At 71.5% G+C, this 56,163-nt stretch carries 46 protein-coding genes, 3 tRNA genes and 3 pseudogenes (2 of these 52 cut by a window edge); 35 read left to right on the top strand and 17 right to left on the bottom strand.

Going from position 1 to position 56,163, the window contains the following annotated elements; translation table 11 throughout:
* Positions 1 to 129, top strand: partial view of a DUF308 domain-containing protein gene (locus tag ABZ861_RS15355; RefSeq protein WP_361629583.1) — the final stretch only. The gene continues 639 nt to the left of window position 1, outside the view; the window shows 129 of its 768 coding nt (coding positions 640-768); the start codon falls outside the window, past its left edge; its stop codon occupies positions 127 to 129.
* A gap of 90 nt (positions 130 to 219) precedes the next feature.
* Here the strand turns inward: ABZ861_RS15355 and ABZ861_RS15360 are convergent, their stop codons facing one another.
* Complete coding sequence (locus ABZ861_RS15360; RefSeq protein WP_361629586.1) at positions 220 to 1,929, bottom strand: helicase HerA-like domain-containing protein; 1,710 nt, start codon at positions 1,927 to 1,929, stop codon at positions 220 to 222.
* Between the two features lie 116 nt (positions 1,930 to 2,045).
* On the opposite strand from ABZ861_RS15360, the gene ABZ861_RS15365 reads away from it, so the two are divergent.
* Complete coding sequence (locus ABZ861_RS15365; protein ID WP_003986294.1) at positions 2,046 to 2,342, top strand: type II toxin-antitoxin system VapB family antitoxin; 297 nt, start codon at positions 2,046 to 2,048, stop codon at positions 2,340 to 2,342.
* A 274-nt stretch (positions 2,343 to 2,616) separates the two neighbouring features.
* Complete coding sequence (locus ABZ861_RS15370; protein WP_361629937.1) at positions 2,617 to 3,228, top strand: LytR C-terminal domain-containing protein; 612 nt, start codon at positions 2,617 to 2,619, stop codon at positions 3,226 to 3,228.
* A 300-nt stretch (positions 3,229 to 3,528) separates the two neighbouring features.
* Here ABZ861_RS15370 and upp read toward each other — a convergent pair whose 3' ends face one another.
* Entirely contained in the window at positions 3,529 to 4,164 is a 636-nt protein-coding gene (gene upp / locus ABZ861_RS15375) for a uracil phosphoribosyltransferase (protein WP_361629589.1), read from the bottom strand.
* Between the two features lie 390 nt (positions 4,165 to 4,554).
* Between upp and ABZ861_RS15380 the strand changes: the two genes are divergently transcribed.
* The 8 genes from ABZ861_RS15380 to ABZ861_RS15415 all read left to right on the top strand — a co-directional run bounded on the left by ABZ861_RS15380 (position 4,555) and on the right by ABZ861_RS15415 (position 9,172).
* A complete protein-coding gene (locus ABZ861_RS15380) occupies positions 4,555 to 4,794 on the top strand; it encodes a hypothetical protein (RefSeq protein WP_361629592.1) in 240 nt (79 codons plus the stop codon).
* A gap of 299 nt (positions 4,795 to 5,093) precedes the next feature.
* Complete coding sequence (locus ABZ861_RS15385) at positions 5,094 to 5,633, top strand: hypothetical protein (RefSeq protein WP_361629595.1); 540 nt, start codon at positions 5,094 to 5,096, stop codon at positions 5,631 to 5,633.
* 77 nt (positions 5,634 to 5,710) lie between these two features.
* Positions 5,711 to 6,142 carry a tRNA adenosine(34) deaminase TadA gene (gene tadA, locus ABZ861_RS15390; RefSeq protein WP_361629598.1) on the top strand — a complete coding sequence of 144 codons (432 nt, stop codon included), beginning with the start codon at positions 5,711 to 5,713 and terminating at the stop codon, positions 6,140 to 6,142.
* Positions 6,143 to 6,198: 56 nt separating this feature from the next.
* A tRNA-Ser gene (locus ABZ861_RS15395) sits at positions 6,199 to 6,283 on the top strand.
* Between the two features lie 124 nt (positions 6,284 to 6,407).
* A complete protein-coding gene (locus ABZ861_RS15400) occupies positions 6,408 to 6,587 on the top strand; it encodes a hypothetical protein (protein ID WP_361629601.1) in 180 nt (59 codons plus the stop codon).
* Entirely contained in the window at positions 6,584 to 6,877 is a 294-nt protein-coding gene (locus tag ABZ861_RS15405; protein ID WP_361629604.1) for a Dabb family protein, read from the top strand. The genes ABZ861_RS15400 and ABZ861_RS15405 overlap by 4 nt, the downstream gene beginning before the upstream one ends.
* Positions 6,878 to 7,127: 250 nt before the next feature.
* Positions 7,128 to 7,991: an RNA polymerase sigma factor SigF gene (locus ABZ861_RS15410; protein ID WP_361629940.1), complete on the top strand. Its 864-nt coding sequence runs from the start codon at positions 7,128 to 7,130 to the stop codon at positions 7,989 to 7,991.
* A gap of 248 nt (positions 7,992 to 8,239) precedes the next feature.
* A complete protein-coding gene (locus ABZ861_RS15415) occupies positions 8,240 to 9,172 on the top strand; it encodes an RNA polymerase sigma factor SigF (RefSeq protein WP_361629607.1) in 933 nt (310 codons plus the stop codon).
* A gap of 866 nt (positions 9,173 to 10,038) precedes the next feature.
* Here the strand turns inward: ABZ861_RS15415 and ABZ861_RS15420 are convergent.
* Positions 10,039 to 10,233 (bottom strand): hypothetical protein, encoded by a 195-nt coding sequence (locus ABZ861_RS15420; protein WP_361629610.1) that lies wholly within the window; start codon positions 10,231 to 10,233, stop codon positions 10,039 to 10,041.
* A gap of 350 nt (positions 10,234 to 10,583) precedes the next feature.
* Between ABZ861_RS15420 and ABZ861_RS15425 the strand changes: the two genes are divergently transcribed.
* The 3 genes from ABZ861_RS15425 to ABZ861_RS15435 all read left to right on the top strand — a co-directional run bounded on the left by ABZ861_RS15425 (position 10,584) and on the right by ABZ861_RS15435 (position 14,577).
* Positions 10,584 to 11,084 (top strand): MarR family transcriptional regulator, encoded by a 501-nt coding sequence (locus ABZ861_RS15425; RefSeq protein WP_361629943.1) that lies wholly within the window; start codon positions 10,584 to 10,586, stop codon positions 11,082 to 11,084.
* Positions 11,085 to 11,093: 9 nt separating this feature from the next.
* Positions 11,094 to 13,652: an MFS transporter gene (locus ABZ861_RS15430; protein WP_361629613.1), complete on the top strand. Its 2,559-nt coding sequence runs from the start codon at positions 11,094 to 11,096 to the stop codon at positions 13,650 to 13,652.
* 103 nt (positions 13,653 to 13,755) lie between these two features.
* Positions 13,756 to 14,577: a YceI family protein gene (locus tag ABZ861_RS15435; RefSeq protein WP_361629616.1), complete on the top strand. Its 822-nt coding sequence runs from the start codon at positions 13,756 to 13,758 to the stop codon at positions 14,575 to 14,577.
* 87 nt (positions 14,578 to 14,664) lie between these two features.
* On the opposite strand, the gene ABZ861_RS15440 is transcribed toward ABZ861_RS15435, so the two are convergent.
* Both ABZ861_RS15440 and ABZ861_RS15445 read right to left on the bottom strand, forming a co-directional pair.
* Entirely contained in the window at positions 14,665 to 15,396 is a 732-nt protein-coding gene (locus tag ABZ861_RS15440) for an ANTAR domain-containing protein (protein WP_361629619.1), read from the bottom strand.
* A gap of 44 nt (positions 15,397 to 15,440) precedes the next feature.
* Complete coding sequence (locus tag ABZ861_RS15445; RefSeq protein WP_361629622.1) at positions 15,441 to 16,190, bottom strand: GAF and ANTAR domain-containing protein; 750 nt, start codon at positions 16,188 to 16,190, stop codon at positions 15,441 to 15,443.
* Positions 16,191 to 16,364: 174 nt separating this feature from the next.
* Between ABZ861_RS15445 and ABZ861_RS15450 the strand changes: the two genes are divergently transcribed.
* Positions 16,365 to 16,838 carry a PPOX class F420-dependent oxidoreductase gene (locus ABZ861_RS15450; protein ID WP_361629625.1) on the top strand — a complete coding sequence of 158 codons (474 nt, stop codon included), beginning with the start codon at positions 16,365 to 16,367 and terminating at the stop codon, positions 16,836 to 16,838.
* A gap of 391 nt (positions 16,839 to 17,229) precedes the next feature.
* Here the strand turns inward: ABZ861_RS15450 and ABZ861_RS15455 are convergent, their stop codons facing one another.
* The 6 genes from ABZ861_RS15455 to ABZ861_RS15480 form a co-directional block, all read right to left on the bottom strand.
* A complete protein-coding gene (locus ABZ861_RS15455) occupies positions 17,230 to 18,006 on the bottom strand; it encodes a TetR/AcrR family transcriptional regulator (RefSeq protein WP_361629628.1) in 777 nt (258 codons plus the stop codon).
* Between the two features lie 203 nt (positions 18,007 to 18,209).
* A complete protein-coding gene (locus ABZ861_RS15460) occupies positions 18,210 to 20,627 on the bottom strand; it encodes a glycosyltransferase family 39 protein (RefSeq protein ID WP_361629631.1) in 2,418 nt (805 codons plus the stop codon).
* Positions 20,624 to 22,108, bottom strand: coding sequence for a bifunctional glycosyltransferase family 2/GtrA family protein (locus ABZ861_RS15465; RefSeq protein ID WP_361629634.1), 1,485 nt, complete (start codon positions 22,106 to 22,108; stop codon positions 20,624 to 20,626). The genes ABZ861_RS15460 and ABZ861_RS15465 overlap by 4 nt, the downstream gene beginning before the upstream one ends.
* A 66-nt stretch (positions 22,109 to 22,174) precedes the next feature.
* On the bottom strand, positions 22,175 to 24,010 hold the full coding sequence (locus tag ABZ861_RS15470) for a HAMP domain-containing sensor histidine kinase (protein ID WP_361629637.1): 1,836 nt from the start codon (positions 24,008 to 24,010) through the stop codon (positions 22,175 to 22,177).
* Positions 24,007 to 24,747, bottom strand: coding sequence for a response regulator transcription factor (locus tag ABZ861_RS15475; protein ID WP_361629640.1), 741 nt, complete (start codon positions 24,745 to 24,747; stop codon positions 24,007 to 24,009). Before ABZ861_RS15475 ends, ABZ861_RS15470 begins: the two co-directional genes overlap by 4 nt.
* Before the next feature lie 301 nt (positions 24,748 to 25,048).
* Positions 25,049 to 25,966, bottom strand: coding sequence for a DUF2797 domain-containing protein (locus ABZ861_RS15480; RefSeq protein WP_361629643.1), 918 nt, complete (start codon positions 25,964 to 25,966; stop codon positions 25,049 to 25,051).
* 416 nt (positions 25,967 to 26,382) lie between these two features.
* Here ABZ861_RS15480 and ABZ861_RS15485 point away from each other — a divergent pair, with 416 nt between their 5' ends.
* From ABZ861_RS15485 to ABZ861_RS15515, 7 genes and pseudogenes are all read left to right on the top strand, one after another.
* Positions 26,383 to 27,612: a helix-turn-helix transcriptional regulator gene (locus tag ABZ861_RS15485; protein WP_361629646.1), complete on the top strand. Its 1,230-nt coding sequence runs from the start codon at positions 26,383 to 26,385 to the stop codon at positions 27,610 to 27,612.
* A gap of 279 nt (positions 27,613 to 27,891) precedes the next feature.
* On the top strand, positions 27,892 to 28,107 hold the full coding sequence (locus tag ABZ861_RS15490; RefSeq protein WP_361629649.1) for a hypothetical protein: 216 nt from the start codon (positions 27,892 to 27,894) through the stop codon (positions 28,105 to 28,107).
* A 470-nt stretch (positions 28,108 to 28,577) separates the two neighbouring features.
* Positions 28,578 to 29,694 (top strand): annotated as a pseudogene (locus ABZ861_RS15495) (hypothetical protein).
* Positions 29,691 to 30,050, top strand: coding sequence for an ASCH domain-containing protein (locus tag ABZ861_RS15500; protein WP_361629652.1), 360 nt, complete (start codon positions 29,691 to 29,693; stop codon positions 30,048 to 30,050). The pseudogene ABZ861_RS15495 and the gene ABZ861_RS15500 overlap by 4 nt, the downstream one beginning before the upstream one ends.
* A gap of 841 nt (positions 30,051 to 30,891) precedes the next feature.
* Positions 30,892 to 31,722, top strand: a complete 831-nt coding sequence (locus tag ABZ861_RS15505; RefSeq protein ID WP_361629655.1) for a Hachiman antiphage defense system protein HamA — start codon at positions 30,892 to 30,894, stop codon at positions 31,720 to 31,722.
* The gene (locus ABZ861_RS15510) at positions 31,723 to 34,863 is read left to right on the top strand and encodes a DEAD/DEAH box helicase (protein WP_361629658.1); all 3,141 of its coding nucleotides are present in this window, start codon (positions 31,723 to 31,725) and stop codon (positions 34,861 to 34,863) included.
* 126 nt (positions 34,864 to 34,989) lie between these two features.
* The gene (locus tag ABZ861_RS15515) at positions 34,990 to 35,523 is read left to right on the top strand and encodes an NUDIX hydrolase (RefSeq protein ID WP_032764683.1); all 534 of its coding nucleotides are present in this window, start codon (positions 34,990 to 34,992) and stop codon (positions 35,521 to 35,523) included.
* Here the strand turns inward: ABZ861_RS15515 and ABZ861_RS15520 are convergent.
* A complete protein-coding gene (locus ABZ861_RS15520; protein ID WP_361629662.1) occupies positions 35,501 to 36,847 on the bottom strand; it encodes a hypothetical protein in 1,347 nt (448 codons plus the stop codon). The genes ABZ861_RS15515 and ABZ861_RS15520 overlap by 23 nt on opposite strands.
* Before the next feature lie 122 nt (positions 36,848 to 36,969).
* Between ABZ861_RS15520 and ABZ861_RS15525 the strand changes: the two genes are divergently transcribed.
* From ABZ861_RS15525 to ABZ861_RS15545, 5 genes and pseudogenes are all read left to right on the top strand, one after another.
* Positions 36,970 to 37,170: a hypothetical protein gene (locus ABZ861_RS15525; RefSeq protein ID WP_361629665.1), complete on the top strand. Its 201-nt coding sequence runs from the start codon at positions 36,970 to 36,972 to the stop codon at positions 37,168 to 37,170.
* Positions 37,170 to 37,499, top strand: a complete 330-nt coding sequence (locus tag ABZ861_RS15530) for a hypothetical protein (RefSeq protein ID WP_361629668.1) — start codon at positions 37,170 to 37,172, stop codon at positions 37,497 to 37,499. The genes ABZ861_RS15525 and ABZ861_RS15530 overlap by 1 nt, the downstream gene beginning before the upstream one ends.
* 193 nt (positions 37,500 to 37,692) lie before the next feature.
* Positions 37,693 to 38,817, top strand: a pseudogene (locus ABZ861_RS15535) (radical SAM protein).
* Positions 38,814 to 38,978 (top strand): hypothetical protein, encoded by a 165-nt coding sequence (locus ABZ861_RS15540; protein WP_162952559.1) that lies wholly within the window; start codon positions 38,814 to 38,816, stop codon positions 38,976 to 38,978. The pseudogene ABZ861_RS15535 and the gene ABZ861_RS15540 overlap by 4 nt, the downstream one beginning before the upstream one ends.
* 88 nt (positions 38,979 to 39,066) lie before the next feature.
* Complete coding sequence (locus ABZ861_RS15545; RefSeq protein ID WP_361629671.1) at positions 39,067 to 39,933, top strand: GNAT family N-acetyltransferase; 867 nt, start codon at positions 39,067 to 39,069, stop codon at positions 39,931 to 39,933.
* A 144-nt stretch (positions 39,934 to 40,077) separates the two neighbouring features.
* On the opposite strand, the gene ABZ861_RS15550 is transcribed toward ABZ861_RS15545, so the two are convergent.
* Positions 40,078 to 40,344, bottom strand: coding sequence for a hypothetical protein (locus ABZ861_RS15550; RefSeq protein ID WP_361629674.1), 267 nt, complete (start codon positions 40,342 to 40,344; stop codon positions 40,078 to 40,080).
* On the opposite strand from ABZ861_RS15550, the gene ABZ861_RS15555 reads away from it, so the two are divergent.
* The 3 genes from ABZ861_RS15555 to ABZ861_RS15565 are packed head-to-tail and all read left to right on the top strand — an operon-like array spanning position 40,344 to position 43,053.
* Positions 40,344 to 41,603, top strand: coding sequence for a replication initiator (locus ABZ861_RS15555; RefSeq protein WP_361629677.1), 1,260 nt, complete (start codon positions 40,344 to 40,346; stop codon positions 41,601 to 41,603). The two genes, ABZ861_RS15550 and ABZ861_RS15555, sit on opposite strands and share 1 nt — an antisense overlap.
* A complete protein-coding gene (locus ABZ861_RS15560) occupies positions 41,600 to 41,782 on the top strand; it encodes a helix-turn-helix domain-containing protein (RefSeq protein WP_019324615.1) in 183 nt (60 codons plus the stop codon). The genes ABZ861_RS15555 and ABZ861_RS15560 overlap by 4 nt, the downstream gene beginning before the upstream one ends.
* Positions 41,782 to 43,053 carry a tyrosine-type recombinase/integrase gene (locus tag ABZ861_RS15565; RefSeq protein ID WP_361629681.1) on the top strand — a complete coding sequence of 424 codons (1,272 nt, stop codon included), beginning with the start codon at positions 41,782 to 41,784 and terminating at the stop codon, positions 43,051 to 43,053. The genes ABZ861_RS15560 and ABZ861_RS15565 overlap by 1 nt, the downstream gene beginning before the upstream one ends.
* A gap of 91 nt (positions 43,054 to 43,144) precedes the next feature.
* Here the strand turns inward: ABZ861_RS15565 and ABZ861_RS15570 are convergent.
* A tRNA-Arg gene (locus tag ABZ861_RS15570) sits at positions 43,145 to 43,217 on the bottom strand.
* Between the two features lie 225 nt (positions 43,218 to 43,442).
* Positions 43,443 to 43,533, bottom strand: a tRNA-Ser gene (locus tag ABZ861_RS15575).
* Between the two features lie 207 nt (positions 43,534 to 43,740).
* Here ABZ861_RS15575 and ABZ861_RS15580 point away from each other — a divergent pair.
* Positions 43,741 to 44,304 (top strand): annotated as a pseudogene (locus ABZ861_RS15580) (SSI family serine proteinase inhibitor); the annotation flags it as partial.
* 284 nt (positions 44,305 to 44,588) lie between these two features.
* Positions 44,589 to 49,367: a PAS domain-containing protein gene (locus tag ABZ861_RS15585; RefSeq protein WP_361629684.1), complete on the top strand. Its 4,779-nt coding sequence runs from the start codon at positions 44,589 to 44,591 to the stop codon at positions 49,365 to 49,367.
* Positions 49,368 to 49,588: 221 nt separating this feature from the next.
* Here the strand turns inward: ABZ861_RS15585 and ABZ861_RS15590 are convergent, their stop codons facing one another.
* Both ABZ861_RS15590 and ABZ861_RS15595 read right to left on the bottom strand, forming a co-directional pair.
* Complete coding sequence (locus ABZ861_RS15590; RefSeq protein ID WP_361629687.1) at positions 49,589 to 51,244, bottom strand: long-chain fatty acid--CoA ligase; 1,656 nt, start codon at positions 51,242 to 51,244, stop codon at positions 49,589 to 49,591.
* A gap of 147 nt (positions 51,245 to 51,391) precedes the next feature.
* Positions 51,392 to 51,949 carry a SigE family RNA polymerase sigma factor gene (locus tag ABZ861_RS15595; protein WP_361629690.1) on the bottom strand — a complete coding sequence of 186 codons (558 nt, stop codon included), beginning with the start codon at positions 51,947 to 51,949 and terminating at the stop codon, positions 51,392 to 51,394.
* A 566-nt stretch (positions 51,950 to 52,515) separates the two neighbouring features.
* Between ABZ861_RS15595 and ABZ861_RS15600 the strand changes: the two genes are divergently transcribed.
* The 3 genes from ABZ861_RS15600 to ABZ861_RS15610 form a co-directional block, all read left to right on the top strand.
* Positions 52,516 to 53,397, top strand: a complete 882-nt coding sequence (locus tag ABZ861_RS15600; protein ID WP_361629693.1) for a bifunctional DNA primase/polymerase — start codon at positions 52,516 to 52,518, stop codon at positions 53,395 to 53,397.
* Between the two features lie 235 nt (positions 53,398 to 53,632).
* Positions 53,633 to 54,835 (top strand): epoxide hydrolase, encoded by a 1,203-nt coding sequence (locus ABZ861_RS15605; RefSeq protein ID WP_361629696.1) that lies wholly within the window; start codon positions 53,633 to 53,635, stop codon positions 54,833 to 54,835.
* Between the two features lie 285 nt (positions 54,836 to 55,120).
* Positions 55,121 to 56,163, top strand: the 5' portion of a protein-coding gene (locus ABZ861_RS15610; RefSeq protein ID WP_361629699.1) for a hypothetical protein. Its footprint extends 736 nt past the window's final position; only the first 1,043 of its 1,779 coding nucleotides appear in the window; its start codon is at positions 55,121 to 55,123; the stop codon falls past the right edge of the window.

The raw sequence follows: 56,163 nt of genomic DNA on the forward strand, positions 1-56,163 counted from the left end.
TCCCCGCTGACCTCGGTCGCCTGGCTCACCCTGCTGGGCGGCTGGTGGCTGGTCGTGGTCGGGATCATGGAGATCGTCACCGCCTTCCGCATTCGCGGCCACGCCCGGCGCATCCCGCGCCCGCTGTAACCCCAGCCGCGACGCTCCTCCTCCCCTCTTGGCCGCCGCGACCCCACTGACCGCCTGCCCGGCCGCCGCGCCGGGCAGGCGGGCACGGCGTCACCGCCCGCGACGGGCCGTCCCGAACAGGGAGCGGGTGATCTCCTTGCCGATCTGCGTGCCCACGGAGCGGGCCAGGGACCGGAACGCGCTGCTGCGCACGACCTGTTCGACGACCGACGGCGCCTCACCGCCCCCGCGTCCCCGCTTCCGCTCCCTCTCCGGCGCCCGCCCACCGGCCGAGGCGGGCCGCCGCTCACCCGGGGCCTCGCCGCGCGCCGCGCCGTGAGCGTCCCTGGCGCGCTGCGCATCCTGCGCCGCCCGCGCGTCCTGCGCCGCCTGCGCCGCCGTCAGCTTCTCGTACGCCGACTCGCGGTCCACAGCCTGTGCATAACGTTCGTAGCCGCCCGACGCCCGCACCGCATGGTCCAGCGCCGCCGCGTCCATCGGGCCCATCAGCGACTCGGGCGCGTGGAGCCGGGTCGCCGCGACCGGTGTCGGGGCGCCGCTCTCGCTGAGCACGGTCACCACGGCCTCGCCGGTGCCGAGGCCGGTGAGCACCTCCTCCAGGTCGTACGCCGAGTTGGGGAACGTCTTCACCGTGGCCTTCAGGGCTTTCTGGTCGTCGGGGGTGAAGGCGCGCAGGGCGTGCTGGACGCGGTTGCCGAGCTGGCCGAGCACGTCGGCGGGCACGTCCCTGGGCGTCTGGGTGACGAAGAAGACGCCGACCCCCTTGGAGCGGATGAGCCGCACGGTCTGCGTGATCGACTCCAGGAACGCCTTGGAGGCGTCGTCGAACAGCAGATGGGCCTCGTCGAAGAAGAACACCAGCTTGGGCTTGTCCACGTCGCCGACCTCGGGCAGGTCGTGGAAGAGGTCGGCGAGCAGCCACATCAGGAAGGTGGAGAAGAGGTGCGGCCGGTCCTGGACGGCGGGCAGTTCGAGGACGGAGACGACCCCGCGCCCGTCGCCGGCCGTGCGCAGCAACTCGCCCGTGTCGAACTCGGGCTCCCCGAAGAAGCCGGCCATGCCCTGCGCCTCGAAGGCGGTGAGCGAGCGCAGGATCACCCCGGCCGTGGCGGTCGACAGTCCGCCGACGCTCTTCAGCTCCTGCTTGCCCTCATCCGACGTCAGGAAGGTGACGACCGCGCGGAGGTCCTTGAGGTCGATCAGCTCCAGGCCCTTGGTGTCGGCGTAGTGGAAGATCAGGCCGAGGGACTGCTCCTGGGTCTGGTTGAGCTGGAGCACCTTGGACAGCAGCAGCGGGCCGAAGCTGGTGACGGTCGCCCGGAGCGGGATCCCCTGGCCGGCGCCGCCGAGGGCGTAGAACTCGGCGGGGCAGCCGCCCGGCGTCCAGCGCTGGCGCACCTCGGCGGCCCGCGCCCGGACGCGGTCGCCGAGCGCGCCCGGTTCCGCGACGCCGGACAGGTCGCCCTTGACGTCGGCGAGGAAGACGGGCACCCCCTGCGCCGACAACTGCTCGGCGATGAGCTGGAGCGTCTTGGTCTTGCCGGTGCCGGTGGCGCCCGCGACCAGGCCGTGCCGGTTGAGCATCGGCAACGGGACGCGGATCTGCGCCTCGGGCAGGCAGTGCCCTTCCCAGATCAGCGCGCCCAGGTCGAGGGCGGGACCGGCGAAGGCGTAGCCGGCGGCGATCTCCCGGGCCGCGGGCGGCAGTTCCGGCGCGGCGCCGCGCGGTGCGGAGGCCGGCGCGCGCGTCTGCGGCGGCGCCTCCGGTGTGCTCCCGGGCCTGGTCTCGCTGTCACTCATCAGGGTTCCCCTGTTCGGCTCCTGTTCCCGTTTCGCCTGGTTTGCGGCGGCAATTCCAGCGTCGCACCGCCACCGCGAGGCTGCGCCCGGAAGCCGCGGGCCGGTAGGCTTTCCGTGTGATCTTCAAGCGCATCGGAAACGGCCGGCCGTACCCCGACCACGGCCGGGAGAGCACCCGGCAGTGGGCGGACGTCGCGCCGCGCCCGGTCCGCCTCGATCAGCTCGTGACCACCAAGCAGCAGCTCGACCTGGAGACCCTGCTCGCGGAGGACTCGACCTTCTACGGCGACCTGTTCGCGCACGTCGTGAAGTGGCAGGGAGACCTCTACCTGGAGGACGGCCTGCACCGCGCGGTCCGGGCGGCGCTCCAGCAGCGCCAGGTGCTGCACGCCCGCGTGCTCGAACTCGGCTGAGCGCAGCCGCGCCCGCGCGTGGGTCGCGTTGCGGCCTTCCGCTACGGGTCGCGGGTGCGGCCGTACGCGTACGGGTCGGGTGCGGCCGTACGCATACGGGTCGTCCGAGGGCCGTGGGTCGCCCGGCGACGCGGAATCGGCGGCGTCCCGAGGGCGGGTACGACCGGCCGTTGCACCTTTCGGGTTCTGCTGAGCCGGGTCCTATGATCATCTAGTAGGAATCAGCGTCCTTGCCGACTACGCTGCGCTCATGAGCATGCTGACTCCCCCCGGCATGGGCGGGCAGTACAAGATCACGGGGAACAAGTTCCCGCGGATGCGCAGGCCCCGGCGGCACGGCAGGCTCGTGTTCCTGGCCGTCGCCTCCGTCACCGTGCTGGGCGTGATCGGCTGGGGCACGCTGCAACTCATCGACGCCTTCACGGGCGGCAGCCAGAAGGCCGAGGCGGCGGGGACCCGGTGCGCTCGCCACGCGGACTCCGCGTCGGCGCGGCCCGTGCGGGCGCTGCCCAAGCCGGGCCAGATCACCGTCAACGTCCTCAACGCCACGCCGCGCGGCGGGCTGGCCAAGCAGACGGCGGACGAGCTGAAGAAGCGCGGCTTCCGCATCGGCGACGTCGGCAACGCCACCGGGGAGTTCGACAAGAAGGTGAAGGGCGCCGGGCTGCTGCTCGGCCCGGCGTCGGCGCTCGACACGTCGATGCCCGTGCTCGCCACGCAGCTCTCGGGCGCCGCGCGCCGCGCCGACGCCCGCAAGGGCGCCGCGGTCGACCTGATCATCGGCGACGGATTCAAGCAACTGGCCGCGCAGCAGGCCGCCGACAAGGCACTGGCCGCGCTGAACGCGCCGCGGCCCGCGCCCACGGCGGCCGGGAAGGGCTGCTGAGCGGACCGGCGCGCGCGGCGGACGCGCCCGCGGCAGGCCGACGCCGTGCCTGCCGCGCCCCGGGCTGTCGGGGGCGGCCGGTCGTCTTCTCAGCGCGGTCGATCGCGGCGAGCCGCGCCCCCGGACCGCCGGGAGAGGCCCGGCCAGGCGCCGGGTCTCCCGGAGAGGCCGGGTCTTCCGGAGAGGCCGAGTCTCCCGGAGAGGCGGGGTCTCTCCAAGGGCCGGGACTCTCGAAGAGGCCGGGTTTCCCGGAGTGGCCGGGTCTCTCAAGGGGGCCGGAGAGACCCGGGAGACCGGAGGTTACTCGGCCGCCCCGTACATCCGGTCGCCCGCGTCGCCCAGGCCCGGGACGATGTAGCCGTGCTCGTTGAGGCGCTCGTCGACCGACGCCGTCACGACGGTCACCGGCGTGCCCGCCAGGTCGCGCTCCATGACCGCGACGCCCTCCGGGGCGGCCAGCAGCACCACCGCGGTCACGTCGTCGGCGCCGCGCCTGATCAGCTCCTGGATCGCCGCGACCAGCGTGCCGCCGGTGGCGAGCATCGGGTCCAGCACGTAGACCTGACGGCCGGACAGATCCTCGGGCATGCGCGTGGCGTAGGTGGACGCCTCCAGCGTCTCCTCGTTGCGGATCATGCCCAGGAAGCCCACCTCGGCGGTCGGCAGCAGGCGGACCATACCGTCCAGCATGCCGAGCCCGGCCCGCAGGATCGGCACCACCAGCGGACGCGGGCGGGCGAGCTTGACGCCGGTGGTCCGCGCCACCGGCGTGTCGACGTCGACCTGCTCGGTCCGCACGTCGCGGGTCGCCTCGTAGGCGAGCAGCGTGACCAGTTCGTCGGCGAGCCGACGGAAGGTCGCGGAGTCGGTGCGGCGGTCGCGCAGCGTGGTGAGCTTGTGAGCGACCAGGGGGTGGTCGACGACGTGGAGACGCATGCGCCCACACTAACGGGGCCCCGCGCCGGGCCGCCGAGCGCACCGTCCTCCGGCCGTTGGTCGCGGTCAGCGCCGCCGAGCACACCGCTCCCGTCAGCCCCGAGGCGGCAGAGCGCGCCCTCCCCGACCCCGCCGCCGACCCACACCACTGGCCACCGAGCACCGGCCACCCGCCACCGAGCACCGGCCACCCGCCACCCGCCACCCGCCACCCGCCACCGGCCACCGGCCACCGGCCACCGGCCACCGGGCGAACCCTCTCCACCCCCCTCGCCCCCTCGGCGATGTCTCCCGCCCCGGCCCGTGTCACGGGCCGCCCTCGCCGCACCCCGGGCATCAAACCCGCCGTCCGAGGGAAAGTGGGAGAGACCGAGCTGGGGTGGTGAACCGATGCGCGACCGGCACGACCGGCGAGACCGGCAGGACCGTGAAGATCCAGCGCTCCGCGAGCAGCCAGGGGCGGTGGACGCGCCGGCGCCCGCGGAGCCCGAGGCGGACCGCCGTCGGCGGCGCGCCCAGTTCCTGCGCGATCTCGCCGAGGCCCGCCAACTGCGCGACCGCGTCCAGCCGCGCCGCGCCAAGGCCGCCCGGCTGCGACACGCGATGCGGATGCGCACGTTCCGCTGGTAGGGCGGGGCGGGCGGCACACGGAGGAAGCCCGGCGTCCGGGCCGGGATCGCGGGGCGGGCCGCGCGCTGACGCCGGGCAAAGCCGCGTACGATCCGCAGGTGGCGGCAACGAGCGCGCTGGCGAGTCCTTTGCCGACGGACGGCGAAACTGCCGGACACAGCGAGCGGAAGACATCCCCAGAACGCCTTGTTTCTGCCACGATTCCGAGTGGGTGGGGCTCGGAGCCCAGCTCTCCCCGCCCAGTACCTCCGCCGGGGGGACCCCCAACCGGCACGCCTCAGACCAGTGGGAGAGTCACGGTGTACTTCGCCGCACTGCTCGCGCGCACCGAAGACGGGTGGGAAGCGAGCGACACAGAGCTCGACGATGTGGAGACGCTGGCCGACCTGGCCGACCTGGCCCGGCAGGCCTCGCCGGAGGACGACATCGTGCTCGTCCTCATCGAGCAGGAAGACGCGTGGTTCGGCGTCGTCCGCGTGGACGGCGAGGAAGACCCTCGTATCTACGTCTCGGACGCCGCCGCGGCCGCCCGCAGTTCCTACGGCGAGATCCTGCTCACCGACGAACTGCTCGGCCGGGAGCCCGACGACGGCGCCGACCTGGACTCGCTCGACCTCGACGGCACCGAGGACGGTGAGCCCGCCGCCTCCGATGACGACGACGACGAGGAGGAGGCGTCCTCCGACGAGGCCATCGCGCACGGCCCGCTGGGCGACGCGGAGATCCTCGACGACCTGGGCGTCAGCCAGAAGGAGCTGCGCATCCTGGACGCGGAGGACGCGCTGAGCGCGATCGCCGAGGCCCTCGGCGCCTCGGAGGTGCTGGAGACCGTCCGCTGACCCCGCGGGAGGCGCCCGGCGCGGCGGGCGAGCCCGTCGTCCCGCCCGACCCGGTCCGCGACCGGTGGCGGGAGGCGATGGGGCTCGCCCTGGCCGAGGCCCGGCTGGCCGCCGCGGGCGGCGACGTCCCGGTGGGCGCGGTCGTGCTCGCCGCGGACGGCCGCACCGTGCTGGGCGCCGGGCACAACGAACGCGAGGCCACCGGCGATCCGACCGCGCACGCCGAGGTTCTCGCCGTCCGGCGGGCCGCCGCGGCCGCCGGGCAGTGGCGGCTGTCCGGCTGCACGCTGGTCGTCACGCTGGAGCCGTGCACGATGTGCGCGGGAGCCGCCGTCCTGTCCCGCCTCGACCGGGTGGTCTACGGCGCCCGCGACGAGAAGGCGGGCGCCGCCGGCTCGCTCTTCGACGTCGTGCGCGACCGGCGGATCAACCACCGGCCCGAGGTGATCGAGGGCGTGCTCGCGGGCGCGTGCGCGGAGCTGCTCACCGAGTTCTTCCGCTCCCGCTGAACCGGCGCCGCCGACGGATTTCTGGGCACTGCCGCCGGTGCTGTAAGGTCTCCCTCGGTAGCGTGTCCGAGCGGCCGAAGGAGCTCGCCTCGAAAGCGAGTGTGGCGCAAGTCACCGAGGGTTCAAATCCCTCCGCTACCGCAGAAGAAGGGCCCCGTCCGGTCGGACGGGGCCCTTCGTGCGATCATCGTGCGATCATCGGCAGCGCCCGGCCGGCGAGCGGGCCGGGCGACGGCAGGGGCGACCAGCGACAGGGGAGGCCGCGATGGCGGTGAACGCCAAGAAGATCGTCGTCTACGCTCTCGTGGTCTTCGCGCTGTACGTGATCATCACCGATCCGGCCAAGGCCGCCGACTACGTCCAGATAGGCTTCCAGGGCATATCGGACGCGGCCGGGGCCATCGGCGACTTCATGACCTGGGCCGCCAACGGAGGTAAGCGATGATCCGCCACCTGGTCCTCTTCAAGCTCGACGAGGGCGTCGGCCGCGACGACCCGCGCGTCCTGGAGGGCGTCGGGGCGTTCCGCGCCCTAGGCGGCCAGATCGACGACCTGCGCTTCTGGGAGTGCGGCTGGAACGTCGCCGACCGGCCCATCGCCTACGACTTCGCGATCAACTCGGCGGTCGAGGACGCGGACGCCCTCACCCGCTACCTGGAGCATCCGGCCCACCAGGCGGGCGTCGCGCTGTGGCGCACCTTCGCCACGTGGGTGATCGCCGACTACGAGTTCTGAGCCGGTCCGCGGGCCGCCCGCCCGTCCGGCCCGCGCCGGACTCGGCCGCGCCGCAGCCGGGGCGCCCCCGCCGGACGCCCCCCGGCACCGCACCGGCCCCCTCCCCGCACCGAGAAGGCGCGGGGATTTTCGCGTCTCCCGGCCCTGTTCCCCGCTCAACACGTGCATATGCGGTGCTTGAACACGATGCACCTGTCTTGTGATGCTATGACCGCTTTTGACGGATCAGTTGATCGACGAAGAGGTGGCGTTGACCGTGTCGGCCAGTACTGCGCCGCCCCAGGGCGAGGCCCCCGCCGAGGCTGCGGACCCCGCGCCCGACACGGCCCCCGCTCCCGCCCCGGAGAAGCGGCGCGGCGCCGACACCCGAGCCCTCACCCAGGTGCTCTTCGCCGAGCTGACGCAGCTCGACCCCGGCTCACCGGAGCACGCTCGCGTGCGAGGGACGCTCATCGAGGCCAATCTCCCGCTCGTACGCTACGCCGCCGCCCGCTTCCGCTCCCGCAACGAGCCGATGGAGGACGTCGTCCAGGTCGGCACCATCGGTCTGATCAACGCCATCGACCGCTTCGACCCGGAGCGGGGCGTGCAGTTCCCGACCTTCGCGATGCCCACGGTGGTCGGCGAGATCAAGCGCTACTTCCGCGACAACGTCCGCACGGTCCACGTCCCGCGCCGGCTGCACGAGCTGTGGGTGCAGGTCAACAGCGCGACCGAGGATCTGACGACCGCCTTCGGGCGCACGCCGACGACCGCCGAGATCGCCGAGCGGCTGCGCATCACCGAGGAGGAGGTGCTGTCCTGCATCGAGGCGGGGCGGTCGTACCACGCCACCTCGCTGGAGGCGGCCCAGGAGGGCGACGGGCTGCCCGGCCTGCTGGACCGGCTCGGCTACGAGGACCCCGCCCTCGACGGCGTCGAGCACCGCGACCTGGTCCGCCACCTCCTCGTGCAACTCCCCGAGCGCGAGCAGCGCATCCTGCTGCTGCGGTACTACAGCAATCTGACCCAGTCGCAGATCAGCGCCGAACTCGGCGTCTCGCAGATGCACGTCTCCCGACTGCTGGCGCGGAGCTTCCAGCGGCTGCGATCCGCAAACAGGATCGAGGCGTAACCGTCCCGAGCGAACCGCCCTTCCCGGGCGGATTCCGACGTCAGCGGCCCGACGCACCGTCAGACCTCGTGCGATCAGGGCGTATTCGCGTTTCGGATGTCGACAAGTCGCTACGGCGCGTTGCCGACATGTGACATTCTGCGGGAAGCGCGTTTGCCGCGGCTTCGGCTCCGGTATTCAGGGTGAGGGCTGAGTTCTCCTCGTCGGAGAATCCGGCCGCGACCGTCCCGCGACCCAGAGGGGGTGGCATGTCCGCAGACCAGGGCAGCTCCAAGGTGCTGACGCTCACGCCGAGCGAGGCGCCGTCCCCGGCACTCCAGCCGCTCGACGCCCTCGACGGCACGGCGGCCCCGGAGACCGCCGCGCTCCCGTCCCCGGCCCCGCCGGCCGACGCCGTCCCGGCCCCGGCGCCCTCCGAGAGCATCGACACGCGCACGCTGTCCCGCTCCCTGTTCCTGCGGCTCGCCGCACTCGCCGAGGACAGCCCCGAGCGCGCCTACGTCCGCGACACCCTGATCGAGCTGAACCTCCCCCTGGTCCGCTACGCGGCGGCCCGCTTCCGCTCGCGCAACGAGCCGATGGAGGACATCGTCCAGGTCGGCACCATCGGCCTGATCAAGGCGATCGACCGCTTCGACTGCGACCGCGGCGTGGAGTTCCCGACCTTCGCGATGCCGACGGTGGTCGGCGAGATCAAGCGCTTCTTCCGCGACACGTCGTGGTCGGTGCGGGTGCCCCGGCGCCTCCAGGAGCTGCGGCTCGCCCTCACCAAGGCCAGCGACGAGCTGTCGCAGAAGCTGGACCGCTCACCGACGGTCGGCGAACTCGCCTCCCTGCTGGGCGTGTCGGAGGAGGACGTCGTCGACGGCCTCGCGGTGGGCAACGCGTACACCGCCTCCTCGCTCGACTCCCCGGCCCCCGAGGACGACGGCGGCGAGGGCTCCCTGGCGGACCGCCTGGGCTACGAGGACACGGCGCTGGAGGGCGTCGAGTACCGCGAGTCCCTCAAGCCGCTGCTCGCCAAGCTGCCGCCCCGCGAGCGGCGGATCATCATGCTGCGCTTCTTCGCCAACATGACCCAGTCGCAGATCGGCGAGGAGGTCGGCATCTCGCAGATGCACGTCTCCCGGCTGCTCACCCGGACCTTGGCCCAGTTGCGCGAGGGCCTGATCTCCGACTGACGCTCCGGGGCGCGGGGCGGCCCGCGGGACGAGAACGACGACATCGGCCAGCACCAGCGATCACCGGCGATCACTCGCGAACATCACGACTCCCGGCCGTCGAGGCGCCGTCACCGGCGCTCCGGCGGCCGTCGTCGTACGGCGAGGTCGTGCGGTCGGCGCCATGCGGCCGTGGTGCGGCGAGGTCGTAGGGGCGGCGGCATGCGGGCGTCGCGCGGGGAGGTCGTGCGGTCGGCGGCGTGCGGCCGTCGTGCGGCGAGGTCGTACGGGCGGCGGCGTGCGGCCGTCGTGCTGACGGGGTTACGCGGCCGTCGCCGTGCGGACGGTGCCATAGAGACGACGTCATACGGAGGGCGGTGCGGGCCGCGGCCCGCCCGGCCGCGGGCTGCCCGCGGGCGCCGGGGCCGCGCGGGCGGGTGACCTTCCGGCCACGCGAGCACCGAGCCGCGTCGGCCGGCGCCCGGCCTACGCGAACACCCGGCCTACGCGAGCGCCTTGCCTAGACGAGCACCGGGCCGCCCGAGCGCCGCACTCCGCAAGCGCCGGTCCACGGGCCACCGGCCCCCTTGCGACTCCGGCCCACAGGCCACCGACGCCCCTGCGACTCGGGGCCTACGGGCCACCGGCGCCCTCGTGACTCCGGGCCCACGGGCACCGCAGCCCCCGTGACTCCGGGCCGACGAACCATTGGCACCCTCGTGACTCCGAGTCCACGGGCACCGCAGCCCCCGTGACTCCGGGCCCACGAACCACCGGCGCCCCGTTACGCCGGATCCACGAGCCACCGGCGCCCCGTGACTCCGGATCCACGAACCACCGCAGCCCCCGCGAGTCCAAGCGAACGGCCCACCGGCGCCCGCACGTGCCTATCGGAACGCGAGCCAAGCGACGGCCGCGACCACCAGCACCGCGACGACGACGCCGGCGATCAGGCCGACGCGCGGGCCGGAGGACGTCTCCGGCTGGCGCGCGGCCTGGGGGGTCTCGTCGACGAACGCGCGGAACATCTGGGTGCTGCCGGCGGGGTCGTAGTTGCCCTCGGGGCCCTGGGTGTTAGCCATGGCCCGAGACACTAGCGAAAACAGCGGCGCCGCCCAACCCTGGGGCGCCCGCACCGGCTTGCCGCGCACCCGAGTCGGCGCGGGCGAAGCCCGGTACCGGCGTTTGCACCGACCTCGCGACGGACCGCGCCCCGAGAAACGCCCGCCGCCGCCCTCCCTCGTCCCGCCTCCAGGGACGCCCGGACCCGGAGGAAGCCCCCCTTATCGCCTCCCCACCCTCACGATCTGCGGGTTTACGATCGCAACGCCTGCCTTTGCCAAGTCTTTGCGCCGCTACACCCCCACTTATTTGCCTTCAGCAACCAACCGCTTCTATGGTTGCCCCAAGCAACGATCACGAGAAGGTGCAGATGGCCGAGCACGCGCAGTACGAAGAGCTGGTGCGTCAGCTCAGCGCCGTCGGCGCCGTGAAACGAGACCTGGGACGGATCCTGCCGTCGGACTGCCCGGCCGGCTCGGTCGCGGTGCTGACCGCGCTCGGGCGCCACGGCGAAATGCGGATGAGCAAGCTCGCCGAACTGCTCGACGTGGACATGTCGGTCACGAGCCGCAATGTGGCGCACGCGGCCGCACGCGGCTGGATCGACCGGCTGCCCGACCCCGCGGACAGGCGCTCGCGCATCCTGCGCCTGTCGCCCGCGGGCGAGGACCGGCTGGACGACCTGACCCGGCGCACCACCCACCTGCTCGCCGAGCGGCTGAGCGACTGGACCGACGACGAGGTCGGCCAGCTCATCGGGCTGATGACCCGGCTGCGCGCCAGCTTCGGCGACGGCCGCCCGGTCCCGGTCCCGCCGTATCCCGCGCTCGTGGTCGCAGAGACCACCCGTACACCCGCTCACAGTCAGTAAAGGAAACCCATGGCAACGACCACACCAGCCGGTGTGCGGGCCCACGCCAAGCCCGGGGGAGGCGCCCCGGGCGACGCTCCGATGACGCACCGCCAGATCATGGAGGCGCTCTCCGGGCTGCTGCTCGGCATGTTCGTGGCGATCCTGTCGTCCACGATCGTCTCCAGCGCGCTGCCGCACATCATCGGCGACCTCGGCGGCGGCCAGTCCGCCTACACCTGGGTCGTCACCGCCGCCCTGCTGTCGATGACCGCGGCCACTCCCCTGTGGGGCAAGCTCGCCGACCTGTACAGCAAGAAGGCGCTCGTCCAGATAGCCCTGGTCATCTACGTCGTGGCGTCGATGACGGCGGGCCTGTCGCAGAACCCCGGCATGCTGATCGCCTGCCGCGTGGTCCAGGGCATCGGCGTCGGCGGTCTGTCCGCTCTGGCGCAGATCGTCATGGCCGCGATGATCTCGCCGCGCGAGCGGGGACGTTACTCCGGCTACCTGGGCGCCACGTTCGCCGTCGCCACCGTCGGCGGCCCGCTGCTCGGCGGCGTCATCACCGACACCTCCTGGCTGGGCTGGCGCTGGTGCTTCTACGTCGGCGTGCCGTTCGCGGTGATCGCGCTGATCGTGCTCCAGAAGACCCTGCACCTGCCCGTCGTCAAGCGCCAGGTGAAGGTCGACTGGCTGGGCGCCCTGCTGATCTCCGCGGCCGTCTCGCTGCTGCTGATCTGGGTCACCTTCGGCGGAGACAAGTACGACTGGGTGTCCTGGCAGACGTACACGATGGTCGCCGGCGCGATCGTCCTCGGACTGCTCTTCATCCTGGTCGAGTCCAAGGCGTCCGAGCCGATCATCCCGCTGCGCCTGTTCCGCAACCGCACGATCACGCTGGCGTCCCTCGCCTCGATGTTCGTCGGCGTCGCGATGTTCACCGGCACCGTGTTCTTCAGCCAGTACTTCCAGCTCGCCCGCGACAAGTCCCCGACGATGTCGGGCGTCATGACGATCCCGATGATCGGCGGCCTGTTCGTCTCCTCCACCGTCTCCGGCCAGTTCATCACCCGGACCGGGCGCTGGAAGGCGTGGCTGGTCTCCGGCAGCGTCCTGGTGACGGCCGGTCTCGGCCTGCTGGGCACCATCCGGTACGACACGGACTACTGGAAGATGGCCGTCTTCATGGCCCTGCTGGGTCTCGGCATCGGCATGATGATGCAGAACCTGGTGCTGTGCACGCAGAACCAGGTGGCCCCCTCCGAACTGGGCTCGGCCAGCTCCACCGTCACCTTCTTCCGCAGCCTCGGCGGCGCGACGGGCGTCTCCGCGCTCGGCGCGGTGATGGCGCACCAGATCACCCACTACGTCAAGGACGGCCTGGCCGACCTCGGCCCGAAGTACGCCAAGCTCGCGGGCGGCGCCGGTTCGGGCACGGACAGCATCCCGGACATGAACAAGCTGCCCCGGCCGCTGCGCACCCTCATGGAGAGCGCCTACGGGCACGGCATCGCCGACATCTTCCTGATCGCCGGCTGCCTGGCCGCGCTCGCCTTCCTGCTCTGCCTGTTCATCAAGGAGGTTCCGTTGCGGACCAAGGGCGGAATGGCCCAGGCCAGCGAGAACGAGGCCGCCGCGGTGGATCCGGCCGCCGCGCCGACCGTCGCCGAGGCCGCCGACGCCGCGCTCGCGGCCGAGGCGCCCTTCGCGGGCGAGGAGCGGACGCCCGCCTGGGCCGCCGCGTCGCTCGCCGCGCCGGGCCCGGAGGGCACGCAGCGGCTGGCCGCGGTCGCCACGGCGGCGCCCGGCGGCCCGGCCGCCGGCGGCGGGATCCCGGTGCACGGCTTCGTCCGGGGCGCCGAGAGCGCGCCGGTCCCGCGGGCCGCGGTCACGCTGATCTCGCTGGCGGGCCGCCAGCTCGGCCGGGCCGTCGCCCAGGCCGACGGCGCCTACGCGGTGGACGCGCCGGGCGCGGGCTCCTACGTCCTGATCGCCTCCGCCGACGGCTTCCAGCCGCAGGCGTCCACCGTGCTGGTGAGCGGCGAGCCGCTGGCGTACGACATCCTGCTCAGCGGCACCAGCGGCCTGACCGGCCTGGTGCGGGCGGCCGAGACCGGGCTGCCGGTCAAGGACGCCATGGTGATCGCCACCGACGTGCGCGGCGACCTGCTGGCCACCGGGACCACCGGTGAGCACGGCGAGTTCTCCTTCGCGGAGCTGGTGCCGGGTGCGGTGACCCTCGCGGTCAACGCCGCCGGGTACCGCCCGCGGGCGCTGCCGGTCGAGGTGAGCGGCTCCGGGGTCACCCGGGTCGAGATCGACCTCGACTCCGGCGCCCGGCTCCAGGGCGTGGTCCGCGCCCCGCACGGACCGCTGGCGGACGCCCGGGTGACCCTGGTCGACGCGGCGGGCAACGTGGTCGGCACGGCCACCACCGGCGAGGACGGCGCGTACGCCTTCGCCGACCTCGGGAGCGGCGAGTACACCGTCATCGCGACGGGCTACCCGCCGGCGGCGACGGCCCTGACCGTCACCGGACGCGGCGTCGACGACCACGACATCGCACTCGCCCACCCCGGCGAGTGACCTGCTCCGGCCCGCGGCGGGGCGCGCTCCGAGCGGCCGCGCGCCCCGCCGCGGGCCGGTCACTTCACGACTGATCAGCAAGGCTTCGCAGGGAGAGAACGGGATGGGACTGACCGCGAGGATCCGGACCCGGGACGGATGGGCCGTGTCGCACGCCGTCGTCACGGTGACGGACATGACGGGCACGCAGGTGCTGCGCGCCGAGACCGACCAGGAAGGGGCCGTCCGGGACGGCACCGCGCTGGCGCCGGGGGCGTACACGGTCATCGTCACCGCCGTCGGCTACGCGCCCATCGCCTCCAGCGCGATCGTCACCGCCAGCGGCCGGGCCGAGGTCGGCACGGTGACGCTGGTCCGCCAGGGCGGCGCCGAACTGCCGCCGCCCGGCCCGTGGACCATCGACCCGGCGCACTCCTCCGTCGCCGCCGTCGCCCAGCACCTGGGCATCTCCAGCGTGCACGGCCGTTTCACCGACTTCGCGGGCGTCGTCGAGATCGCCCCGGACGAGGTCGCCAAGTCCCGGGTGGACGCGGTCATCCGCGCCGCCTCCATCGACACCGGCAACGCCATGCGCGACGGTCACCTGAAGTCCCCCGACTTCCTGGACGTGGAGCGCTACCCGGAGATCGTCTACCGCTCCACCGGGATCGGCGTCGCCGGTCCCGACCGGTGGACGGTCAGCGGCGAGCTGACCATGCACGGCATGGTCCGGCCGGTCGACCTCGACCTCGCCTACCTGGGCACCGGCGCCGACCCCTGGGGCGGCACCCGGGCCGCCTTCCGCGCGACCGCGGAACTGCGCCGGGAGGACTTCGCCATGAACTACAACCAGGTCCTCCAGGCGGGCATCGCCGCCATCGGCACGACCCTGAAGGTGGAGCTGGACATCCAGGCCGTCCAGGGCGAGTCCCTCCCCACCGCCTGACCGGCCCGGCCCGGCGAGCCGATCACCTGCGGGCTCGGGCGTCGGCGGCGGCTCGGGCGTCGGCGGCCGCCCAGGCGTCGCGGCGGCTCAGTCGTCGCCGGGGGAGCGGCGGGAGCGGTGGGAGCGGTGGGCGCCGTCGGCGGTGACGCGGGAGACGACCTCCGCGGCCAGGTCGCGGAGCTTGGTGTTGTGGTCCTGCGAGACGCGGCGCAGCCGGTCCAGGGCGCGCCGCGCGTCCAGGCGCTCCTGCGCCATGAGGACGCCGATCGCCTGGTCGATGACGCTGCGGGAGAGCAGAGCCGTGCGCACGTCCGGCGCGGAGGCCCGTTCGGCCTCGATCCGCAGGGCGGCGCCCACCGCGTCCGCCACCCGCGCCGCGACCGCGCGGGCCGCCTCCCGGGCCGGGCCGAGGCAGCCCGGCCGCAGGCCGTAGAGGTTCAGCGCGGCGCCCGTCGCGCCCGGCGCCGCGAGCGGCGCCGCCAGCACGCAGCGCACCCCGACCGAGAGCGCGTAGGCCGTGAACCCCGGCCAGCGGCTCTCGGCGGCCAGATCAGGGGCGTACTCCTCTACGCCGGTACGGGCGGCGGTCACGCACGGACCGGCGCCGTTCTCGTACTGGCGCAGGTCAAGGCCGCTGGGCATGCCGCCGCTGCCCGCCAGGGTCAGCAGCCGGTCTCCGCGGCGGACGGTGACGCTGCACGCGGCGGCGCCCGGCACGGCCTCGACGGCACGGTCGGTCAGGTCGCGCAGCAGCGGGTCGAGGCCGCTGCTGCGCGTGATCGCCTGCTCCAAGGGGTCGGGCGTCGTCTCCAGGGTCATGACGGTGCGTCTGTCCCCGGAGCACCGATCGACTCCCCGGGCCGTCAGGCGGGGTGCGTACGGTCCACGATCCGGCGGGCCAGATCGCGCAGCTTGACGTTCTCCCGCTGCGAGGCGCGCACCAGGCTGTCGAACGCCTCGGCGGCGTCTATGTCGAGGCGCTCCATCAGGACGCCGGTGGCCTGGCCGATCATGTCGCGCGTGCGCATCGCCTCGTTGAGCTGCTCGCGCTTGGTGGTCGACTCCAGGGCGAGGCTCACGTGCGCGGTGAACAGCCGGCCGACCCGGACGGCCCTGTCGTCGAAGGCCCGCGGCTCGCCTGCGTAGGCGGTCAGCACGGTCAGCCGCTTCTTCTCGGCGCGCAGCCGCAGCGCCAGCGCGGACCGCAGTCCCGCGGCGGCGAGCGATCCGTCGCCGCCGTCCTCGGCCTCGCTGTCCGCCAGGCGCACCACGGGCGTGTGCCACAGCGCGTCCCAGTACGGCGCCCGCTCCGCGCCGGACGCGTGGCCGCCGGACGCCTGGCCGCCGGACGCCTCGGCGACGCCCACGCTCTCGTCGGTCCAGGCGACCGTGCGGCGCGGACCGTCGCGTTCGATCACGGAGATGGCCGCCTGCTCGGCGCCCGGCAGGAGCCGCACGGTGATCCGGACGGCGGCGCTCAGCGTGTCCTGCGGGCTGTCGGTGCCGTGCAGCCGCTGGGCCGCCGCCGTCAGGGCTTCGGACAGCTCGACATCTCCCGACAAACGGGGAAATTCAGAAAAATCGGACGCAGGCACCACGAACCTCTTCGGCATGCACGGCACCACGGCCGTGCGCAGGAGAGCTCCGCAGCACATTCCCGACTGCGAGCACAGGACGCACAGAACTGTATATGGTCCGCGCGCCGCCGCCTCCGCCCGGTCGCGGGCGCCCAGGCACATCGAGGTCGGACCGGCCGAGGCGCCGGTCACCGCACTAGGCTCGGGGCCATGGCACCCGACATCGCGACCAACACCCCCGTCTCGCGCGAGGAGCTGCTGGACTTCGTACGGCCCCGCCACCGCGCCCTGCTGCTGACCCGGCGCGCGGACGGCAGCCCCCAGGCGTCCCCGCTGACCTGCGGGGTGGACGACGACGGGCGGATCGTGGTCTCCACCTACCCGGAGCGGGCCAAGACCCGCAACGCCAAGCGGGACTCGCGGGTCAGCATCGTCGTGCTGAGCGACGAGTGGAACGGGCCGTGGGTGCAGATCGACGGCATCGCCGAGGTCGTCGACACGCCGGACTCCGTGGAACCGCTCGTCGAGTACTACCGCGGCATCTCCGGGGAGCACCCCGACTGGGACGAGTACCGCCAGGCCATGGTCAGGCAGGGAAAGTCGATCATCCGGATCACACCGGAGCGGTGGGGGCCGGTGGCGACGGGCGGCTTCCCGGCCCGGCTGGCCGAGCCGGAGCAGTAAGCGGTTGGGGCGCTGGACGGGTCCTGGCCTGGGGGGTTGAGGTGCGGGGCGGTTCCTGACCTGAGAGGTGCCTGGCCTGGGCGGTTGGGGTGCGGGGCGGTTCCTGACCTGAGAGGTGCCTGACCTGGGGGGGTTGAGGTGCCGGGCGACTCCTGACCTGCGGGGTGCCTGACTTGTGCGGTTCCGGTGCCAGAGGGTTCCTGACCTGGGCGATCTAGGCCCCGGGCGGGTCCTGACGCGGACGGTCCCGGTGCCGGGCGGTTTCTGACCTGGGCGGTCCCGGTCTCGGACGGTTCCCGACATGGGCGGTCCAGACCCCGGACGGCCTCTGACGCGGGCGGTCCGGTGTCCCGGGCCGTCCCGGGCACGAGGCTTCGCCGGTCGCGGCGGGTCAGCCGCGGGCGACCATCGCCTCGATCCCCGCGATCAGCAGGTCCAGCGCGAAGTCGAAGTCACGGTCCCTGAACTCCCCGGGGCTCGTGGGCTCCCCCGGCTGTCCGGGCGCCTTCGGCGCGGCGGCGCCGGTCGCCGTCCGCGGGCCCTCCCGTTCCTCGTCGCGTGCCACCGGGGCGCCGTACGCACCCGGGCCCGCGCCCGGTCCCGTGCCGCCCTCCTCCGCCCGGGACAGCAGGCGGCCCTCCAGCGTGCCGTAGCCGTACACGAACTGGAAGACGGCCGCGATGGCGCCGGTCACGCGGTGCGCGGGCAGCCCCGTGCGGCGGACCACCCGCCGTACCGTGTGCGAGAACGCCATGTGGTGCGGGCCGATGTTGAGGTAGCGGCCGGCGAGCGGGGACAGCCACGGGTGGCGCACCAGGTGGGCGCGGTACTCGGCGGCCAGCGCGCGCAGCGGGCCGCGCCAGTCCCCGTCGGCGTCCGGGTCGGGCAGCCGCAGCTCGCCGAAGGCGGCGTCCAAGGCGAGTTCGAGCAGGTCGTCCTTGGTGTCGACGTACCAGTACACGGACATCGCGCTGACCTTCAGCTCGGCGGCCAGCCGACGCATGGAGAACCGGTCGAGGCCCTCGGCGTCCAGCAGCCGCACCGTGGCCCCGGTGATCCGCTCGCGGTCGAGCCCGGAGGGCTGTCCGCCGCGTCCGCCCCGGCGCGGGCCGCCGCGCAGCCAGACGCTGGACCGCGGGACGCCCCCGGCCCCGGCCGTTCTCGCCATGGCGCACCCCTCCTCGACCGCGCGGCGCCGGTCACGCCGGGCCGCTGTCCGGAGTGTGCCCACTCCGCCCGGCGCGCAACGCGGGGTCGCGCACCGGGCGGTCCGTGGCCCGCGCGGCGACGGCCGGCCGCACGGACGGGGTGTCGGCCGCACGGGTGAGGTGTCAGCCGCGCGGGCCGGGTGTCGGCCGCGCGGGCCGGGCGTCAGCCGCCGTTCTTCCGGGTGAGGTCGTAGAAGACGGCCGAACCGACCGTGACCTTCTTGAAGTTCTTCTCGACCCACGAGGTGATCTGCGCGGACGTTCCGGCGCCGCCCCTGCCGCCGCCCGTCCGGCCGCCCATGCCGCCGCCCATGCCGCCCCCGGCGATGAAGTAGTGGACGCGCCCCTGCGCCACGTACCTCTGGAACTGGGCGAGCGTCGGGGACGGATCGGTGCCGTTGAAGCCGCCGACCGCCATCACCGGGTCGCCCGTGGCGAGCTGGTAACTGGCCGCGTTCTGGGAGCCGATGGAGGCGGCGACCCAGGTGTACGCCGACGCGTCCCGCTCCAGCAGCTTCCTGGCCGCCGTGCTGACCCGGGCGCCGTCCAGCAGACCGCCCATGCCGCCCATCCGGCCGCCCTCCGGGAGAGGGCCGCCGCCGGGGAAGGCGCTGCCGTTGCGCGGGCGTCGTCCGTTGGGCTGGCCCTGACCGTTCCAGCCGTTCTGGCCGTTCCAGCCCTGCTGGCCGTTCTGGCCGTTCTGGCCGGGAAGAGCGCCGCCGGGCGCGCCGCCCGGGAAACCGCCGCCGCCGTTCGGGCCGTTCTGCCCGCCGTTCTGGCCGTTCCCGCCGGGCAGGCCGCCGCCGAAGCGGCCGCGCATGCCGGGGGTGCCGCGGAAGCCGCCCCGGCCGCCGAAGCCCATCCTGCTCGCGCCCGCCGGGCCCGCCGTGGGAAGGGAGCCGGCGTGCGCGGAGGCGACCGTGCTCAGCGCGTACGCGGTGGGTCCGGCGAGGCAGGTCACGAGGGCCGCGGCCACGACGGCGACCGCGAGCCTGCGGCCGACCCGGGACGCGAAGACCAGCCCGAGGGCCGCGGCGAGCCCGCCGACCAGCACCAGCCACCTCAGCCAGGGCAGGTAGGCCGGAGTGCGGTGGAGCAGGACGTACCCCCAGGCGGCGGTCGCCGTGACCGCGCCGGCCAGCGTCAGGGACGCCCACGGCCGGGACCGCTCCTCCCACAGCACGGCCGCGCCCATGCCGACGAGGGCGGCGACGCAGGGCGCCAGGGCCACCGTGTAGTACTGGTGGAAGATGCCCGCCATGTAGCTGAAGACCGCCGCGGTCGTCAGCAGCGAGCCGCCCCAGACCAGGAACGAGGCGCGGGCGAGGTCGGTGCGAGCGACCCTGCGGGTCACCACGAGACCCGCCGCCAGGAGGATCAGCGCGGCCGGGAGCAGCCACGAGATCTGGCCGCCGGTCTCGGCGTCGAACATCCGGTTCCAGCCCGTCTGGCCCCAGTGCCCCGCGCCGCCGCCCCCGCCGAAGCCGCCCCGGCCGCCGACGCTGCCGGTCTCCTCGCCGTTGATGCGCCCGAGGCCGTTGTAGCCGAACGTCAGCTCCAGGAAGCTGTTGTGCTGCGAGCCGCCGACGTACGGGCGGGACGAGGCCGGCCACAGCTCGACGATCGCGACCCACCAGCCGCCGGAGACGACGATCGCGACCGTGGCGAGCGTGAGCTGCCCCAGCCGCCTGCGCAGCCGCACCGGCGCGCACACCCCGTACACCAGCGCGAGGGCCGGCAGGATCAGGAACGCCTGAAGCGTCTTGGTCAGGAACGCGAAGCCCACCGCGACGCCCGCCCACACCAGCCACCTGGTCCGGCCGTCCTCCAGCGCGCGCAGGACGAGGTAGACGGTGAGCGCCATCAGCAGCGCGAGCAGCGCGTCGGGGTTGTTGAACCGGAACATCAGCGCCGCCACCGGGGTCAGCGCGAGCACCGCGCCCGCGATCAGCCCGGCGCCGACGCTGAACCGGCGGCGCACGGCGGCGTACACCACGGCGACCGTCAGAACGCCCATGAGCGCCTCGGGGACCAGGATCGCCCACGAGCTGAGCCCGAAGACCCGCACCGACAGGGCCGTCGGCCACAGCGCGGCGGGGGGCTTGTCGACGGTGATGGCGTTGCCCGCGTCCAGCGAGCCGAAGAAGAACGCCTTCCAGGATCTGCTGCCCGCCTGCGCGGCCGCCGAGTAGAAGGAGTTGGCGTAACCGGAGGCGCTCAGGTTGACGAGGTAGAGCAGGCCGGTGGCCAGCAGCAGGCCGAGCAGGGCCGGCCGCGCCCAGCGCGGGTCCTCCGGCCGGCCGCGCCACAGGCGCCGGGCGAGGGGCCCGGCGGCGAGACGGGGGGCGTGGACGGTCTTGGGGGTGGGGGCGGGGGCGGCTTCCGGGGCGGGGGTGCCTGCTGGAGCGGAGGTGCCCTCCGGGGTGGGGGTGCCTGCTGAGGCGGGGCTGCCCGCCGGGGTAGGGGTGCCCTCCGGGGCGGGGGTGCCCTCCGGGGCGGGGGTGCCCTCCGGGGGCGTCGCCGCGTCCTCCGGCCGGCTCGGACGGCTCGCGCTGCCTGCGCGGTCGTACTCGGTGGTCATCGGGAATTCCTCGCATCGGTGTCGGCCGGGTGGGGCCGCGTGGTGGGCGGGTAGGGCTGGACGATCACGGGCGCGGACGGCGCGGAGGGCGCGTGGGGCGCGTGGGGGGTATACGCGGCGTTCGCGGCTGGCTCGGCGTGCTCGCCGGTCGGCGTGAGCTGGGCGTACGCGGCGCCTAGGCCGTGCTCGGCGCTCAGCCCGTCGGCCTCGGCGCCCAGCCCGTGCGCGGCGGACAGCGGCTCGGGCTCCTCCGGGAAGACCCACGCCCGGAAGAGCAGGAAGCGCAGCACGGTCGCGGCGAGGTTCGCGGCGATGAGGACGGCGAGTTCGGTGGAGCGCGCCGGGCTGCTGGTCGCCGCGTTCAGCGCGGCGAGGGAGCCGCTGGTCAGCATGAGGCCGATGCCGAAGACGACGAGGCCCTGCGCCTGGTGGCGCACGGCGCCGCTGCGGCCCCGCACCCCGAACGTCAGCCTTCGGTTGGCGGCGGTGTTGGCGACCGCCGAGACCAGCAGGGCGAGCGCGTTGGCGGCCTGGGAGCCGCCGAACTGCCGGAAGAGGCCGTAGAGCAGCAGGTAGCACAGCGTGGACAGGGCGCCGACGACGCAGAAGCCGACGAGCTGGCGGGCCAGCCCCCTGGGCACGTCCCGGATCTCGCGGTCGCGCGGGTCGTCGCCGAAGGGGCGGCCGAGCCGGTCCAGCGGCAGCGAACCGGTGGCCAGCGCCCGGCCGATCCGCCAGACCCCCTTCAGGTCCTCCGTCGCCGTCCGCACGATGTGGACCGTGGAGTCGGGGTCGTCGACCCAGTCGACCGGCACCTCGTGGATGCGCAGACCGGCCCGCTCGGCCAGCACCAGCATCTCGGTGTCGAAGAACCAGCCCGTGTCCTCCACCAACGGCAGCAGCGCCTGGGCGACTTCGCGCCGGATCGCCTTGAACCCGCACTGCGCGTCGGAGAAGCGGGCGTGCAGCGAGCCGCGCAGCAGCAGGTTGTAGGAACGGGAGACGAACTCCCGCTTGGCCCCCCGCACCACGCGCGAACTGCGGGCGAGGCGCGAGCCGATGGCCAGGTCGGAGTGGCCGGAGATCAGCGGCGCCACCAGCGGCAGCAGCGCGTTGAGGTCGGTGGACAGATCCACGTCCATATAGGCGAGGACGGGCGCCTCGGAGGCCGACCACACCGACCGCAGGGCCCGTCCGCGGCCCTTCGACTCCAGCCGGCGGCAGCGCACCTCGGGTAGCTCCGCCGCCAGCCGGGCCGCCGCCTGCGGGGTGCCGTCCGCGGAGGCGTTGTCCGCGATCGTGATCCGGAACGCGTACGGGAAGGTGCGGGTGAGGTGCTCGTGCAGCCGCAGCACGCACGGGCGCAGGTCCTTCTCCTCGTTGTAGACGGGGATCACCACGTCCAGGACAGGCGTACCGGCGTCTGCGGCCGGGAGATGCTCCCGGGCCGGGAGGGCGCCGGGAGAAGAGTCGGTTCGCATGAGACGACTCTTCTCAACCGCCCTGTCGCACCCGTGTGGTGAGGCTATGACCAACCTGTGAGTGCGTCACCCGATCGCCCCGGACGGGGGACCGCACTCCGGTCGAGCGGCGCCGGAACGGGGCGCGGGCGCGGTGCCGGGCGCGGGTGCGGCGCCGGGCGTGGATGCGGCGCCGGGCACGGACGCGAGCCCCGGCGGAGAGGCGGCCCCGGGGGCGGGAACGGGCGGGGAGGCGACCCTGGACGCGGACGCGGGCCCCGGCGGGAAGGCGGCCCCGGACGCGGGAACGGGCGGAGAGCCGACCCCGGGTACCGGCACCGTCACCGGCGTCGGCGTCGGCGTCGGCGTCGGCGTCGGCACCATCTCCGTCGCCCCCGGTTCGAGCGCGGGCAGGCGCACCGTGAAGACGGTCCGGCCGGGCGCGCTGTCGACGGTGACCGCGCCCCCGTGCGCGCTGGCCACGGCCTGCACGATGGCCAGGCCCAGGCCCGTCGACCCGGTGGCCCGGGAGCGCGCGGTGTCCCCGCGGGCGAACCGCTCGAAGACGTGCGGCAGCAGCCCGGCCGCGATGCCCGGACCGTCGTCCTCCACGTCCGCGCACAGCCACGGCCCGGCCTGCCGCACCCGGGCGGTCACCTTCGTACCCGGCGGGGTGTGGGTGCGGGCGTTGGCGAGCAGGTTGACCAGCACCTGCTGGAGGCGCTCCGCGTCCGCGGACACCGCGGCGGGGCCGCCGGGCAGGTCGAGCCGCCAGGTGTGGTCCGGGCCGGCCGCCCGCGCGTCGCTGACCGCGTCCACGACGAGCGGCACGAGGTCGGTCTGCCCGAACCGCAGCGGCCGCCCCGCGTCCAGCCGGGCGAGCAGCAGCAGATCCTCCACCAGCCGCGTCATCCGTCCGGCCTCGGACTCTATGCGGCGCAGGGCGTGCCGGGTGTCGGGGCCGACCTGCTCGCGTCCGCGCCGGGTGAGTTCGGCGTACCCGAGGATGGCCGAGAGCGGTGTGCGCAGCTCGTGGCTGGCGTCGGCGACGAACTGCCGTACCCGGGTCTCGCTCTGCTGGCGGGCGAGCAGCGCCCCGTGCACGTGGTCGAGCATGCGGTTGAGCGCCGCGCCGACCTGGCCGACCTCGGAGTACGGGTCGGTCTCCGAGGTCGGCACGCGTTCGCTGAGGTTCACCTCGCCGGTGTGCAGGGGCAGTTCGGAGACGCGGGTGGCGGTGGCGGCCACCCGGCGCAGCGGGCGGGTGGCGACCCCGACGAGTATCGAACCGGCGAGCGAGGCGGCGAGGAGACCGGCGCCCGTGACGCAGACCTCCACCAGGATCAGCGTGTTGACGGTGCTGTCGGCGCCGCTGGTCGGCAGGGCGACGTAGTAGTCGCCGTTGGGTCCGGTCCGGTACTCGACGCGGTACGCGCCCAGGCCGGGAAGGCCGATCGTGCGCAGGGCGCCGTCGACCCGGGGCGCCGAGCCGAGCGCGGCGAGCTGATCCGGGGTGAGGGGCCGGGCGGTCAGGCCGAAGTCCGACCGGGACTTCTCGCCGCGCCGGGCGTCGACGATCCGCCCGTCCTCCACCTCGGCCGCGACCGTGGCGCCGCTCGGCTGCGGCCCCTTGGTGACGAACTCGTCCAGGCGGACCTCCGTCAGATGCCGGGGGCGTACGTCGATCAGGCCCTTGCCGGCCTGGTCCGGCGGCCTGAACTGGCCGGACGCCCGGCTGCCGACCTCGTGGAGCTGCCCGTCGAGCTGCTCGTAGAGATGGGAGCGCAGCGCCAGCGTCGTCACCGTGCCGATCACGGCGCAGACCACGGCGATCAGCGTCACGGACGCGACGACGAGCCGGGTGCGCAGGGTGCGCGGCCGCCGCGCCCGGAGGATCCGCGGACGCGGCCGCCGCCCGCTCATGACACCGCGGGCTTGATCAGGTAACCGGCGCCGCGCCGGGTGTGGATCATCGGCTCCCGGCCCGCGTCGATCTTCCGGCGCAGGTAGGAGATGTACAGCTCGACGACGTTGGCCTGGCCGCCGAAGTCGTACGACCACACGCGGTCCAGGATCTGCGCCTTGCTGAGCACCCGGCGCGGGTTGCGCATGAGGAAGCGCAGCAGCTCGAACTCGGTGGCCGTGAGGTGGATGTCCTGCCCGGCGCGCGTCACCTCGTGGCTGTCCTCGTCGAGCGTGAGGTCGCCGACGACCAGCACGGACTCGGGGCGCCGGTCGGCGGCGCCGGAGCGGCGGAGCAGGCCGCGCAGCCGCGCCACCACCTCCTCCAGGCTGAACGGCTTGGTGACGTAGTCGTCCCCGCCCGCCGTCAGCCCGGCGATACGGTCCTCCACGGCGTCCTTGGCCGTCAGGAAGAGCACGGGCACGTCGGGCAGATCGCGGCGCAGCCGCCCGAGGACGGTCAGGCCGTCCATGTCGGGCAGCATCATGTCAAGGACGACGGCGTCGGGCCGGAACTCACGGGCCGTCTGGACGGCGTCCTGCCCGTCGCCCGCACTGCGGATCTGCCAGCCCTCGTAGCGCAGGGCCATGCTCAGCAGTTCGGTGATCGACTGCTCGTCGTCCACCACCAGCACCCGGACGGGGTTCCCGTCCGGCCTCAGCAGTTCGGTGCGCCCCTGGGGCGAGATCGCGGCCATGGGGCCACCCTGTCCACGCCCTCTGAGAGCGCGCTTTCACGAATCTGTGTTTTCCCTGAGAAACACACAAGAGTATTTCTAGAACGCCCGCCCGACCGACTGGACTGCGTCGTAAGCCTTCAGACGACACGTCACGAGTGCGACGACACCTGAGCGCGCCCCCGCGCCCCAGTCGACCACCCTCCTACTCCCATGAGGCGCCCTTCCCCCTCTCAGCGAGCGACCCTCTCCAGTCCCCCCTCCACCCCCGCCAGGCCCACCGGGGCCGCCGGACCCGCAGAACAATCCGCTCTGGGAGCCATCAGAACAATCCACTCTGCGTTCCACTCGCCGTTCTCAGCCTCCGCACCGGAACACCGACACTGCCCCCGACACCGCCCTTGAGACCGACCGCCGGATCCGGATCACGAACTGGCCCGAGCGGCCACCCGCTCATCAGCCGGGTGTCGAGGACGACAACGCCGTCGACGGTCGCGAGGTGCAGGTCCGGCCCGGCGGCGGCGACCAGCTCACCGCTCACCGCACCGCCGGCGACCAGCTCGCTCACCGCACAGTCGACGGCGGGCGTGCCGCCGGGCCGCCCCAGCCCGAACGCCTCGGCGTGGTCGACCGGCTGGAAGGGCAGCCGCCGCAGCGACTCGGGCCAGCCGCCGAGTGCGGTGGCCCGCCCGTGGAGCACGCCGACCTCAGCCGCACGCTCCGCCTCGGTCGCGGGCAGCGCCGCCCGCACGACCCGCTTGTCGGCGTACGGAATCCGGTCGGGCACTTTCAGCGCGGCCCGCAGCAGTTCCTCGGTCCGCCGCGCGGCCATCAGCGGCCCCTCGCCGAGCCAGCTAAAGCACACGGCCCCCTGTTCCAGCAGCCGCGCCGGCCCGCGCTCGACCGCCGTGATCCCCACCTTGGTCATTCCGGGCCCGAACCACGCTAGATAGACGTGGTATGCCCGGGGATCGTCGGCGACGGTGTCGGCAGCCACCGAGTGAGCCCGCTCCAGCCGCGCGCACTCCTCGCACCGCGCTCCCGTACTCCGCCCAGGCACGCCCGCCCCCGTCGGACACGCATGCCCCCGCGCTCCCACACACCCGCGCTCACCCCCGTCCACGACGGCGAAAGCCACCCGTTTCCCCCACGGCAGCCTGCTGACCCGCCCGCCCTCCCACACGAGCACGGGCCCACCAGCCGCCCACCGCAGCCCCGAGCACTTCCACACCTGCTCCATCCCCCACGACCTTACGACCCCCCACTGACAACGCCCCGCCCAGCAGACACCTCACGGCCAGCGCCGCACGCGCAGGGCCGGTCAGGGCCCCGACGCGACTAACCACCAGCCCCTTCAAGTCCCCAAGCAGAAATGACTGTTCACGGCATCCACGGCGACAGCGCACCGGTAGAACGCCCCGGCCGGATCATGCGGCCGGCGCAAAGCACGTACGCCGCCGGGGCAGAACGGCGGGTACCGCACAGCAGGAATGGCCACGTCTCGGAAGCCGCAGTGATCGGCGTACGCCTGGCGGCGCTCGCTCTCATCCGGCGCGCACTCTGGGTACCTTCGTGAGGAGAAGCCTCTACGGACGGAGCACCGATGTCCCGCCGCCCGCTCGAATGGCGGCGCCTCACCCACAGGGGGGCGCGCTGATGCTGGAAGAAGCTGAAGAGATCGGCCGTCGCGCACGGCGTGCACGGCTCCGCCTCGGCATGACGCAAGCCGACCTTGCTACCGCCCTGGGCAAAACGCAGGGGTGGGTGTCCAAGATGGAACGCGGGCACATCGAACTCGATCGCGTCGGCCTGCTCAACCTGCTGGCCTCGGAGCTGCACGTACACCCGAACGACCTGATCGGGCGGCCGTACAACAGCTCCCCCGCGGAGAATCAGTGGCAGGTCTCCGCCGCGGCGATCATGCGAGAGCTGCGCCGTCACGACCTCGCTCCCGTCTTCGACGGAACTCCGCGCCCAGCCGGTCAACTGTGGCAGGAAACCACCCGGCTGCACCGCCTCCGCGACTCCGCTGCGAACGCGGCGATCATGCAGGTGCTCCCTGACCTGTTCCGCGAGACGCGCGCCCTGGCAGAAGTCGCCACGGGCCACGAGCAGGAAGAGGCGTACGCGATCTACGCGGTGTGCTGCAAGTTCGCTCATACCGCCGCCCACGCACTTGGACACCCGGAACTGGTCGCCATGGCGTGCGAACGGGCCGCTTGGTCCGCTCGGCTGTCAAGCGACCCGGTGCTGCCTGCCGTCGCCGACTGGATGCGCGTCTGGGATATGTGGGCCACCGCGGATTGGGATGACGCCATTGCCCTGTCGGACAAGGCGATGCGCAGTGTGCAGCAGGACTACGACCGTGGTGAGCCGCTGGCCCTACGGGCATGGGGGACGCTGCAACTGCGCGCGGCTGTCTCGGCTGCACGGGGCGGCCGCAAGGCCGAAGCGAAGGACCGAATCAAGCACGCACGAAGTGCAGCCAAGCGGATGACAGAAGCGGTCGGCCCTCTGGTCTACGACCGTCACAGCCTGACCTTCTCACCGGGCAACGTGCAGATCCACGCGATCAGTGTCGCCCTGGAGATGCACGAGCAGCGCGAGGCGCTGTCGATAGACCGGCGCACGAGTAGGGAGCTGATCGCGTCGCTTCCCAACTCCCGTCAGGGCCATCACCACATGGACCTGTCCCGCGCTTGGCTGTGGGACGGTAACCGCGACAAGGCGCTGAAGGAACTGGAGAAGGCGGAGCGCATCGCCCCCCAGCTCGTACGCAACCACCCCATCGCCCGGTCAACCCTGCGCAGCATCGTGTACGCCGAGCGGGCGAGTACTCGCGAGAAGCTGCGCCGCATGTCAGACCGCTTCCACCTCGACGGGTGAGGGTCGTATTCCTGCGGTTCATATTGGGCCCCGGAGAAATTCCTAGCGTCGGGGCATGGCTGAACGAACCGCGAAGCAACTTCCCGCTCGTGGCGCTGAGTTAAGCGCTGGCGCCCCGTTTCATCCCCGTCTCGGCGATCTAGCGCTCGACCTCGCAAGGGCGGGAAGATCGGCGTATGCGTCGCCCTGCCGAGCGACACCTCGGCGTCGTACCACCTGCGCCCGCCGGGCGGGGGAGAAGACTGGCGTGCCAAGTCGGACGGGTCCACCTTGCGCCCCGTGCCGGTCCCGGTCACGCAGGTCACGCCGATGCGGCGGGACGCCATCTACGACCACCGCGCCCAGCAGGCCGCGCTGCCGGTCACCGTCCACTACGAAGACGGCACCACTTGCGAGACAGTGCTCGTGCTCACCCCAGCACAGGTCGAGCTGTACTCCATCCAGTTCACACAGCTCATCGCCGCGAGGGCATCGGCGCTAGAGCACGCGCGGTGAGCCTGGCCCGTGCTGACGCTCGCCCCGCCGGCCTCTGCACGTGCCCCGATGCGGTCGCCCATAGCCTTCCGCTGTGAGGCGACCGCCCACGATCTCGGCGGCTCCCGCGAGGTCCTGCTCGCAACCTACCGTGGCCGCTCCCCGCGCCTCGCCGGGCGCTGGCTCCGCGCGGAAGCTCACCGCCTCGCCCGGCTGCTGTCCCCGCCCCCTGACGCCCGGTACTCCCTCCATGTGTGTCCGCTGCCCACCCGCAGACCAGTGCCCCCGCAAGCTCCCGTCCGGTGCCCACCGCACTCCCCGGCGGGGACGGGCCGCCACCGAAAATCACGAGGGCGGCACACCGTCCGATGACTCCCCGCCCCCGCGCTGGGGGAACCAGGAAATGCGCGGGGGCGGGCCCACCACTCGACCGCTGAAGCACACCCGCCGCTCTGCGGCGCTGTCCTGCCCATCTACCGAGGGAAGACACGGTGACCACCTATCCCGTATCGCCGAACACCGTGCTCGCCAACGCGCTCACGAGCGCGGAAGACCTACTCAGGCCGCACATTGTCAACGCGGAACCCGAGCGGATCGTGTTCGTGGTGGGAACTCAGATCAACGGAGCCCCGCACATCGGAACGTCCCTGGTCCAGTCGCTCACCTTCGCCACAGCGGCCCGCATCCGCGAGCGGTTCGGCGTCCCGGCCGTCGTGCAGTTCGGCGCGCTGGACAACGCCCCGTACGCCATCGTCACCGACGAGGAGAGCGGTCACCGCTACCAGCGGGCCTACGCTCACGTCCTCGGCGCGGCCGGCATCGCCGAGCAGATCGACAAGCTCTACCGACCGCTGTTCACCGCGCTCTCCGAGCGGCTGAAGGTGCCGTTCTCGGTCGAGACGTACACCCAGCAGCAAGCGGACCAGCACTTCCGGCGCACCTGGCTGCGGGTGCTGCCCCGCATGGACGCTGCCCGGTGGTACCTGTCGCCGTCCGTCCGGCGTGCCGCACGTTCGCGTCCCCTGCCCGCGTCCCGGCTGCGGGTGGGCCGAGAAGTACGCCGAGCGGACCCGCGTACGTGACGACGGCTTCGAGCGGGCAACCGTCTCGGCTGTGTGCCTCCACCATGGCGAGTACGAGGTGGTCATCGAACCGGCGGACGGCGGCTACCTGGACCTGGCCACGCTCTACCGGAACCTGGTCAAGGAACTGATGATCAGCGGGGCAGTCGGCACGCTGTACGTCATGGTCAAGGGCAGCGACTGGATGCCCGGATGCATCTTCGTCGACGGTGCCCTCCAGGCGGTCGGCCTCACCCGCGGCCAGATGCCCGCCCGGCTGTTCTGCCCCCAGGTGGTCACAGACACGGGCGCGAAGCTTTCCAAGTCCCTGATCCGCGAGGGGCGCGCCCCCTTGCCGGACGGCGCGGCCCCCTGAATGCTCGACACCCGAGAGTGGCCCGGCTCGTTGGCTGAGTACGTCGACCGCTTGCTCGGTCTGACGGACGTGTTTCTCGCTGACCCCCGCCACTTCTTCCGCTCGTACTCCGCCGTTGAACTCGGTCGGCTCATGTCCAGTGCAACTGCTAGGAGCGTTCCCGCCCGATGACGGAGACTGCCGCCGCGCGCGTCCACCGACTGAGCCTCTATCGTCGGTACTTCGACCTTGTCGTCACCGGTCAGAAGACCATCGAGGTGCGGGTGAAGTATCCCCGCCTCGAAGACCTGGCCGCCGGAGACGTCATCCGCTTCCGCATCAAGGGCACGGACGAGACCTGTGACGTCCTGGTGAAGCGGGTCACGGGGTACAAGACGTTCGAGGAACTGCTCGAGGGAGAGGGTCCGGCGAACGTCAACCCGGCCTCCTCCCGCGAGCAGCAGCTCGCCAACATCCGCGAGATCTACCCGGCGGAGAAGGAAGCGCTCGGCGCACTCGCCATCGAAATCGAGCTGCTGCCCAGGTAGGGCCGCCGTACCCTCCGCGCTCCCGCTACGCGGCTTCGAAGCGGTGGGCGATGGGGCGGCGGGCTCCCGTTTGGTGGGCGTCGGCCTGACCCTGGTGCTCGGAGTGTCCGGATTGCTTCCTGGCCTAGCTGCGCGCCTGGGCGTTGCTGCGCGCTGAGCGGGTAGGGGCCGCCGGAGCGGTGGCGGAGACAAGGAGCGGCGACGGCCCGTGGCCGCCAGCGCGCGCGGACCGCCGTAGGCGGGCCGCCTTGATCCAGTAAAGAAACCTAGAGCCGCCCCGCAGCCCGCGGACCGCTGATCATCCCGCCGAAGGCGCAGGCCCCTGCCCTCGCCCCCGTACGCCCCCAAACGCAAGAGGCCCCGGATCTCTCCGGGGCCTCTTGTCTGTGTGCACTCGGCAGGATTCGAACCTGCAACCTTCTGATCCGTAGGATCGGGCGCCTTTGGCCAGGAAGCACCCGGAGCCACCCACCGTGGATGCTCACGTTAGTGGTCGCGCGCGCCCGTGTGCTTCCGTTGCCGTCAGCGTTGCCGTCAACTCTGCACCGGAGCCTGTCCGTCTAAGGGTGCTCCGTGGTTGCCAAACGCACATAGTGCTCCGCTTCAGCGGAATCCTCTACACGCAGCACCACCTGGCCTGTCTCCTGCCTGCCAGGCCGCAGCCCTGCACCAGTCCATTGCCTCGCCCGCCTCGACTCTCTGACGGCGGGTTTCCCCTCCGCTCCGGGGGCCGTAGATTTGGGGCAACTAGCACAGCTGTAGCTCGTGGGCCGGCGGCAGGGGGGGCACCGTGCCAAGGCCGCGTGGGATGGGGGGACAGTTGACAGGGCTCTTCAGCGTCGTGTCCGACGAGGTCGTCGACGGACACAGATACGTACACGTGGTCCCGGCCGATCAGGGACAGTTCGCTCAGGCCGTCGCACCTCTAGTCACAGCGCACTACCTTGATGAGGCCGATGTGCGCGAACGGCTGCTCCGATCAGCTCAAGAGCTGACGCTCTTCAGCGGAGAGTCGTTCGAGATATCCGAGCAGGACGTGCAGCTAGCACTCACAGAGGAACGGGATGCGGCCCTCCCTGAAGCTTGGAAGGGCGACCGGAAGAAGCACCTCGATGTGCAGCGAAGTGAATTTGGCGAAATACTGGCCAGCGAAGCCCTAAAACAAATATTCGGAACAGCCATACCTGCCTCGAGGATCAGGCACAAGGAGATTCCCGACCAGCAGACCCGCGGCGCCGATGTCATCGGACTCGAAGACCTCGACCAACCTAACGTCTCTCTGATTCTCGGTGAGGTCAAAGGATCCCAGGACAAGAAGAGTCCACCAGGAGTGGTTTCCGGAATGGAGGAAAAGCTAGGCGAATTGATTGGGAATCGCAGAGCACTCCTCCAAGAACTATGCTGGCTACGCGATCACGCAGAGGATGGGTACACGGAAGCCTGTTCCAGGCTTCACGCTTCGTTTATCCTCAAAAGAGAAAAGTTCAAAATAGTATTGGCACCCCTTCTCGTTAGAACATCCGACACCCACAACGAGAAGGACGCGGGGGCCTTCAAAAACAACCCGGGGAGCTTCGGCAAGAAAATCCGCTGGGTTAGCATCGTAGTAGAGGGCGATCTTTTCGAGATTGCGCAAGAGGTCTATCGAATTGCCAGAGAGGGGGCAGCTTAAATGGACCGCGATCAGATCTTCATCGAAGCCTTCGCGGACGAGGGGGGAGATGAGTACGTAGGTTCATTGCGCCTCAACTACCTAGCGCAATTCTTGGACGCCCTGACCACCGATGCCGAGGATGTAGATACTGAATCAGTAGACGAGATTGCGTGGTCGTTCGAGTCACTCGCAATTTCAGCCGCTCGCGCCGAAAAGGAGGAAGGCCATGTCGCCGGCCTCGCTCAGCGGGCATTCCAATTGCGCACAGTCCTCTGGACTTCTCCTGAACGAGCCTCGCTTTACGATCTGTGGATGTTGATCGTTTCGGGGGTCCTGGCTCAAAAGCAGCCCGAACTGCGTCTTCTGCTGAGCGGAGAAAGCCTCCGTGACCTAACAGAGGAAAGAGATCTCGGAGAATGGAGCGATCGCGTCTGGTCCCACTCGACACTCTCGCTCGCAATGCTAGCGCGCAAGAGTAACTCCTGGCGCGATGTTGATGACGGTATCTCCCTTCTAGCGCGGCTCTCTGACTTGCAGCGCGAGGGCGAGGCCGGCATCTTTAGAGAATCACCGGGACAGGATTGGCGCGAGGATAAGCAAAAATGCAGGCTTCTCGGCCTCTACCACATCGGGGAGGCGCTTTCCGTTTTGGGCACCTACATCAGGACTGGTGCTCCCGAAAGCGTTCTCGTCACACTGCAACGACATAGCGAAAATGCGCGCCTGCTGCTCGGCGCCAGCGGTGACATAGAGCTGGAGAGGATCGGTGAATCTATCGAGCCTCTCACCACAGCGATGGCAAAGTCTTCGATCTGGTACAACACATCACGACTTTCTAGCGCTGCGCGTGAATTCGCTCGACGCATCGCATCCGACGATCAGGATTCTCCAGTCTCGGAGCTTTGGTGGTCTCAGCGTGAGGCTCTTTCCCAAAGTCTGCTGGACCCGTTCAAGACTGCTATCAGCGTCCAGATGCCCACGAGCGCCGGAAAGACGCTATTGGCAGAGTTCTCGATCGTCCAAACCATGGCCCTTAACCCTGGCTCGGTAATCGCATACGTCGTTCCAACACGAGCTCTAGTCAATCAAATGACACGTCGGCTGAGGCGCGACCTGTCAGGTGCCAGATCTGATGGTTCTCAGGTTTCGGTAGAAGCAGCGGTCCCAGTGTTTGAAATGGACCCTACAGAGAACTCTCTACTGAGTAACCGACCTGACGTGTTGGTAACAACTCCAGAGAAACTCGACCTACTGGTTAAATCTGATCACGTTAGTGTTCGAGACCTTTCCCTTGTCGTCGTAGATGAAGCTCACCACATTGCCGATGAGACCCGCGGGCCTCGCCTAGAACTGCTACTAGCAACCTTGAAGAAGGAAAGAGGTCGGCGCTGCCGATTCCTACTGCTGACTCCCTTCCTTCCCAATGCGTCCGACCTAGCTAAGTGGCTAGGGTCGGGCGAGGGCTCTGCTATTGAGTTGAACTGGAAACCCAGCGAACAAGTCAGAGCACTCGGCCATTGGAATCGAGACCGCAAGGCAAAGCGCTACAACGATGCCCTGGAACTGGTTCCGTCCGCCACGCAGCCCTCAAACTGGGATGGCGTGGTTATGGATCTCGGACCGGCAGCCGTTCCGGCTGAAACTCGCCAGCGAGAGAGCATGTCGACGTCCTTGGCGATTTCGATGAGCGAGCGGACGCAAGGCGGCACGCTTATCCTGACGGGGGGACCTGGAAAATCAGAAAAGCGCGCACAGCAGGTGGCCGATCACTTGCCGCCGATAACAAGCGCTAACTGTCCTGACTTCAATCTCCTTAATGCGACCATCGACTACGTAGAAAACGAACTCGGCTCAGACTATCCCCTCGCTAAAACGCTTCGATCCGGCGTCGCGTTCCACCATGCTGGACTGCCGCCTGAGGTGAGAAGCCTCATCGAGGTTCTCCTTGATAGAGGGTGCATTCGGGTTGTCGCAGGGACATCTACACTCGCACAAGGAGTCGACTTTCCCCTATCTTCAGTAATCGTAGAAACACTGAAGGTCCCTCAGGGTAGAGGGCAGAAGTACCGCCCACTCCGTTACTCCGAGTTTTGGAATATCGCGGGTAGGGCTGGTCGAGCTCTACGCGACCGCGTCGGTGTGGTCATCTACCCTGCTGTAGATAAGAATCAGGATGCAGAATTTCGTCAGTATCTCGAGGGCGAAGCGGCCGAGGTGGTCTCTGCCCTCCTTAAGGCCATAACGCTTCTTGACGAGACGAGACCCGAATACAACCTTCGTCTCGTTCGAGGGAATCCGCAAATCAGTCACTTCTTCCAGTATCTCGCACATGCGCTGAAGGTTGGTGGGTTCGAGGCGGCGAGCGCAGAGGTGGAAGAGATTCTGCGTTCCTCACTGGTATTCCACGGACTTCAGGCAGGAGACAGGGAGGTAGCGGAGCGACTGGTCACCTGGTCGAGAGGTTTCATGGAGGAATTCAGGTCGAGCTCCCTCCTTGGGGTTGCCGATGTGACTGGGCTTTCCTTGCCTAGTGTTGGACTCCTCTCTGCCACATCTCCGAGAATCTTCAAGGATCCCGAGTTCTGGGATCCGGAGAACCTCTTCGGCGATAGTCTCAATCCTTTGATGCAAGTCATTGAAGTGCTTGCAGATGTGCCTGAGATGTCACTCGCACCTACGGATGAGGCAGGCGGACTGAATTCAAGGAGGGTCGCCGGAATTCTGCGCGATTGGGTTTCTGGAAAGGCGCTACCCGAAATCGCAGACAACTGGTTTTCGCACTCGGATAAGCCGCTCACGGACGCTGGTCGATATCTGTTCAGAGATCTTTCCGGGCATCTTCCATGGGGCTTGGGTGCGCTGCAGCTGATCGAGCTGTCGGGGCAGCCGAGCGACGAAACCAGCAGAGCCCTTCATGTCCCCGCCATGTCCTTCTACGGCGTTAACAAGATCGAATCACTGCCGTTGCGAATGGTCGGTGTTCCACGTGCCGCAGCAGCACATTTTGGCGCGATAGCCCCACGTTTCACATCGTTCCAAGAGGCGCGCGCATGGGTCGCCTCGCAGCCAGGGTCTTCGTGGGATGAGTCTTCGACACGAAACTTCTCTCCAACAACGTTGAAGACCATCTGGGATGCGGTGGGTGGTTCTACGGCCTGACCGTCGGTCACGTTCTTCAAGGCGACCCGCCGTAGACGACTGTCCAAGCTGGTGTGATGCGTTGAACGTCGCCTGACGGCGTTCTTGCTCTGCGATGCTGGAGGTCGATCGAGAGGGGCCGCAGCGATGCAGTGGAAGATCCACGGGGAACGTCCGATCTACGAGAACAGCTGGGTGAACTTGTGGCTCACCGACGTCGAGACGCCGGACGGGAACCGCTGGGAGCACCACGTCGTCAAGCTCCGGCACCTGGCGGTGGCCGCCGTGGTCAACGAGCGGCGTGAGGTGCTGATGATGTGGCGGCATCGCTTCATCACGGACGCCTGGGCGTGGGAGCTGCCCATGGGCCTGGTCGAAGAGGGCGAGACGCCTGCTGATGCAGCGGCCCGTGAGGTCCTGGAGGAGACCGGCTGGCGCCCCGGCCCGATCAAGCCGCTGATCTACGCCGAGCCGGCCAACGGCATCACCGACTCCCAGCACCACGTCTTCCGGGCCGACGGAGCGACGTACGAGGGCCCGCCGACCGAGAAGAACGAATCGGACCGGATCGAGTGGATCCCGCTGGCCGACGTACGAGGCATGATCGACCGCCGCGAGATCGTCAGCAGTGGCTCTCTGGTCGGGCTGCTCTACGTGCTCATGGACGAGGCGATCCGCTGACCTGACGGGGCAGCACTTCCCGGAGCCGGGACTCGAACGCCACCGCGGCCGGTTCGCGGCGGAAGGGCTCCAGCTGCTCGTAGAACTCCCGCAGGTGGCCGGCGACTCGTTGTGAGCTGACGGCCACCGCCGGAGCGAGGGCGTCCATGGCCGCGTGGCACGCCTCGTCGAGTTTGCCGCGCTGGAGCTGGGTGCGGGCGAGCCAGAAGGCATGGAATGCACGGCCTCGGTGGTTCGATGCGTGTTCCCGGCGGAGGGCGTCCGCGATGAGGGGTTCAGCGAGGGCGGCTTCGCCCAAGCGGCCGTGCGCGATGCCGGTGTCCACGATCAGCTTCGGCTCGTCGAAGTAGGCGACCCAGGCCGGGTCCGGATCACCGGTGCTGATCCGTCCGAAGTGGGTGTGGGCTTCCGAGATCGCGGTGTGGGTCGCACCTTGGTTGCCGAGCGTGGCGTGGGCGAAGGCTTCGCGCATCGCGAGCATGGCCAGCACGCGCGGCGTCGTCCCCACGGCGGATCGGGCCTGGTCCTGGGCGGCCGTGACGAGTGCGAGGGCGTCGCCGGGCTTGTCCTGGTAGGTGGCCTGGAGACTCATGCAGGCGAGGACGTTGGCCATGAACTGGCGGTCGTCAATGGCCTTGGCCAGGCCGAGGGATTCGGTGAAGTAGGCGCGTGCCTGGTTGTACTGGCGGGCGTCGAAGTAGGTCCATCCGGTGAGCCGGGCCAGTTCGGCCGCGATGCTGTGCAGGCCGTCCCGCAGAGGAGCTGGACGCTGCTCCTTGAGGAGGTCGACGACGTAGCGGAGCTGGCCGACGACCGCCGGCCGTAAGGTCTCTCCGCCGTGCTCGTCGTCCCGGCGCCAGTAGTCCGCGATCGACGAATGCAGCGCGTCCAGCGTCGAGGCGCTGAGATCCCGCTCGGCCGCCAAGGCGAGGATGCTGTCGACGTCCGCCCCCGGTAATCCGGCGGCCAGCGGCTCGACGGCTGAGGCTGGCACCTCCGCCGCTTCGCGGGGCGTGACCGTCAGGCTGGACGGCGTCTCCCAGGAGCGTCGGGCAAGGCCGAGCATGTGTCCGGGGATGCGCAGTCCGTCCGAGATCCGTTCGATCACGTCCATGTGCAGCAACTGGCGCCGCCCCGCAATCACCTCGCCCACGCGGCTCGGGGTCAGGTCGCAGCGGCGCGCAACCATCGACGGATAGATGCCTGCTCGTGCCTTGACCAGCTGAAAGATGCGGCCGAAGTCTCTGGCCTGGCATGCATCGATCATCACTGGGTCCGTGAGCAGGCTGACCGGGAGTTCCTTCGAGCGAGATGGCTCGGGCATCGGGCACGCTCCGGCATGAAGACTACGGATCGCTGCACTTGGTCAACCGAGGGTGATGTTACCCAAGTTGGGTAATCCGCTTGGCCTTTCTGGCCGGTCCCGCGGATCGCGATGCTCCTGGCATGGCGAACGGACAGGGCGACGTACGGATGACGTTGCGGGTCTCCCGCGACTCCGGCCAGACGTGGGGGCCTCTCACGGAGGTACGCGTTGGCGAGGACCCGGTGGTCCCGGAGAACCCGGGCCGCTACCCGCCGTGCGCCTGCCCCCGGTGCTCGCAGCAGGCCGGGAAGTCCGTCTCGTCCTTCCGGATGGTGTCGTGATGCGGTGCGCGCACTGGCGCGGGGTGCCCCTCGACCTGGCACGGGAAGCACGGGAGAAGTCGGCCGCCCAGTACATCGACAGGGCCGTGCAGTGCCAGCTGTCCGCGCACGACGAAGGTGAGCACTTCGGTCTCCTCACCGACGCCGGCGCGTACGGGACCGCGCTGTGGCTCCGCTGGCACGGGGTGGACGAGGCGGAACTTGTCGTACTGCCGGACTGCCAGGTGGCCGCCCCGGGCTCTGACGGTGAGGGCTGCTGTCTGTTCGCCGACCACGCCAAACCGCACACCTGGGAAGACGCCATGGGGGAGGTCTCGTGCACCAGCTGATCGCGGGCCCGCACAAGCCCCAGCGCCCTCGCTCACCTCGCAACGAACAGTGCGGTGACTGCGGTGGCAGCGGCGCCAACTCGTCCGGCAAGACCTGCGGCACCTGCAACGGCTTGGGAGAGATCCACTGCCGCGCCAGCCGACAGGAGTCCCGTTCGCTGTCCCGCTCCGTGATCCGGAAGGAGGGCCACTGATGGCCCACGCTCTGATCGCCTCCCCGTTCCTCGACGGACACCTTCTCCTCAAGCCGGGAGCACGGGCCGGCGCCCGCATCTCTGCCGACCACTTCGAGGGCCTGCGCCAGGCCGCCACCGCCAGTGAGTTGCTCCCCGCCTGGACGGTGCAGACCGCCGCCGACGTATGGGGCCTGGACCTGGGTGGCCAGACCGCGCAGAGCACCGTGCTGGTCCGCGAGCCGTCCCCGTACGGCTACTGCCGGGCCTCCTGGGAGATCAACCTCGGCTGAAACTTCGGCTGCAAGCACTGCTACCTCGGCGAGCGGCCCTTCTCCGGCCTCGGCTGGGACGACAAGGTGCGACTGCTCGACATCATGCGCGAGGCCGGCGTCCTCTGGCTCCAGATCACCGGCGGCGAGCCCACCATGGACCCCCACTTCCAGGGCGCCTACCGGTACGCCTGGCAGGCCGGGATGATGCTCACCATCTCCACCAACGGCTCGCTGCTCTGGCGTCCGGACCTCCTGAAGCTCTTCCGCGACTGCCCGCCCTACCGACTAGTGGTCAGCATGTACGGGGCGAGCGAGGAGTTCTTCGACACGCTCACCCAGCGCCGTGGGGCGTGGAAGGCGTTCCGGCGCGGCATGGACGCCGCACGTGAGGCTGGCCTGCCGTTGCGCATCAACGTCGTGGTGACCGAGGACAACGCCTCCGGGGCCGACGAGATGGCCGCCCTCGCCGACGAGTGGAACGTCGAGAACCACGCGTACACGAACATGACGCCCACGATCTACGGCGGCAGAGAGCCGCTGCTCGCCCAGTCCGCCGCCCACCTGCGGCAACGCAAGCCGTTCGCCGGCTGCAACGCGGGACACACCTTCTTCCACGCCGACCCGCACGCCAAGGTCTCGATCTGCAAGGTCGGCCGCGACGATCAGATCGACCTCATGACCGAAGGCATCGACGGCCTCACCCGGCTCGGCGCCATCGCCGACCGCCTCATGCTTCGCACCGGAGGGTGCGAGGGCTGCGCCCTGTCCGGCACCTGCCGGGTCTGCCGCCCCCTGGCCAAGCACTACCAGGAGGCAAAGGCGCCGCTGCACAGCTACTGCCAGCACGGAGACAAGGAGAACGCCTCATGACCCCGCCCGTACCGGTGACCATCCTCCCCGGCCCGCCAGCCTCGGCCCGCCGCGCCGCCCCGCCCGTCGCAACCGCGTCGATCACCGCCGTCCAGGACCTCGACGTGATCGTGGAGAGCGCGGAGTGCTCCTGCGATGCCGGTGACGACAACCCCCACTAACCGACACGATCCGGTCAACTCCGTTCAGGCCCCGGCGCGCTCGCGTCGGGGCCTGAGCCCTGCCCGCCCCGCCGCTAGGGTGCCGCTCATGCTCTTCCGCTGGGACTGGCTGCGGCCCGTGCTCACCGCGCCTATCGTGCCGACCCTTGGTCCCGTCCACCCCGACACACTGTCCGTCGGCTTCTTCGAGGACGTCCTTCGAGCGGCCGATACCGAGGGTTTCCTGCCGTACGACAAGGACCGGCGCTGGGGTGGCGAGAAGCACGAGAGAGCCCTCCGCGAGGACATCGTCCACCAGCCCGGACGCACCCTCGTTCCCACCCTGACCCGGCGCGGACGCGGCGCCGTGAAGGTCTTCGCCTACGGGCTCCACGGCAGCGTCGTGGAGGAGGCCGCCGAGCTGGCCGCCAAGCTCGCCTCCGTACACGACGTCGCCCGTGCCCGGGTCGTACGACCCCTCGATCCCGAGACCGCGCACCCGCGCGGCACCCGTATTCAGCTGAAGGACTTCACCACCGGCCCTTGCCCTGCCCCGGACGGTTCGGTCCGCCCCGTCGCCGCCTGGCCGACCGCTGTGCAGGAGACCTTCGCGCCGTTCGCCGAGGCCATGGCCGCCGACGGCCTAGCCTTCCTCCACGCCCGGATGCAGGCCGGCCGGTGCGGCCCGGTCCTCACCGCCACCGTCGACGACCGCATCGTGGGCGCGATCGGCCCCATGGAGATCCAAGCCGACGCCATCGGACGCCCCCAGCTCCTCCCCCAGTACTTCGCCGTCCTGCCCCAAACCCGGGGCCAGGGCCTCGGTCGCGTCCTGTGGCGGGCCGCCATGCACTGGGGCCAATCCCACGGCGCCGCCTACCAACTCCTCCAGACCGAGGTCGGCGGCCCCTCCGACCACCTCTGCCAGACCGAAGGGCTCACCTCCCTCGGCTTCACCCACACCACAGCCGCCTAGCTCCGGACCGCACCACTTTCTCTGGTCGGCGAGAAGAAGGCGCTCTGATGGCAAAGCAGCAGAAGCGAGCCTCGGACCGGTTCGCGGTCCCAGGCTCGCTCGTTTGCTGTGGCGGTGAGAACGCACCATTTTTGCGCCGGAAATCTACCTCCTGGAGATGGCGAGGAAAGCGGCGATCGCACCTGTGATCGTGACGACGAGGGTCACGCCAGCGACCGCGACTGTGAGCGGGGTCGCGAGCGAGGGGTGCGCGATCGTCACGTAGAGCAGGCCGGCTCCGATGATGAGGATGACGAGGACGAAGAGCAGGATCAGGAGCGGGAGCAGGGCCGCGGCAGCCGGGCCTGCGGGAGCCGGGTAGGACTGCTGGGGCTGGGCGGAAGGCGTCTGAGTGGAGCTGCTGTTGGTCATTGCACGAGCCCACCGGACGTCTGCTGACCACCTGCGGCAACCCTCGCGCCTCCCGCTGCCCCACCTGCTCCCGCCTTTACGCCGCCGACACCTACCACCTCATCCGCGCCGGACTCTCCGGCGGCAAGAACGTCCCCGAAACCATCCGCACCCACCCCAGGGTCTTCCTGACCCTCACCGCGCCCTCCTTCGGCCCTGTCCACAACCGACCCACCACCAAGGACGGCAAGCCCCAGCCCTGCCGCTGCGGCACCCGGCACCCCGACAGCGCCCCCGAACTCGGCACCCCTCTCAGCCCGAAGACGTACGACTACACCAGCGCCGTGCTCTGGAACGCCCACGCAAGCGCTCTTTGGGCACGCTTCACCCTCAACCTCCGCCGCACCCTCGCCGCAAACTTCGGCATCACGCAGAAGGACATGAACGCGGCCCTGCGGATCTCCTTCGCGAAGGTCGCCGAGTACCAGCAGCGCGGTCTGGTCCACTTCCACGCCGTCATCCGCTTCGACGGCCCCGACGGCCACACCAACCCCCCGCCGGCCTGGGCCAGCGCAGACCACCTCCTCCGCGCGATCAAGCCGGCGCTGAAGCGGACCACCCTGACCGTTGTCTCCGACACCGTGGGGGACCGGAAAATCGCCTGGGGCAAGACGTTCAAGGTGGACGAGATCACCGCGCTCGGCGACGGCGAACTCACTGACAAGGCGGTGGCGGGCTACATCGCCAAGTACGCCACAAAGAGTGCCGAGGACTCCGGAACGGTTGACCGTTCGCTGGTCTGCCGGACCTGCTCCGGCCGTGGCACGGTCGGCAGCCGAATCCGGGAGTTGTGCCCCGACTGCGAAGGCACCCGCCAGGCCGAACCCCTGCGGGACCTGCCCGTCCACCAGCACGTGCGGCAGATGATCCGCACCGCCTGGGACCTCGGCGGCCTGCCCGAGTTCGCGGACCTCAAGCTCTGCAAGTGGGCCCACATGCTCGGCTTCCGCGGCCACTTCTCCACCAAGTCCCGCGCCTACTCCACCACCCTCGGTGCCCTCCGCGACGTCCGCCGCGCCTGGCGCCTCGCCCAGGCCGACGCCACCCGCCTCCGCGCCGGCCACCCCGTACCCGCCCCGGACACCGTGCTCGTCACCGAGTCCTCCTGGGCCTACCTCGCCTCCGGCTACCGCCCCGGCGAAGAACTCCTCGCCAACCAGACCCGCCACGACGTCTGCCAGGCCCAACGCCTCAAGCGCGAAGGGCTGGAGCCTGCATGACGACCGCCGTACTCACCGTGGACCAGGTCGCCGAGCGTCTCGGCATCAGCCGCTGGAAGGTCCACGACCTGATCCGCTCCCGCGAACTCGCCTCTTTCAAGATCGGCCGCTGCCGCCGCATCAGCGAAGCCGCGCTGGACGCCTACGTATCCCTCCGCACCGAACAGGAAGCCGCCTGATGGCCAAGCCGAAGAAGAACGCCAACAACGAGGGCACCATCTACCAGCGTAAGGACGGCCGCTGGGAGGGCAGCGCGTACGTCCTGACGACGGACGGCACGTACAAGCGGCGCAGCGTCTACGGCAAGACCTGGGACGAGGCTCACGAGAAGCTGACCAAGCTCAAAGCCGACTCCCTCAACGGCCTCCCGGTCGCCACCAGCAAGATGACGATCGCCGAGTACCTGGCGTACTGGCTGACGAATGTCGCCAAGGGCAAGGTCCGCAGGACGACCTACGTCAACTACGAATCCCTCGTCCGCAACTACGTCACCACGGAGTTCGGCAAGAAGAAGCTGGTCCGGCTCACCGCCCGCGATATCCGCGCCTTCCTCGCGAAGACGGCGGTCACCTGCCAGTGCTGCGCGCAGGGCAAGGACAGGAAGCGGCCGGAGCACAAGCGGCGCTGCTGCGCCCTCCGGAAGTGCTGCAAGAAACTCCCGTCTGACCGGACCGTGCGCTTCCTGCTGGTGATCCTGCGCGCCGCTCTCCAGCACGCCGTACGCGAAGACGAGTTGCCCCGCAACGTGGAGCTGAGCATGGGAACCAAGCGCGAGATCGAACCGCTCACCGCCAAGGAGGTGCGTCAGCTCCTGACGGCGGCCCGGGACAACCGGCTGTGGGCCGCGTACGAACTGGCGGTCCGCATCGGCCTTCGGCGCGGTGAGCTGCTGGGACTGCGCTGGTCGGACGTGGACCTTCACGAAGGCGTGCTCACCGTTCGGCAGGCCCTACAGCGAGTCGGCGGTGAACTGCTGATCGTCGCACCGAAGACTCAGCGCTCGGCTCGTCGCGTGGCCCTGCCGGCCGAGTGCGTGACGGCGCTCCGTGCCCAGCGCGCCCAGCAGATCGCCGACCGGAAGGGCGCGGGGGACACCTGGAAGGGCACGGGGCAGGGCCTCGTCTTCACCACCAAGAACGGGACCCCCATCGAGCCGCGCAACCTGAACCGCTCCTTCGAGGTGCTGAGCGTCCGCGCCGGCGTCCGCAGAGTCCGCTTTCACGACCTGCGCCACACCTGCGCCTCGCTCCTCCACGAACAAGGCGCCGACGCCCGCATGATCATGGAAGTCCTCGGCCACAGCTCGATCCGCGTGACCATGGACATCTACACCTTCGTCCGGCTCGACTCGCAGCGCTCCGCCTTCGATCGTGTCGGCGACGCGCTGAGGGGTGACGGCAACGATCCGGACGACGATGACGGTGCGGCCGGTGTCCCGGTAGCCGTCTGATCGGCCCCCGAATCCGGTTGCCGTCAAACACTGCCGTCAAGGCATAAAGCAGAGGCCCTGTGGATCGCTCCACAGGGCCTCTGACGTGCTGTGCACTCGGCAGGATTCGAACCTGCAACCTTCTGATCCGTAGTCAGATGCTCTATCCGTTAAGCTACGAGTGCTTGTTCTGTTTTCTGTCTTCGCTTCCGGCCGTTCCGGCTCGGTCGCGGCGACAGGAAGAACATTACATGACTGCCGCCGTCATGTGAAATCCGTTCCCCGCACCCCTTGTGAGCTGGGAAAACGTGCGAAACGTCGGCTGTCGGGGCAGGTGCGGGGGCGGGGGCCGTCGGGGGTGGGAACGGCGAAACCCCGGTCCTCGGGACCGGGGTTTCGGTGATCACGCGCGGAGGCGGAGGGATTTGAACCCTCGATGGGCTTTAAGGCCCAAACCGCATTAGCAGTGCGGCGCCATAGACCGGACTAGGCGACGCCTCCAGCACAACCGCTCACGCCAGCGCGCGAGTGGTGCGTGCAGATGATGACACACACGAGCGGGGCGCCACCAATCGCTCCCCACGGTACTAGGCGGGCAGTGCCCAGGGCAAAGCCCTTCCTCTCGCGTCGGCGGCGGGCTCGGCGGCTGTCCGTGTGACGCTCCGGCGGCGGCCGCAACGTTTGACGGCGGCCGGCGTTAGTGCGGACATGGTGCAGCTCAGCTCACGTCTCCCGCGCCGCTCCCTGCGGCAGCTCCTGCTCGGCGTCTCCGCCTCCGCCCTCGCGTTCACGGCGCTGTCCGCCGCGCCCGCCGACGCCTCCGCCGGCGCCCCCGCCGCCACTTCCTCCGCCGGCGCACCCGCCACCACTGCCTCCCACGCCTCCCACGCCTCCGCCGCAGCCGTCGGCGCCTCCGTCGCGCCGCCGCCGGTGCGCGACGAGGACCGGGACGGCGATCACCTCACCCTCACCGTGCGGCACGCGGGCGCCAGCCGGGACGGGACGTACCACCTCTTCTGCCACCCCAGCGGCGGGACGCACCCGTACCCGCGGCGCGCCTGCGCCACGCTCGACCGGAACACGGTGTGGGGGCGCGACACCTTCGCGCGCGTGCCGCAGGGCAGCTTCTGCACCCAGCAGTACGGAGGCCCGGCCACCGCCCACGTCACCGGGACCTGGGCCGGGCGGCCGGTCGACGCGCGCTACGACCGCCGCAACGGCTGCGAGATCGCCCGCTGGGACCGGCTCGTGCCGTTCCTCCCCGACCTCGGCCCCCACCTCGGGCCCGTGGGTTTCCCGCCGTCCGGCTTCCCCGCGCAGATCTTCGACCCGGCGCGCAGGGGGAGTGCCCGGGGCCGGTGAAGGTCGTGCGGAGGGCGTACGACGCGGAACCGCGCGGTCACGAGCCCGGCGCCGCCTCGTCGTGCGACCTCCCTCTCATCCGGCGCCGCGTGCGCGACCCCAGCGCTTAGACTCGCTCGCGTGACACGCCGCGGGGCGGTTGGCAAGATGGCACCCGCGGTCGGTAAGGTGCGGTAACAGGGAGGAAGCGTCTCGTGAGCAGCAGGCCATCCCGAGGCGCTGCTCGCCTCGCTGCCATACTCGACGCGCTGCCCGACGCATTGCTGCTGGTAAACGCCAACGGCACCGTGGTCAACGCCAACACCATCGCCCTGGAGGCGTTCGAGACGCCGGGCACGGCCCTGGTGGGGCGCGGGCTGCTCGACCTGCTGCCGCAGTTCGACTCCCAGCTCATCCCCGGCTCCATGCGCCGCCCCGGCCACATCGACCCGCCCGGACGGACCAAGCCGACCCGGATGGTCGCGCGGCGCACCGACGGCGCCGAGTTCCCGGTCGAGGTCACCAGCGCCAACCTGGAGGACGGCCAGCAGGCCTACGACGGCCACGGCTACACCGGCGACGAACTGCTGATGCTGGTGGTGCGCGACCTGTCCGGCACCGTCGACACCGAGGCCGAGCTGGCCCGTTCGCAGCGGCAGACCGAGATGATCCTGCGCGCCGCCTCCGAGGGCGTCGTGGGCACCGACACCGACGGGCGGGTCGTGCTCGTCAACCCCGCCGCCGCGCAGATCCTGGGCTACCGGGCGGGCGAGCTGGGCGGCCGGGAGCTGCACACCCTCGTCCTCCACTCACGCGGGGACGGCGCGCCGTTCCCCTACGACGAGTCGCCGCTCGCCGACACCCTGCGCTCCGGGCGCAAGCACCGGGTGCGCGGGCAGGTGCTGTGGTCCAAGGCCGGCGACAAGGTGCCCGTCGACCTCACCACCGCGCCGGTGCGCGACGGCGACCAGCTCGTCGGCGCCGTGATGACCTTCGCCGACCGGCGCCCCTACGACGCGCTCACCGACGAGAGGGACGCCGCCGAGCAGCGGCACGCGCAGGAGCTGGAGCAGCTCGCCGAGGAGCACGCCTCCGACCTGACCGCGCTGCGCCAGCGGCAGGTCGCCGCGGTCGAGGAGCTGACCGAGGGGCACACCGAGGAACTCGCCGCGCACGAGGACCGGTACGCCGCGCTCGGCGAGCGGGAGAAGGACCGTTATGAGGCGCTCGCCGCCCGGCACGAGCAGTTGCTGACCCTGCTCGGCGGCTCGCTGCGCGGGCCCCTGGACCAACTGCGCCGCGAGCTGGCCGCCCTCGCCGCCGACGACGCCGGTCAGCTCTGGCCGGAGGCCAACCAGGTCCTGCACCATCTGTCGGCCGGTTACTCGCGGATCACCACCCTCATCGACAACGTCCTCGGCTACCAGCGCCTCGACACCGGCGGCGAGCAGATCACCCGGACCAAGGCGATGCTCGACGCCGTCGTGGCCGCCGGGATCGACGGGGCCGTCGAACTCGTCGGGCCCGGCCGGGTGCAGTTCGCCGTGCACGCGCCGCCCATCGAGGCCGAGGTGGATCCGCAGCGCCTCGCCACCGCGCTCGCGCACCTCGTCGCCGACGTGGCCGGCGTCGACTCGACCGGCAACGCGCCGGTGTCGACCGGCGGTTACATGGACAGCACCGTCGTGGTGGCGGCGGCGCAGCGCGGCGAGGCGGTCCGTATCGAGGTACGCGGGCCGTACGCCGGGGGAGACCCGGTGCACCAACCGATCGTGCGCGGGATCGTCCGGGCGCACGGCGGCGTGCTCCAGACCCACGAGGTGCCCGGCATGAGCGGTACGGCCTACGTCCTGGACGTGCCGATCGGCGCCGGGGCCGGGACCGTGGGCGCCGCCGGGTACGGCCACGCGCCGCTCGCCGTCGAGGGGCCGGGCGCGGGCTCAGGCGCCGGTGCGGGTGCGGCGCCTGGCGTGGGGGCGGAACTGGCCGTCGTCGGCGACCTGGGCGCGGGCGCCGGTGCGGCGCCCGGCGCGGGCGTCTCCGCCGAGGTCGCGCTGCCCGCCCAGGCTTCGGGCGGCGGGCGCAGGCGGGCCCGGCGGGGCTCCACCGACGCGTTCCTGGACGGCGAGGGCGACGCTCCGGGCGCCGACGCCTCGGCCGCCGACTCCCAGGCCACTCCTACGGGGCGGCGCAGGCGCCGTGCCGCCGAAGAGGCGGCGCAGGCTGCGGCGCCGGACGCGGCGGTCGAGGACGCCGAAGGGTCCGGCGGGACCGGGCGGCGGCGCGGACGGCCCGCCGAGGACGCGAGCGTGACCGAGGGTGTGGCCGAGGGCGCGGTGGTCACCGCGGCCGAGCACGCGGCCGGAGCGGCGGCCTCCGGATCCGGCCTCGGCGGCACGGTGCCGCCCCAGGGAGTGCCCGCAGGCGGCACGGTGCCCCCCCAGGGCGTGCCCGCGCTGAGTGGACGGCGGGCCCGGCGGGACACGGGCGAGGCCCCGGCACTCCCCGCCGCGCTGCCCGCGGCGCCGGAGTCGGCGGACTCCGGCGACGGCTTCGCCCCCGTGCCCGGCCAGCAGCCCACCGGGCGCCGCAGGCGTGCGCTGGCGGCCGCGACCGAGCGCGCCGCCGCGCAAGAGGCCGCTCCCCGTACGGTGTTCGCCCTGCCGCCCGCCGACGCGGACCGGTCCACGGGGGCGCACGCGTCTACGTCCCCGCCCGCGCCCTCGTCCATGGGCGAGTCGGGGGCCGACGCCGTGATCCAGCCGCAGCCCCAGCTCCAGCCCCGACCGCAGTCCCGGCCCCGATCGCAGTCTCAGCCGCAGTCCGCGTCGGCACCCCAAGGCGAGGTTCAGCCGGGCGCCCGGGTCCCGTCCGCGTCAGAGGTGCAGGCCGCGGCGCCGTCAGCGCGTCAGGCGGCGGGCGTGCCGCGCCAAGCCCCGGGTCCGGGGGCGGAGGCTGCCGGCGGCGCCGCTGCGGGGCGGCACGAGGCCGTGCCTCACAGCCAGGACGACGATCACACTCCGCCGCAGCCGCATCCGGTGAGCGCGCCGACGGGTCGGCGCCGACGGGCGGTGGCCCAGGAGGGCGGCGTTCCGGCGCCCGCGCAAGGCGGGCCGCTCGGCCCCGTGCCGCCCCCGGGCGCCCAGGGCCCGGCGGCCGCCGCTCGCCCCCTCCCGCAGGGGGGCGCTCCCGCCCCCGCCGGTCCGGTGGCGCCGGGCGCGGCGGCCCCCCAGCCGTGGTCCGGTGACGCGTCCGCCGCGCCCGGCCCCGGCGCCCCCGTGCCTCCGCATGGTCCGGCTGCATCTCCGGCGCCTGCGACTCCCCCGGCTTCCGCGACTCCCGGCGCTCCCGCCGCCGCACCGGCCGCCGCCGTACCGCCCGCCACCGCGCCGCCGTCGGGCGTTCCGGCGCCCCCGAGCGGCGGCCTCGGTGCGCCCGTCCCGCCGGGCGGCCCCAGCGCCCCCCAGCCGCCGGACGCCTCCGCACCCCGTGCGCCCGGGGCCCCCGTTCCCCCGCCGCGGGGTTCGGCCCCGCAGCCACCGGCCCCCGGCCAGGCCCTCGCGGCCGGTCCCGCCTCCGCCACGGCGCCGGGGGCGGCGCCGCAGGGCGTCCCGGCGACCGGCGCCCCGCTCCCGCCCGAGCAGGGCGCCGTTCCCGCGCTCGGACAGCCCCCGGCCGCGCCCAAGCCGGCCCCGGGTTCGCCCGCCGCTCCCCGCGGCGCGCGGCCCGGCCCGGCCGCGCGGCCCGCGCAGGTCCCGGCCCCGCGGGCGGCTCAGCCGCTGCCCGCCGAGGCGAGTGCGTCGGCCGACACCGAGTCCACGCAGGGCGGCCGGGCGTTCAGCGTGCGCACGCTCGGCCAGGGCGTGCCGTTCAGCCGCCAGGCCGCTCACGTGCAGCAGCCGACGGCCACACCGCCGCACGGGACCAACGGCTCCGGCCGCCGCCGTAAGCTCGGCACCCCGCCGGACCCGGCCGCCGTACGTCCCGGACAGGCCGCCGCGCAGGCGCCCGCGAGCAGCACGCCCGCAGGCGCCGCGCGCCCCGCCGCCCCCGCCGCGTCCCCGGCGCAGCCCACGCCCCCCGCCGGGCAGCCCCGCCGGGCCCAGGCGAACCACACAAGCCAGGCAAACCAGGTGAACGACGGTCCGGGCCGGTCCTACGCCATAGGAGCACCGGACGAGAACGCCGCGGAGGGCCCCGAACCGCTGGACGGTCCGGGCGGCGCCGTGGAGGTCGCGGACATGCCGCGCCCCCAGCCCCTGGACGACGAACTGCCGCCGGAGCCGCTGGACAACCCGCGCCGGCTGCTGGTCTGGCCCGCGCCGGACGCCACCACCCAGCAGGCGCTGAGCGACCGCGGCTACCGGCCCGTGATCGTGCACTCGCGCGAGGAGGTCGCCGCCCAGATCGCGGCGTTCCCGGCCGCGCTGTTCGTCGACCCGCTGACCGGCCCGATCACACGCACCGCGCTACAGGCGCTGCGGCAGGCGGCGGTCGCCGCGGAGGTGCCGGTGCTGGTGACGGCCGGACTAGGACAGGCGAGCCGGGAGGCGGCCTACGGCGCCGATCCCGCCGTCCTGCTGAAGGCGCTGGCGCCGCGGGACAGCGAGCAGCATCCGCCGCGGGTCCTGCTGATCGAGGAGCACGCGGAGATCGCGCTGGCCCTGACCGCGACGCTGGAGCGGCGCGGCATGCAGGTGGCGCGGGCCGCGAGCGACAACGACGCGGTGGCGCTCGCGGGGCAGTTCCGGCCCAACCTGGTCGTGATGGACCTGATGCAGGTGCACCGCCGACGCGCCGGGATCCTGGACTGGCTGCGCGCCAACGGGCAGCTCAACCGCACGCCGCTCGTCGTCTACACCGCCGCCGTCGACCAGGCCGACCTGCCGCGGCTGGCCTCCGGCGAGACGGTGCTGTTCCTCGCCGAACGGTCCACCAGCGGCGAGGTGCAGACCCGCATCGTGGACCTGCTGGCCCGCATCGGCACCAACTGACGCCTTGGTCCTGTGACCGGCTGGGACGGACACCCGCGCCGGCGACTCGGTGAGTCGTACGGGCGCCGGGTGACCGTCCCCGTACCGGTGACCGTCCCGTAGCGGTCGTCGGCGGATGCCGGCCACCGCCCGCAACCGTCTCCGCCCCGCACCGGCGGCACCGGTACGGGGCGGAGACGGGCGGCGCGGCGCCGGTCGGATGCGGGCGCCGCGGCGACCGGTCAGAGCTGGGTGACGTCCAGGCCCCCCTCGGCGTAACGCCTGCGCAGCACCTTCTTGTCGAACTTGCCGACGCTGGTCTTCGGCACCGCCTCGACGATCGTCCAGCGCTCCGGGAGCTGCCACTTGGCGATCTTCCCCTCCTCCGCGAGGAAGGTGCGCAGGCTCGCGAAGTCGGCGGTGGCGCCTGCCCGGAGGACGACCGTGGCCAGCGGGCGCTCGCCCCACTTGTCGTCGGGGACGGCGACGACGGCCGCCTCGGCGACGTCCGGGTGGGACATCAGGGCGTTCTCCAGGTCGACCGAGGAGATCCACTCACCGCCGGACTTGATGACGTCCTTGGCGCGGTCGGTGAGGGTGAGGAAGCCGTCCGGGCTGATGGTGCCCACGTCTCCCGTCCTCAGCCAGCCGTCCTCGCTGAACTTGTCGTCAGGGCGCAGCAGTTCGGCGTCGGGACCGTTGTAGTAGGCGCCGGCGATCCACGGGCCGCGGACCTCCAGCTCACCCGCCGACTCGCCGTCCCAGGGCATGCGTTCGCCGCCGGGGCCGGTCAGCCGGGCCTCGACTCCGGCCGCGAAGCGGCCCTGGGTGAGGCGGTAGCCGAACTCCTCGTCGGTGCCCGCCGCGTGCGCCGGCGGCCTGGCCACCGTGCCGAGCGGGGAGGTCTCCGTCATGCCCCAGGCGTGGCAGACCCGCATGCCGAGCGCGTCGAACGCCCGCATCAGGGAGGGCGGGCAGGCCGAACCGCCGATGGTGACCTGGGTGAGGGAGGAGACGTCGCGGGGGCGGGCGGTCAGTTCGGCGAGCAGGCCCTGCCAGATGGTGGGGACGGCGGCCGCGTGCGTGGGCCGCTCGCGTTCGATCATCTCGGCCAGCGGGGCGGGCTGGAGGAACCGGTCCGGCATCAGCATGTTGACGCCGGTCATGAAGGTGGCGTGCGGCAGGCCCCAGGCGTTGACGTGGAACTGGGGGACGACGACGAGGGTGGTGTCCTGGTCGGTGAGGCCCATGGACTCGGTCATGTTGACCTGCATGGAGTGCAGATAGATCGAACGGTGGCTGTAGACCACGCCCTTGGGGTCGCCGGTGGTGCCGGAGGTGTAGCACATGGCGGCGGCCTGGCGTTCGTCCAGCTCGGGCCAGTCGTAGGAGGCCGGCTTGTCCGCGATCAATTCCTCGTACTCGTGCACGCGGGCGGTGGCGCCGTCGAGCGGGGAGCGGTCGCCGGGGCCGGAGACGACGATGTGCTCGACGGTCTTGAGCTTCGGCAGCAGCGGGGCGAGCAGCGGGATCAGCGAGCCGTTGACGATGATCACGCGGTCGGCCGCGTGGCCGACGATCCAGGTGAGCTGCTCGGCGGGCAGCCGCAGGTTCAGGGTGTGCAGGACCGCGCCCATGGCGGGGACGGCGAAGTACGCCTCCACGTGCTCGGCGTTGTTCCACATGAACGTGGCGACCCGGTCGTCGCCGCGGACGCCGAGGTCGTCACGCAGCGCGTTCGCCAGTCGCACCGCGCGAGCGCCCGCCTCGGCGAAGCTGCGCCGCTGCGGCTCGCCCTCCCCGGTCCAGGTGATGATCTGGGACCGTCCGTGCACACGCATTCCGTGGTCGAGGATGCGGGTGACGGTCAGCGGTACGTCCTGCATGGTGCTCAGCACGGCGTCGTCCTTCCGGAGCGGCATGGCCTACGCGGTGGTAGGGGCTGCGCCGATTCTGCGCACATACCGCTCGGTATGTCACTAGGGCCGGGCGATCGATCACGTCACTCCGCCGGGGGCCGCTCCGGGGCGCCGTGAACAGGCCCCTCAGCGCACCCGTCCGAGGCCAGGGTCCTCGCGCAGCTTGCCGAGCGCCCGGGAGACCGCCGACTTCACCGTGCCCACGGAGACGCCGAGCACCTCCGCCGTCTGGATCTCGGAGAGATCCTCGTAGTACCGCAGGACGACCATCGCGCGCTGCCGGGCGGGCAGCCGCAGCACAGCGCGCCACATGGCGTCGCGCAGGGCCTGCTGCTCCGCGGGGTCCGGCGCGCCGGCCTCCGGGTCCGGCTCGGGCAGCTCCTCGCAACTGAACTCGTCGACCCTGCGCTTGCGCCACTGCGAGGTGCGGGTGTTCAGCAGGGCGCGGCGGACGTAGCCGTCGAGCGCCCGGTGGTCCTCGATCCGCTCCCAGGCGGCGTACGTCTTGGCGAGCGCGGTCTGCAACAGGTCCTCGGCGTCGCTCGGGTTCGCGGTCAGCGACCGGGCGGCGCGCAGCAGCACCGGCTGGCGGGCCCGCACGTACGAGGTGAACGACGGATACGCCCGGCTCGGCGCCGCCGGGGCGGCGGCGGCCGAGGCGCCGGTGCAGACGGGTGCGGTCATGGCTCCACGCTAGGAGCGCCGCCCGTGGCGGCGGATCGCCCGGAGGTCCTGAAGCGGAGTCCGCCTCAAGTCGGAGGGGCGGGGCCGCCCGCACCTCCTGAAGGTGGACGAGGAGGGCGGGGCGCACCGGGGTTCCGCCCTGGGGGCTTGGCCTGAGCGGGTCCGCCTTCGGGCTCTCCTGGACGCGCTTGGGGGAACTGTCCGGGGCGACGGCGGCGCCCGCACGAGGGGGCGCCGTCGCGGTCCCGGTCCGCGCGGGGGGCATCCGAGCACCGCCGCGCGGACGTGTGACGCATGCCCCTGCAAGCACACCCGGTGCGGAGATGCCGATAAACCCCTTTCACCACCCATTCCATCCCTGAGCTTTCCCGAGGCCCGTGCGCGGCGGCCCGCACCGCCGACGCCCATCGGCACCCCCCGGGCGATCCGCCAGGCGCCCCAAGAGCGGAAGCGTTCCGGCAACTCCCGCCGGAGAGCGCCCGGCGCGGACGCCCCATTCCCGCACCCGCCCGGCGCGCGGACACCGCCCTCTTCCGATCATCGAACAAAGGTACGAAAATGAAAGTATGGCCACCATCGGCCGGCAGGCCACGACCCCGGCCCTCGCCCACGCGCTGTCAGCCGCCGAGCGCGGCCTGGCCGTGCTCCCCCTGTCCCGGACGAAGCTCCCGGCCCTGCGCTCCCCGCACCGCGGCGACCCCGGCTACGGCCCCTCCCAGGCGCCCTGCCACGGCGAGTGCGGCCACCCCGGCCACGGCGTGTACGACGCCTCCGCCGACCCCGCCCGCATCCGGGCGCTGTTCGCCGCCGCCCCCTGGGCCACCGGCTACGGCATCGCCTGCGGCCGGCCCCCGCATCACCTGATCGGCGTAGACCTGGACACCAAGACCGGCACGGACTCCTCGGCGGCCCTGCGTGAGATCGCCCTGCGCCACCTGTTCACGATCCCTCCTACCCTCGTCGTCATGACTCCCAGCGGCGGCCGCCACCTGTGGCTGAGCGGGCCGCCGGGCGTGGCCGTCCCCAACTCGGCCGGCCGGCTGGCACCGGGCATCGACATCCGCGGCGCGGGCGGCTACCTGGTCGGCCCCGGCTCCCGCTCGGACCACGGCGCGTACGCCGTCGCTCCCGGCACCGCGCACCTCGCGCCGGCGCCCTGCCCGAGGGCCCTGCTGCGGCTGCTGCTCCCGCCGCCCGCCGCGGCGCACCGCTCCGGCCCCTCGCGAGCGGCCCGGGACGGCCACGGCCTGGTGCGGTTCGTCCGCGGCGCCCACGAGGGCCAGCGCAACACCTGCCTGTTCTGGGCGGCCTGCCGCGCCTACGAGAGCGGCATCGGCCCCGCCCTCGTCGACCCCCTCGTCGACGCGGCCAGAGCCGCCGGCCTCACCGAACGCGAGGCCCGCGCGACCATCGCCTCAGCGGCCCGCCTGACCGCTCGGGACCGCTGAGGGGACGGGACGCCCGGCGATGAGCGACCAGGACGGGGACGACCGGGACGGGGCGAACGGGACGAGCCGCCAGCGACAGGGCCATCAGCCACAGTGCGATCTGCGACAGCGCGACAGGCGATAGCGCGACAGGCGATGGCGCGACCGGCGAGGGGGCCACCGGCGGTGGGGGCCACTGGCGGTGGGGCCGAAAATCATGATCGCCCGTCAGCCCACGCGCCTAAGCTGCGCCGACATGACGACACCACCGGACGAGAGCATCCGCCCCTTCCGCGTCGCGATCCCCGACAGCGCGCTGGACGACCTGCACGAGCGCCTCGACCGCACCCGCTGGCCGGACGAACTGCCGGGCGCCGGCTGGGACTACGGCGTACCGCGCGACTATCTGCGGGAGCTGGCGCGGTACTGGCGGCACGCGTACGACTGGCGAGCGGCGGAGGCGCGCCTGAACCAGTGGCCGCAGTTCACGACCACGATCGACGGCGCCCACGTCCACTTCGCGCACATCCGCTCCCCCGAACCGGACGCCACGCCTCTGATCGTCACGCACGGCTGGCCGGGGTCCATCGTCGAGTTCGAGCGGATCGCCGGCCCGCTCACCGACCCCCGGGCGCACGGCGCCGACCCGTCCGACGCCTTCCACCTGGTCCTGCCGAGCATCCCCGGCTTCGGATTCTCCGGCCCCACCCCCGAGAGGGGCTGGGAGTACCGCCGGGTCGCGGCCGCCTTCGCCGAGCTGATGCGCCGCCTGGGCTACGACCGCTACGGGGCCCAGGGCGGCGACTACGGAGCGGCCGTCTCCCGCGAGCTGGGCCGCATCCGCCCCGACCGCGTGATCGGCGTCCACCTGAACCTGATCCCCGACGCCGGGGCGACGACCGAGCCGACCGAGCGGGAACTCGCCGCCCTCAGCCCCGCGGAACGGGAGCGCACCCGGGCCTCCTGGGAGCGGATGCGGGCGTGGAGCCGCGACCAGCAGGGCTACGCCGACATCCAGTCCACCCGCCCGCAGACCCTCGCCTACGCGCTCACCGACTCGCCCGTCGGCCAACTCGTCTGGATCGCGGAGAAGTTCAAGGAGTGGACCGACTCCTCCGACCAGCCCGAGGACGCCGTCGACCGGGACCGTCTCCTGACCAACGTGACGCTGTACTGGTTGACCGGGACCGCCGGCTCCTCCGCCCGCATGTACTACGAGCGCCGCCACGCCGCCTACTGGGGACAGCCGCCCGCCCCCTCGAAGACCCCCACGGCGTTCGCCGCGTTCCCGCGGGAGAACTTCATCGCCCTGCGCCACATCGCCGAACGCACCGACCGCATCGTCCGCTGGACGGAGTTCGACCGAGGAGGCCACTTCGCCGCGATGGAAGAGCCCGACCTGCTGGTCCCGGACATCAGGTCCTTCTTCCGCGAGTTGCGCGACGGGAGCGCTTCCTGACGGAACCGGCGCCCCGGGGACGGCGCCTGCCTCGTCGAGCCTCCCGACAGGATCTCTGAAGACCTCACCGGACCTTTCCCTGACCTCTCCGGACGGCTGCGGATCTGTGCGGACCTCTGCGGAGGCAGTCGTCGGAGCGAGGAACTCCGGATCCCTGCACGGCATCCACAGGCTTCCCGTTCCTTATCCGAGGTGGGTACCTTTGGCGGAGGATCCGGTAAGGCCGCGTACGCGCCAGCCGCAGGCTCGTTGAACCCATGGGCAGCAGGAGCATCGGGAGTCTCATTGTCCAACGCTCAGTGGGAACCGCGGCATCATGCCATCATCACGGTGGACATCGAAGGGTTCAATTCGTCCACGCGTACGGATCCCATCCGCGCCGGACTGCGTCGCGATCTCGAAAAGATCATCGAGTCCGCGATCGAGGCCATGCCTCAGCCGGACCCGCTCGCAGCGCAGGGCGACACGGGGGACGGCAAGTGGCTGCTTTTCAGGTCCGACCTCCAGAAGACGGCATTGCTCCAGTCTTTCACCCCCACCCTGGAAGCAGGAATTCGCCACCACAACCGTACGGCCAGCGTGGCGGCGACACTCAGACTGCGAGTGGGAGTTCACCACGGCGAGGTGACCGTCGAGGACTCCAGCTATTCCGGCGAGCAACTGAACCACGCTTTCCGCATCATCGAGAACGACGTGGTGCGCAACGTCCTGCGGAACTCACGCAATGACGTCGTGGTCGCCGTGTCGGACGACTTCTTCTTGAAGATCATCAAGCCCGGCTACGGATCGCTGGAACCAGACGACTACTCGCCCGTCATGGTGGAAGCCAAAGAGACGTCGACTGTCGTCTGGATAGCATCCCTTCAGAAGAGCGAGCAGCCGTCTGCCTCCTCCGACGGAAGCAGGTCTCCCTCGTTCCCCGCACCAGCTCTGAGCGTCTCCTCCTCCCCCGAGGTGATCACGCTCCACGATCTCCCGCCCACGAGCCTGTATGTAGCCATCACGGACATTCACAACGAGAGTCTTTATCGACGCCGGTTCCCGGAGGCGCCGGTGGAACAGCATGTCGAGACCGCGCTCCTTCTCGCCGACAAGGTGGTGCTGCACTGTGCCGACGCCTATCGCTCGAAGCGGGTGGCGGACCTCCTGCACGAGTACCAGGCGTGCATCTCAGCCGGTGACCTGCTGTTCCTTCTGGGTGAGAACACGCACAATCCGAGGGCCCATTTCCGCAACTACATCGACTACAAGATCCAGCAGTACGGAAAATCTGACCTGGGGCAGCGCGACGCCGCGTCCCTGGTGAACGTCGACCCGGATGCGGCTAA

The sequence above is a fragment of the Streptomyces sp. NPDC046985 genome (genome assembly GCF_040644415.1).
Taxonomy (GTDB): domain Bacteria; phylum Actinomycetota; class Actinomycetes; order Streptomycetales; family Streptomycetaceae; genus Streptomyces.

What these genes read in the sequence shown, in the direction of transcription:
- ABZ861_RS15360 (WP_361629586.1), bottom strand. Translation starts at nt 1,929, where the DNA reads ATGAGTGACAGCGAGACCAGGCCCGGGAGCACACCGGAGGCGCCGCCG.
- ABZ861_RS15370 (WP_361629937.1), top strand. Translation starts at nt 2,617, where the DNA reads ATGGGCGGGCAGTACAAGATCACGGGGAACAAGTTCCCGCGGATGCGC.
- upp (WP_361629589.1), bottom strand. Translation starts at nt 4,164, where the DNA reads ATGCGTCTCCACGTCGTCGACCACCCCCTGGTCGCTCACAAGCTCACC.
- ABZ861_RS15380 (WP_361629592.1), top strand. Translation starts at nt 4,555, where the DNA reads ATGCGCGACCGGCACGACCGGCGAGACCGGCAGGACCGTGAAGATCCA.
- tadA (WP_361629598.1), top strand. Translation starts at nt 5,711, where the DNA reads ATGGGGCTCGCCCTGGCCGAGGCCCGGCTGGCCGCCGCGGGCGGCGAC.
- ABZ861_RS15400 (WP_361629601.1), top strand. Translation starts at nt 6,408, where the DNA reads ATGGCGGTGAACGCCAAGAAGATCGTCGTCTACGCTCTCGTGGTCTTC.
- ABZ861_RS15405 (WP_361629604.1), top strand. Translation starts at nt 6,584, where the DNA reads ATGATCCGCCACCTGGTCCTCTTCAAGCTCGACGAGGGCGTCGGCCGC.
- ABZ861_RS15415 (WP_361629607.1), top strand. Translation starts at nt 8,240, where the DNA reads ATGTCCGCAGACCAGGGCAGCTCCAAGGTGCTGACGCTCACGCCGAGC.
- ABZ861_RS15420 (WP_361629610.1), bottom strand. Translation starts at nt 10,233, where the DNA reads ATGGCTAACACCCAGGGCCCCGAGGGCAACTACGACCCCGCCGGCAGC.
- ABZ861_RS15425 (WP_361629943.1), top strand. Translation starts at nt 10,584, where the DNA reads ATGGCCGAGCACGCGCAGTACGAAGAGCTGGTGCGTCAGCTCAGCGCC.
- ABZ861_RS15430 (WP_361629613.1), top strand. Translation starts at nt 11,094, where the DNA reads ATGGCAACGACCACACCAGCCGGTGTGCGGGCCCACGCCAAGCCCGGG.
- ABZ861_RS15435 (WP_361629616.1), top strand. Translation starts at nt 13,756, where the DNA reads ATGGGACTGACCGCGAGGATCCGGACCCGGGACGGATGGGCCGTGTCG.
- ABZ861_RS15440 (WP_361629619.1), bottom strand. Translation starts at nt 15,396, where the DNA reads ATGACCCTGGAGACGACGCCCGACCCCTTGGAGCAGGCGATCACGCGC.
- ABZ861_RS15445 (WP_361629622.1), bottom strand. Translation starts at nt 16,190, where the DNA reads ATGCCGAAGAGGTTCGTGGTGCCTGCGTCCGATTTTTCTGAATTTCCC.
- ABZ861_RS15450 (WP_361629625.1), top strand. Translation starts at nt 16,365, where the DNA reads ATGGCACCCGACATCGCGACCAACACCCCCGTCTCGCGCGAGGAGCTG.
- ABZ861_RS15455 (WP_361629628.1), bottom strand. Translation starts at nt 18,006, where the DNA reads ATGGCGAGAACGGCCGGGGCCGGGGGCGTCCCGCGGTCCAGCGTCTGG.
- ABZ861_RS15460 (WP_361629631.1), bottom strand. Translation starts at nt 20,627, where the DNA reads ATGACCACCGAGTACGACCGCGCAGGCAGCGCGAGCCGTCCGAGCCGG.
- ABZ861_RS15465 (WP_361629634.1), bottom strand. Translation starts at nt 22,108, where the DNA reads ATGCGAACCGACTCTTCTCCCGGCGCCCTCCCGGCCCGGGAGCATCTC.
- ABZ861_RS15470 (WP_361629637.1), bottom strand. Translation starts at nt 24,010, where the DNA reads ATGAGCGGGCGGCGGCCGCGTCCGCGGATCCTCCGGGCGCGGCGGCCG.
- ABZ861_RS15475 (WP_361629640.1), bottom strand. Translation starts at nt 24,747, where the DNA reads ATGGCCGCGATCTCGCCCCAGGGGCGCACCGAACTGCTGAGGCCGGAC.
- ABZ861_RS15480 (WP_361629643.1), bottom strand. Translation starts at nt 25,966, where the DNA reads ATGGAGCAGGTGTGGAAGTGCTCGGGGCTGCGGTGGGCGGCTGGTGGG.
- ABZ861_RS15485 (WP_361629646.1), top strand. Translation starts at nt 26,383, where the DNA reads ATGCTGGAAGAAGCTGAAGAGATCGGCCGTCGCGCACGGCGTGCACGG.
- ABZ861_RS15500 (WP_361629652.1), top strand. Translation starts at nt 29,691, where the DNA reads ATGACGGAGACTGCCGCCGCGCGCGTCCACCGACTGAGCCTCTATCGT.
- ABZ861_RS15510 (WP_361629658.1), top strand. Translation starts at nt 31,723, where the DNA reads ATGGACCGCGATCAGATCTTCATCGAAGCCTTCGCGGACGAGGGGGGA.
- ABZ861_RS15515 (WP_032764683.1), top strand. Translation starts at nt 34,990, where the DNA reads ATGCAGTGGAAGATCCACGGGGAACGTCCGATCTACGAGAACAGCTGG.
- ABZ861_RS15520 (WP_361629662.1), bottom strand. Translation starts at nt 36,847, where the DNA reads ATGCCCGAGCCATCTCGCTCGAAGGAACTCCCGGTCAGCCTGCTCACG.
- ABZ861_RS15525 (WP_361629665.1), top strand. Translation starts at nt 36,970, where the DNA reads ATGGCGAACGGACAGGGCGACGTACGGATGACGTTGCGGGTCTCCCGC.
- ABZ861_RS15530 (WP_361629668.1), top strand. Translation starts at nt 37,170, where the DNA reads ATGCGGTGCGCGCACTGGCGCGGGGTGCCCCTCGACCTGGCACGGGAA.
- ABZ861_RS15540 (WP_162952559.1), top strand. Translation starts at nt 38,814, where the DNA reads ATGACCCCGCCCGTACCGGTGACCATCCTCCCCGGCCCGCCAGCCTCG.
- ABZ861_RS15545 (WP_361629671.1), top strand. Translation starts at nt 39,067, where the DNA reads ATGCTCTTCCGCTGGGACTGGCTGCGGCCCGTGCTCACCGCGCCTATC.
- ABZ861_RS15550 (WP_361629674.1), bottom strand. Translation starts at nt 40,344, where the DNA reads ATGACCAACAGCAGCTCCACTCAGACGCCTTCCGCCCAGCCCCAGCAG.
- ABZ861_RS15560 (WP_019324615.1), top strand. Translation starts at nt 41,600, where the DNA reads ATGACGACCGCCGTACTCACCGTGGACCAGGTCGCCGAGCGTCTCGGC.
- ABZ861_RS15565 (WP_361629681.1), top strand. Translation starts at nt 41,782, where the DNA reads ATGGCCAAGCCGAAGAAGAACGCCAACAACGAGGGCACCATCTACCAG.
- ABZ861_RS15595 (WP_361629690.1), bottom strand. Translation starts at nt 51,949, where the DNA reads ATGACCGCACCCGTCTGCACCGGCGCCTCGGCCGCCGCCGCCCCGGCG.
- ABZ861_RS15600 (WP_361629693.1), top strand. Translation starts at nt 52,516, where the DNA reads ATGGCCACCATCGGCCGGCAGGCCACGACCCCGGCCCTCGCCCACGCG.
- ABZ861_RS15605 (WP_361629696.1), top strand. Translation starts at nt 53,633, where the DNA reads ATGACGACACCACCGGACGAGAGCATCCGCCCCTTCCGCGTCGCGATC.